43 protein-coding genes (1 of these 43 running past the window's edge) are annotated in these 57,671 nt (G+C 67.0%); 24 read left to right on the top strand and 19 right to left on the bottom strand.

Annotation, left to right across the window (positions count from 1 at the left end; translation table 11 throughout):
• Positions 1-255, bottom strand: partial view of a hypothetical protein gene (locus ON29_RS31600; RefSeq protein ID WP_040871867.1) — the 5' portion only. It extends 174 nt beyond the left edge of the window; the window shows 255 of its 429 coding nt (coding positions 1-255); the start codon lies at positions 253-255; its stop codon lies beyond the left edge, outside the window.
• Positions 256-903: 648 nt separating this feature from the next.
• Between ON29_RS31600 and ON29_RS31595 the strand changes: the two genes are divergently transcribed.
• Positions 904-1,281, top strand: a complete 378-nt coding sequence (locus tag ON29_RS31595) for a hypothetical protein (protein WP_040871866.1) — start codon at positions 904-906, stop codon at positions 1,279-1,281.
• Between the two features lie 189 nt (positions 1,282-1,470).
• A complete protein-coding gene (locus ON29_RS31590) occupies positions 1,471-1,680 on the top strand; it encodes a TOBE domain-containing protein (protein ID WP_040871865.1) in 210 nt (69 codons plus the stop codon).
• A 39-nt stretch (positions 1,681-1,719) separates the two neighbouring features.
• Here ON29_RS31590 and ON29_RS31585 read toward each other — a convergent pair whose 3' ends face one another.
• The gene (locus ON29_RS31585) at positions 1,720-2,055 is read right to left on the bottom strand and encodes a hypothetical protein (RefSeq protein ID WP_217999364.1); all 336 of its coding nucleotides are present in this window, start codon (positions 2,053-2,055) and stop codon (positions 1,720-1,722) included.
• Positions 2,056-2,305: 250 nt separating this feature from the next.
• Here ON29_RS31585 and ON29_RS31580 point away from each other — a divergent pair, with 250 nt between their 5' ends.
• Positions 2,306-5,251, top strand: coding sequence for a Tn3 family transposase (locus ON29_RS31580; RefSeq protein WP_040871864.1), 2,946 nt, complete (start codon positions 2,306-2,308; stop codon positions 5,249-5,251).
• 105 nt (positions 5,252-5,356) lie between these two features.
• Here ON29_RS31580 and ON29_RS31575 read toward each other — a convergent pair whose 3' ends face one another.
• Positions 5,357-6,532 (bottom strand): erythromycin esterase family protein, encoded by a 1,176-nt coding sequence (locus ON29_RS31575; RefSeq protein WP_040871863.1) that lies wholly within the window; start codon positions 6,530-6,532, stop codon positions 5,357-5,359.
• Positions 6,533-6,623: 91 nt separating this feature from the next.
• On the opposite strand from ON29_RS31575, the gene ON29_RS31570 reads away from it, so the two are divergent.
• The 3 genes from ON29_RS31570 to ON29_RS31560 all read left to right on the top strand — a co-directional run bounded on the left by ON29_RS31570 (position 6,624) and on the right by ON29_RS31560 (position 9,647).
• A complete protein-coding gene (locus ON29_RS31570; protein ID WP_040871862.1) occupies positions 6,624-7,307 on the top strand; it encodes a MerR family transcriptional regulator in 684 nt (227 codons plus the stop codon).
• Positions 7,308-7,532: 225 nt separating this feature from the next.
• On the top strand, positions 7,533-8,150 hold the full coding sequence (locus ON29_RS31565) for a recombinase family protein (RefSeq protein ID WP_040871861.1): 618 nt from the start codon (positions 7,533-7,535) through the stop codon (positions 8,148-8,150).
• Positions 8,151-8,435: 285 nt separating this feature from the next.
• Positions 8,436-9,647 carry a cytochrome P450 family protein gene (locus ON29_RS31560; protein ID WP_051175813.1) on the top strand — a complete coding sequence of 404 codons (1,212 nt, stop codon included), beginning with the start codon at positions 8,436-8,438 and terminating at the stop codon, positions 9,645-9,647.
• A 50-nt stretch (positions 9,648-9,697) separates the two neighbouring features.
• Here the strand turns inward: ON29_RS31560 and ON29_RS31555 are convergent, their stop codons facing one another.
• From ON29_RS31555 to ON29_RS31540, 4 genes are all read right to left on the bottom strand, one after another.
• Positions 9,698-10,843, bottom strand: coding sequence for an RNA polymerase sigma factor (locus ON29_RS31555; RefSeq protein WP_040871860.1), 1,146 nt, complete (start codon positions 10,841-10,843; stop codon positions 9,698-9,700).
• The gene (locus tag ON29_RS31550; protein ID WP_040871886.1) at positions 10,840-11,247 is read right to left on the bottom strand and encodes a YciI family protein; all 408 of its coding nucleotides are present in this window, start codon (positions 11,245-11,247) and stop codon (positions 10,840-10,842) included. The genes ON29_RS31555 and ON29_RS31550 overlap by 4 nt, the downstream gene beginning before the upstream one ends.
• A gap of 45 nt (positions 11,248-11,292) precedes the next feature.
• Positions 11,293-11,826: a pyridoxamine 5'-phosphate oxidase family protein gene (locus tag ON29_RS31545; RefSeq protein ID WP_245549276.1), complete on the bottom strand. Its 534-nt coding sequence runs from the start codon at positions 11,824-11,826 to the stop codon at positions 11,293-11,295.
• A 171-nt stretch (positions 11,827-11,997) separates the two neighbouring features.
• Positions 11,998-12,492, bottom strand: coding sequence for a DUF1360 domain-containing protein (locus ON29_RS31540; protein ID WP_051175816.1), 495 nt, complete (start codon positions 12,490-12,492; stop codon positions 11,998-12,000).
• A gap of 120 nt (positions 12,493-12,612) precedes the next feature.
• On the opposite strand from ON29_RS31540, the gene ON29_RS31535 reads away from it, so the two are divergent.
• Together ON29_RS31535 and ON29_RS31530 are read left to right on the top strand one after the other, a co-directional pair.
• Positions 12,613-13,443, top strand: coding sequence for an HAD family hydrolase (locus tag ON29_RS31535; RefSeq protein WP_063825391.1), 831 nt, complete (start codon positions 12,613-12,615; stop codon positions 13,441-13,443).
• Between the two features lie 71 nt (positions 13,444-13,514).
• Positions 13,515-15,083: an esterase-like activity of phytase family protein gene (locus ON29_RS31530; RefSeq protein ID WP_040871882.1), complete on the top strand. Its 1,569-nt coding sequence runs from the start codon at positions 13,515-13,517 to the stop codon at positions 15,081-15,083.
• Positions 15,084-15,182: 99 nt separating this feature from the next.
• On the opposite strand, the gene ON29_RS31525 is transcribed toward ON29_RS31530, so the two are convergent.
• Both ON29_RS31525 and ON29_RS31520 read right to left on the bottom strand, forming a co-directional pair.
• Positions 15,183-15,641 (bottom strand): DUF6294 family protein, encoded by a 459-nt coding sequence (locus ON29_RS31525; RefSeq protein ID WP_157172969.1) that lies wholly within the window; start codon positions 15,639-15,641, stop codon positions 15,183-15,185.
• Between the two features lie 105 nt (positions 15,642-15,746).
• On the bottom strand, positions 15,747-18,587 hold the full coding sequence (locus ON29_RS31520) for a tetratricopeptide repeat protein (RefSeq protein ID WP_040871858.1): 2,841 nt from the start codon (positions 18,585-18,587) through the stop codon (positions 15,747-15,749).
• Between the two features lie 197 nt (positions 18,588-18,784).
• Between ON29_RS31520 and ON29_RS31515 the strand changes: the two genes are divergently transcribed.
• The 3 genes from ON29_RS31515 (at position 18,785) to ON29_RS31505 (ending at position 22,283) form a co-directional block, all read left to right on the top strand.
• Positions 18,785-19,864 (top strand): saccharopine dehydrogenase family protein, encoded by a 1,080-nt coding sequence (locus tag ON29_RS31515; RefSeq protein ID WP_040871857.1) that lies wholly within the window; start codon positions 18,785-18,787, stop codon positions 19,862-19,864.
• A 109-nt stretch (positions 19,865-19,973) separates the two neighbouring features.
• Entirely contained in the window at positions 19,974-20,618 is a 645-nt protein-coding gene (locus ON29_RS31510) for a VldE C-terminal domain-containing protein (protein WP_040871856.1), read from the top strand.
• A 174-nt stretch (positions 20,619-20,792) separates the two neighbouring features.
• A complete protein-coding gene (locus ON29_RS31505) occupies positions 20,793-22,283 on the top strand; it encodes a glyceraldehyde-3-phosphate dehydrogenase (RefSeq protein ID WP_051175812.1) in 1,491 nt (496 codons plus the stop codon).
• Between the two features lie 119 nt (positions 22,284-22,402).
• Here ON29_RS31505 and ON29_RS31500 read toward each other — a convergent pair whose 3' ends face one another.
• Entirely contained in the window at positions 22,403-23,167 is a 765-nt protein-coding gene (locus ON29_RS31500) for a potassium channel family protein (RefSeq protein ID WP_040871855.1), read from the bottom strand.
• 366 nt (positions 23,168-23,533) lie between these two features.
• Here ON29_RS31500 and ON29_RS31495 point away from each other — a divergent pair, with 366 nt between their 5' ends.
• The 4 genes from ON29_RS31495 to ON29_RS31480 all read left to right on the top strand — a co-directional run bounded on the left by ON29_RS31495 (position 23,534) and on the right by ON29_RS31480 (position 29,030).
• Positions 23,534-24,685 carry a lipase family protein gene (locus ON29_RS31495; RefSeq protein WP_085994981.1) on the top strand — a complete coding sequence of 384 codons (1,152 nt, stop codon included), beginning with the start codon at positions 23,534-23,536 and terminating at the stop codon, positions 24,683-24,685.
• Between the two features lie 404 nt (positions 24,686-25,089).
• Positions 25,090-26,496, top strand: coding sequence for a hypothetical protein (locus ON29_RS31490; RefSeq protein WP_040871879.1), 1,407 nt, complete (start codon positions 25,090-25,092; stop codon positions 26,494-26,496).
• Positions 26,497-26,553: 57 nt separating this feature from the next.
• Positions 26,554-27,795 carry an AAA family ATPase gene (locus ON29_RS31485; RefSeq protein WP_040871854.1) on the top strand — a complete coding sequence of 414 codons (1,242 nt, stop codon included), beginning with the start codon at positions 26,554-26,556 and terminating at the stop codon, positions 27,793-27,795.
• Positions 27,792-29,030, top strand: a complete 1,239-nt coding sequence (locus ON29_RS31480; RefSeq protein WP_040871853.1) for a vWA domain-containing protein — start codon at positions 27,792-27,794, stop codon at positions 29,028-29,030. Before ON29_RS31485 ends, ON29_RS31480 begins: the two co-directional genes overlap by 4 nt.
• Positions 29,031-29,142: 112 nt before the next feature.
• Here ON29_RS31480 and ON29_RS34185 read toward each other — a convergent pair whose 3' ends face one another.
• Positions 29,143-31,263 carry a serine/threonine-protein kinase gene (locus ON29_RS34185; RefSeq protein WP_051175811.1) on the bottom strand — a complete coding sequence of 707 codons (2,121 nt, stop codon included), beginning with the start codon at positions 31,261-31,263 and terminating at the stop codon, positions 29,143-29,145.
• Positions 31,264-31,631: 368 nt separating this feature from the next.
• Positions 31,632-37,097 (bottom strand): ATP-binding protein, encoded by a 5,466-nt coding sequence (locus ON29_RS31470; RefSeq protein WP_040871852.1) that lies wholly within the window; start codon positions 37,095-37,097, stop codon positions 31,632-31,634.
• 348 nt (positions 37,098-37,445) lie between these two features.
• Here ON29_RS31470 and ON29_RS31465 point away from each other — a divergent pair, with 348 nt between their 5' ends.
• A complete protein-coding gene (locus ON29_RS31465; RefSeq protein ID WP_040871851.1) occupies positions 37,446-37,751 on the top strand; it encodes a hypothetical protein in 306 nt (101 codons plus the stop codon).
• Between the two features lie 161 nt (positions 37,752-37,912).
• On the opposite strand, the gene ON29_RS31460 is transcribed toward ON29_RS31465, so the two are convergent.
• Entirely contained in the window at positions 37,913-38,494 is a 582-nt protein-coding gene (locus tag ON29_RS31460; protein WP_040871850.1) for a helix-turn-helix domain-containing protein, read from the bottom strand.
• A gap of 88 nt (positions 38,495-38,582) precedes the next feature.
• On the opposite strand from ON29_RS31460, the gene ON29_RS31455 reads away from it, so the two are divergent.
• The 3 genes from ON29_RS31455 to ON29_RS31445 are packed head-to-tail and all read left to right on the top strand — an operon-like array spanning position 38,583 to position 40,773.
• The gene (locus ON29_RS31455) at positions 38,583-39,209 is read left to right on the top strand and encodes a class I SAM-dependent methyltransferase (protein ID WP_040871849.1); all 627 of its coding nucleotides are present in this window, start codon (positions 38,583-38,585) and stop codon (positions 39,207-39,209) included.
• Positions 39,210-39,234: 25 nt separating this feature from the next.
• Positions 39,235-39,726 (top strand): DinB family protein, encoded by a 492-nt coding sequence (locus ON29_RS31450; protein WP_040871848.1) that lies wholly within the window; start codon positions 39,235-39,237, stop codon positions 39,724-39,726.
• Positions 39,727-39,750: 24 nt separating this feature from the next.
• Positions 39,751-40,773 (top strand): alpha/beta fold hydrolase, encoded by a 1,023-nt coding sequence (locus ON29_RS31445; RefSeq protein WP_040871847.1) that lies wholly within the window; start codon positions 39,751-39,753, stop codon positions 40,771-40,773.
• 76 nt (positions 40,774-40,849) lie between these two features.
• Here ON29_RS31445 and ON29_RS31440 read toward each other — a convergent pair whose 3' ends face one another.
• Positions 40,850-42,022: a type III polyketide synthase gene (locus ON29_RS31440; RefSeq protein WP_040871846.1), complete on the bottom strand. Its 1,173-nt coding sequence runs from the start codon at positions 42,020-42,022 to the stop codon at positions 40,850-40,852.
• A gap of 348 nt (positions 42,023-42,370) precedes the next feature.
• On the opposite strand from ON29_RS31440, the gene ON29_RS31435 reads away from it, so the two are divergent.
• Together ON29_RS31435 and ON29_RS31430 are read left to right on the top strand one after the other, a co-directional pair.
• Positions 42,371-42,748 carry a hypothetical protein gene (locus tag ON29_RS31435; protein WP_040871845.1) on the top strand — a complete coding sequence of 126 codons (378 nt, stop codon included), beginning with the start codon at positions 42,371-42,373 and terminating at the stop codon, positions 42,746-42,748.
• Between the two features lie 289 nt (positions 42,749-43,037).
• On the top strand, positions 43,038-44,153 hold the full coding sequence (locus ON29_RS31430) for a hypothetical protein (RefSeq protein ID WP_040871844.1): 1,116 nt from the start codon (positions 43,038-43,040) through the stop codon (positions 44,151-44,153).
• Between the two features lie 71 nt (positions 44,154-44,224).
• On the opposite strand, the gene ON29_RS31425 is transcribed toward ON29_RS31430, so the two are convergent.
• From ON29_RS31425 to ON29_RS31410, 4 genes are all read right to left on the bottom strand, one after another.
• Positions 44,225-45,067, bottom strand: a complete 843-nt coding sequence (locus ON29_RS31425; protein ID WP_040871843.1) for a dienelactone hydrolase family protein — start codon at positions 45,065-45,067, stop codon at positions 44,225-44,227.
• A 115-nt stretch (positions 45,068-45,182) separates the two neighbouring features.
• The gene (locus ON29_RS37900) at positions 45,183-45,572 is read right to left on the bottom strand and encodes a helix-turn-helix domain-containing protein (RefSeq protein WP_083864197.1); all 390 of its coding nucleotides are present in this window, start codon (positions 45,570-45,572) and stop codon (positions 45,183-45,185) included.
• A gap of 466 nt (positions 45,573-46,038) precedes the next feature.
• On the bottom strand, positions 46,039-48,381 hold the full coding sequence (locus ON29_RS31415; RefSeq protein WP_217999362.1) for a SpoIIE family protein phosphatase: 2,343 nt from the start codon (positions 48,379-48,381) through the stop codon (positions 46,039-46,041).
• Between the two features lie 35 nt (positions 48,382-48,416).
• Entirely contained in the window at positions 48,417-52,955 is a 4,539-nt protein-coding gene (locus tag ON29_RS31410) for a HAMP domain-containing hybrid sensor histidine kinase/response regulator (protein ID WP_040871842.1), read from the bottom strand.
• Between the two features lie 577 nt (positions 52,956-53,532).
• On the opposite strand from ON29_RS31410, the gene ON29_RS31405 reads away from it, so the two are divergent.
• Together ON29_RS31405 and ON29_RS31400 are read left to right on the top strand one after the other, a co-directional pair.
• Complete coding sequence (locus tag ON29_RS31405; RefSeq protein WP_040871875.1) at positions 53,533-54,990, top strand: amidase; 1,458 nt, start codon at positions 53,533-53,535, stop codon at positions 54,988-54,990.
• Between the two features lie 76 nt (positions 54,991-55,066).
• Positions 55,067-55,618, top strand: coding sequence for a dihydrofolate reductase family protein (locus ON29_RS31400; RefSeq protein WP_040871841.1), 552 nt, complete (start codon positions 55,067-55,069; stop codon positions 55,616-55,618).
• A gap of 154 nt (positions 55,619-55,772) precedes the next feature.
• Here the strand turns inward: ON29_RS31400 and ON29_RS31395 are convergent, their stop codons facing one another.
• Positions 55,773-56,453, bottom strand: a complete 681-nt coding sequence (locus ON29_RS31395) for a TetR/AcrR family transcriptional regulator (RefSeq protein WP_040871840.1) — start codon at positions 56,451-56,453, stop codon at positions 55,773-55,775.
• A 68-nt stretch (positions 56,454-56,521) separates the two neighbouring features.
• Between ON29_RS31395 and ON29_RS31390 the strand changes: the two genes are divergently transcribed.
• The gene (locus ON29_RS31390; RefSeq protein WP_040871874.1) at positions 56,522-57,631 is read left to right on the top strand and encodes an FAD-dependent oxidoreductase; all 1,110 of its coding nucleotides are present in this window, start codon (positions 56,522-56,524) and stop codon (positions 57,629-57,631) included.
• Positions 57,632-57,671 lie beyond the last annotated feature (40 nt).

Genomic DNA, 57,671 nt, shown 5'->3' with positions numbered 1-57,671 from the left:
GCCGCGCTGCCAGGCTTCCTCATCGGTGAAGAATCGAATGTCCACGTCGAATGCCGCGGCCAGGCCGGTGGCATGTTTGAGTGAGGGGTTCTGCTTCAGCCCGGAACGCAATTGCGCGACGTATACCGCCGAAATCGGGTAGCCGAGGTCGGTGGCGCGGCGCGCTATCTCGTCGGCGGTATAGCGTCTGCCTTCGGGGTTCGGCATCGTTCGGAACAAGTACTCGAGGCGGTCGGAGAAGGCGCCATTGCCCATACCGCGCGCTCCTTGTCGACTCGAACTCTTCTTCGATAAGCGGTTATGCTACAGCATAACTACTCGATCGTGGCGCGTGTAGCCCTTGCGTCGTGCCACCGAACTCGGCGGCGCTCGGGGCCACCCTACGGCGTATCGGTGGGTCCGTGCGCAACTCGTCTACAGGCGTGCGGGTTACGGCTTGTCCGCAGACAACCGCCGGGGTGCCAAGGGTGTGACTCGAGTCATATTCAGAGCCGCGGTAGCGCGTGTGCCGAAGCATAATTATTATACTTCAGTATAATTGGTGGAGCCGCGACGGTTGCGCCGATCGCTGCATCTTTACTAGGGAATAGGTAGAAGCATTGGCATACACAGTCGCGATGCCGTGCGCGACCGGCCATTCGTCGACGAATGGTCCCGTGGGCTGCAACTACATCGTTGATCGCATAGGTGATATCCATCCAGATGAATGTATCGACTGTGTGCCTGTGAGTCGGTCTGCTCGGTCGAGGCCAACTACTTCGAATCGGATGTGCTCGAACAGTGGCATTCCAGATTTGGTTTCGCCGATCGAACCGGCGCGACTTACGGGCCGTCGGCGGTCCAGCGTTACCGGCCGGGTGTGCGTGGGCGTCCACGGTGTCGCGCAGCGGATAGTGGGCTGAGATGGGAAGGGTGAAACACGTCATGGGACTGCTGACGAAGGGGCCGTTCGAGATGGTCGGCCGGGCCGAGCGAACTCTCGTCGACGTGGAATCGGTCTTGTGCCGGGTGGAGGATACGTTCGCCAGGACCGAGGCGACCCTCGACGTCGTCAGCACCACGCTGACCACGGCAGCGCAGACAATGGTGGCGTCTCGGACCACCCTCGCGGCGGTGGACGAGCGGCTCGCGGAAGTGAACACCATGACGCGCGAGGCCGTCGCGCTGATGGAGGGGACACGCGCCCTGCTGGACGACCTGCTTGCCGTGGTGGAGAAGCTGGCGGCGCAACCGGTCACGGGGGGGCATTCAGCGGTGAGACATCGAGATCGCCCGCAGTAGCCCAGCAAACTCGATCACCGCCCGGCAAACCGCCCATTGCGGCTCGGGCCGAGTTGTCGCATGCGCTGGCATCCGCCGGAGATATGCCACCGGTGGCCACCGTTAACGCAGTCGCGATCTTCGCGCTTCCCCGCGAATGTCAGTCGGCAATTCCCACCATCCGCGATCGGTCTGCGTACCATCACCGACATGCAGCTATCTACCCGCAATCAACTCGACGGCACCGTCATCTCCATCACCCGCGGCGAAGCCATGGCCGTGGTCCGTGTCCGGCTCACCGGCGGTGACGAGATCACCTCCTCGATCACCCGAGACGCGGTCGACGACCTGGAACTCACCGAGGGCTCGGCCGTCAAAGTCCTCATCAAAGCGACAGAGGTGGCGCTCGGCGTCGAATAGTCGCGCTGCTGCGGGACCGGCGAATCCGGCCGCACGGGCTCACCCGACTTCTCGGCCTGCCGGGTGCCGCCAGCGCTCCACGACGACCTGGTAGGGATCGTCGTAGATGATCCGGCCCGGAGCATCGGAGCTCCGGCGGGACCATTCGATGCCGTGGGCGTCCAGAATCTCGAGGTAGCCGTTCACGCGTGCGATCAAATGAGTGGCCGAGGACTTGAACCACGCTTCGGCCTCCGGATGGCGGCCTCGGTCGTAGGGCGAGGGATCGAGGCGTCCGGGATCGACGAGATTATCGTGGTACCAGTCATTTTCACGGCGCCGGAACTGCTCTTGCGGTGCAGTGAGGCGCCCCGCCCAAGCCAGGCCGTTGACCAATGCGAAGACTCCGGGGTACCGGCCGTGACGGTTGGGCGCTGCCGCTTGGTATCGGATGAAGAGCATGTCGGCCGCGTCGGTGTCGGATGCGGAGCGCAACGGTTAACCTCCGCAGTCGGCGCAGTGCTTCGGTGCAACGGGATTCACCATATCTGCGAATCCGCCCTTCTACCGGGCCCGGGAATCCTGAAGCTGTCAGGAAGTGCAAAGTAGCTTCGGCAGCGGCGGGTTTGGTCTAGCGTGACCGGGCGTGCGTCAGGAGTGGTCGACCGAGGATCTGATCGGGTCGTGGACGCTGGTCGGGAGCGACTGGCAGCGGGTGGGGAACAAGACGGGCGCGACTCGCCTCGGGTTCGGCCTGTTGCTGAAGTTCTTCGAGCTGGAGGCTCGGTTTCCTCGTAGCCCGGAAGAGTTTCCGCCTGCGGTGGTCTCCTATATGGCCGAGCAGTTTAAGGTCGATCCTGCCGAGTTCGACGCGTACCCGTGGTCGGGCCGGTCGGCGAAGTATCACCGCGAGCAGATCCGCGCGGTGTACGGCTTCCGTGAGTTCAGCGTCGGTGACGAGGACAAGCTCACCGGTTGGCTGGCGGCCGAGGTGTGCCCGGTGGAGCTGCGTGACGAGCAGCTGCGTGAGGCGCTGTTGGTGCGCTGCCGGGCCGAGCGGATCGAACCGACGACCCCTGGCCGGATCGACCGGCTGATCGGGTCGGCGCGGGCGAGTTTCGAGAAACAGTTCTGCGAACGGACCGTCTCACGGCTGAGTGAGCTGTCGGTCGACCGGTTGAACAACTTGGTCGCTGTCGGTGCTGCGCCGTTGGCAAGTGGCCGGAATCTGTTGGCGGAGTTGAAGTCCGACCCGGGCAAGGTCAGTCTCGAGACGCTGCTGCGGGAAGTAGACAAGCTGGCCGCGGTGCGGGCGCTGGAGCTGCCCGCAGACTTGTTTGCCGACGCCAGCGACAAGCTGGTCGATGCCTGGCGAGCGCGGGCAGCGCGCATGTTCCCGTCGGATCTGCGGGATATGCCGGCACCGACCATGCTGACGCTGCTGGCGGCGTTGTGTTGGGTCCGGTCGGGAGAGATCACCGACGCGCTGGTAGATCTGCTGATCGAGCTGGTGCACAAGATCGGCACGCGGGCGGATCGGCGAGTGGAGAAGGAGCTGACCGAGGACCTGCGCCGAGTGCGTGGCAAGGAGAACATCTTGTTCCGCCTCGCCGAAGCGGCCGTGGACCACCCCGATGACATCGTGCGCGAGGCCCTGTACCCGGTGGTCGGGGAGAAGACGCTGCGGGAGCTGGTGAAAGAGGCGAAGGCCAACGATCAGGTGTTCCAGGCGCGGGTACGCACCGTGCTGCGCAGCTCGTACTCCAACCACTATCGACGGATGCTGCCGGCGTTGTTGGCGGCGCTGGATTTCCGGTGCAACAACACCGCCTACCGGCCGGTCATGGTCGCGATGGAGCTGTTGCAGCGGTACGCGAGCATCGACGGCAAGGTCCGCTTCTACGACAAACACGCTCTCGTCCCGCTCGATGGGGTGGTGCCCAAGGCGTGGCGGGAGGCGGTGGTCGATGAGAAGGACCGCGTCGAGCGCATCCCGTACGAGCTGTGCGTGCTGGTCGCGTTGCGGGACGCGATCCGCCGCCGCGAGATCTATGTCGAGGGCGGTAACCGGTGGCGCAACCCCGAAGACGATCTGCCCGGCGATTTCGATACCGCCCGTGAGGTGCACTACGCCGCGATCCGCCAGCCGCTGGATCCGACCGAATTCATCGCCGGGCTCAAGCAGCGCATGAGCGAGGCCCTGACCCGCCTAGATACTGGCCTCGCTGAGAACACCACCGGCGGTATCCGGTTGACGCGGCGGCGCGGTGAGCAGTGGATCAGCGTGCCGAAGCTGGACAAACAGCCAGAGCCGGAGAATCTAGAGAAGATCAAGGCCGAGGTCGCAAGGCGTTGGGGAACCCTCGATCTCCTCGATGTGCTCAAAGACACCGATTTCCTCACCGACTTCACCGCAGAGTTCACCTCCGTGGCGTCACGGGAGGTGATCGATCGCGACACGCTGCGAAGACGGCTCCTGCTCGACCTGTTCGCTCTGGGAACGAACATGGGAATCCGGGCGATCGTGAACACCGGCGAGCATGAGGAGTCCGAGGCCGCGTTGCGGCATGTGCGCCGGCACTTCATCACCCGCGACAACCTGCGCCGCGCGACGAGGAAGCTGGTGAACGCCACTTTCGCCGCCCGAGATCCGAACTGGTGGGGTGCGGGCACCGCCTGTGCCAGCGATTCGAAGAAGTTCGGCTCCTGGGAGTCGAATCTGATGACCCAGTACCACCAGCGTTACGGCGGCCCGGGGGTGATGATCTACTGGCACGTCGAGCGCAACCGCGTCTGCATCTACTCCCAGCTCAAATCGTGTTCGAGTTCGGAGGTGGCGGCGATGATCGAAGGGCTGCTGCGGCACTGCACCGACACCGAGATCGAAGCCAACTACGTCGACACTCACGGCGCGTCGGTCGTAGGGTTCGCGTTCACCGAGCTGCTGGGGTTCAAGCTGCTGCCCCGGCTGAAGAACATCGGCTCGATCCGGTTGTACCGGCCCGACGACACCGCGGTATACGGCGAGCTGGGACCGGTGCTGACGCGCCCGATCCGGTGGGATCTCATCGCCCAGCAGTACGACCAGATGGTCAAATACGCGACCGCGCTGCGCCTGGGCACAGCCGAGAGCGAGTCGATCCTGCGGCGGTTCACCCGCGGTGGCCCGAAACACCCCACCTACCAGGCCCTGGAAGAACTCGGCCGTGCTGTGAGAACGATTTTCGCCTGCGACTATCTGGCGTCGGAAGAACTCAGAAGGGAGATCAACAGCGGGTTGCAGGTGGTGGAGAACTGGAACTCCGCCAATACGGTCGTGTTCTACGGCAAGGATTCCCAGCTCACCGGCGCCGACCGCGAGCACGCCGAAGTATCGATGCTCGCTTTGCACCTACTGCAATCGGCGATGGTCCACATCAATACCCTTCTGCTGCAAGCCGTCCTGGAAGACCCGCAGTTCCACGATCTGGTCGGCGACACCGAACGCCGCGCACTGAGCCCGCTGTTCTGGTCGAACATCAATCCTTACGGCCGGTTCCGGCTCGATATGGACACTCGCCTGGACCTCACCCGAGAACGGGTCGCCAGCTGACGGGTGTACTCGGACGGTCGACCCTCCCGACGGTTCGGCACGGTACGCCTGACCGCTGCATCGACCATGTCAGGACCATGACGGAGTGATCGAGGCGTGTGCGCGTCAGCCCGGTCGACCCAGCCTGACAGCCTGCTTGAGGAACACGATGCCGTCGATCAGGTCGAGTTGGGCCGGATTCAGCGGGAAATAGGCGAAATCGTGGGAGATGCGGGGAGCGGGCGTCGTGATGGCCTCGGCCAGGCGGCGGGCGTCGATGAGACAGTGGTCCCACGGGAGCGTGGACAGGATGCCCTCGACGGTGTCGGGGGGCGGGGTGTTGTCGCCGGCCGTGCCCAAGGCGGAGGCGAGGAAGGCGTACCGGTCGCCCAGGTGTGTCCCGGTGATCGCCCCCGCGCTCCACCACTCCAACTGCTGGTCACCGAACGACATGAGGCTCTTGTTCCGCTGCAGATGGAGGTTAGAGGCGAAGACCAGGGCCGGGCCGTTCTCGGCGATGGCACGCAGGTTGGCGGCCATCATCGCGTCCCGCAGCGCCGACAGCCGGGTCCACCGTGCCGGGGACGCGTCGGCCATCCAGTAGTGGTAGCGGAGCAGGCCGGTGGCGGTGCGCCCGTACAGTGCCGCCCGCTCCCTGTCCTCGGTGTTCAGCTGCGGTCCCTGTGTGTCGAGCAGTGCCACCAGGTCGTCGGCGATCAGCCGCAACTGCTGGGCGTCGGCGGACCGGCCGATCGACTGGGACGGATCCATGGCCGCGGCCTCGTTCGACCACCGGTCGTCCGCACCCAGCAGCGTGTCGAGGGTTTCCTCGGTTACCACGGTGCGGGGGAGCGGGCCGTCGAGGAGGGCATAAAGGGCGGTGAGCGCCTGGCGCGGGCTCGCCGCCCAATATTCCAGGGGGCCGTCGAACCCGAAGAACCGCAGCTTCTCCTCATGCTCCTTGTTGTACGCCCGCATCCAAGACACGAGGTCGCGGTTGGCCGGTGAGACGCCGAAGCTGTGGCTGAAGCCGCGTTCCATGACGTCATCGAGCGTGCCTGCGCCCGTCGCGATGTAGTCGTCCACTACTAGGCCCATGAGACAGTCGCTCTCGAGGGCGAACGACCGGTAGCCCTCGTGCTCGACCAGGTGTCGGAAGATCTCGTTGCGCAACTCGCCCAGCTCGCCCACGAAGTGCCTGGCCTCGCCCAGCCCGAGCAGCAGGGGCCGGGTGGGAAGCGACCCCAGGAATGCCGAGATACTCGCGCCATCGAGTGGCGAGGCCGTGTCCTTGATATCCATGCCTTAAACAGTATCGTTGAACACTCGGTGTAAACTTTTTCCCGGAAATTCCGCTCCCACCGCAACGAACCTTCAATTGGTGAGGAATCCCATGAGGCCAGTGGACCTGGCGCGCGAGCACAGCCTGTCCACCCAGGCGGTCAGGAACTACGAGCAGGCAGGCATCCTGCCTGCCGCCGAACGCACCGTCCACGGCTACCGCACCTACACGCCGCTGCACGCGCAAGCCCTGCGCGCGTTCCTCGCCCTCGTGCCCGGGCACGGTCACCCGATGGCCACCTCGATCATGCAGGCGGTCAACCGGGGTGCCACCGAGGACGCGCTGCGGCTCATCGACGAGAGCCACAGCAGGCTCCTCGACGACCGCCGCACCCTCCGGGCCGTCGACGCTGCGCTCCGAGAGCTGGCACCCGTGCCGGCCGAACGCGGCCACACGTTCATCGGCCCCCTGGCCAGACGACTCGGCCTGCGCCCTGCGACCCTGCGCAAATGGGAGAACGCCGGGCTGGTCCAGCCGCGCCGCGATCGGCAGACGGGCTACCGGATCTACAACGCGGCCGACGTACGGGACATCCGCCTGGCCCACCAGCTCAGACGGGGCGGCTACTCGCTGGAGCAGATCGCCCTGCTGATCGCCCAGGTCCGCTCCGCGGGAGGCGTCGCCCCGCTGGAGTCAACCTTGCATGACTGGCAGGCCCGCCTGTCCGCCCGGGGGCGCGCCATGCTCGCCAGTGCCGCCGACCTGGACGAGTACCTGCGCGCCCGTGAACTCTGAGGCCGAGTCACATTCACCGCAGCAACGGCGTGTTCAGCATTCGATCAAAAACGGCACGGTGCGGAGGTAAGCGCTCGCCGACTCGCCACCATATGGAGTGTTCCGTAAGGCGAACGGCCACCGGAACACCACGGCGAGAACAATCCGCCCCTGGTCGCGGGTGTTCCGTAGAGGTGTTCCGGGAACTGTTCCGGTGAACCCCCGTCCTATGGAACGATTTCCGACGTGATCGAGCCCTTCCGTGTCGGATACGTACGCTGCTCCACCGACGAACAAGACGTCGAGATCCAAACCGAGCAACTGCTCGCCCTCGCGGTACCGCGCGAGCGGATCTTCATCGACAAGGGATTCTCCGGCACCACCCGCAAGAACAGGGCCGGTTTGGACAACGCGCTGACCGCGGTCACCTCCGCCGCGGCGGCCGTCACCGGACGGCAAGTGGTGCTGACCACAACCAAGTTCGACCGGTTCGCCCGCAACATGGCCGAGGCCGGCGAGATCCTCACCAGTCTGCGCGAGCGCGATGTCCTCTTCGGGCTCGGCAGCCAGGTCTACGACTGGGCCGACCCGTTCGGCAAGCTGTTCCTGCAAACCCTCGCCATGGTCGCCGAATTCGAAGCCAACCTAAACCACCTGCGGACCCGCGAAGGTATGGCCAAGGCCCGCGCGAAGGGCCGCCTCAAGGGCAAACAGCCGAAACTGCCGCTCGCCGCACGGAAAACGATCCACCGCCGCTACCACGACCCCGACGACGACGCGAGCCTGGCAGACCTCGCCGAGGAATACAGCGTCGGCCGTTCCACCATCCACCGCATCATCAGCAGCGCTGCACCACGAGCCTGAGATTTCACCGAGGCCAGCTTCAGGATCCTCTACTTTGCACTTCCTGACAGCTTCAGGATTCCCGGGCCTACCGCGAAGCATGCGAGGTCGGCGGGTGAGTTCCACGCGGGTGCGGAGATCGAGGACCGGCGGTTCGGTTCCATCGGTTTCGGATCGCGGAATCCGGTTCTGAGGCACAGACTTCCGGTTCCACGTCGGTGCCGGGCAAGGATTGTCCACACTCACTGGCACCGCACTCCGTTCGGCTTCGTGCGGCCCACCTGTCCGCATCCATGGGGAGACATCGTGACCGAGTCCGTCAGCCAGTTGCCCACCGCCGGAGAGTCCGTCTTCGACACCTATGAGCGAATCCGCGGGCGCGGGACCCTCGTTCCGATCGAGCTGCCCGGGAACGTCTCGGCCTGGCTGGCGGTCAGCCACCAAGCGGTGAGCGAAATCCTCGCCGGCGACGGCACGCTGTTCAGCAAGAACGCCCGTAACTGCCCCGCACTGCACGACGGCACCATTCCCGCGGATTGGCCGCTGCGCGCGTTGACGGACATCGACCATCTGCTCAACAAGGACGGCGACGAGCACCGGCGAGTGCGCAGAACGATCGTCCAAGCGTTCACTCCTGGTCGTGTAACCGCGCTCGAACCGCGAATCCAGCGTATTGCCGCCGAACTTATCGACGACCTTCGCGATCGCACCGGCGAGATCGACTTGGTCTCCGGTTTCACCACACCCCTTCCGGTACGGGTGATCTGTGAACTGTTCGGCGTGGCCGCCGACGAACAACCGCAGATCCGGCGCTGGACCACGACGGTGGTTTCGCACACCAGCACAGGGGAGCAGACGCAGGCGGCGGTGCGGGAAATGCTCGCGTATCTCACCGAATTGCTCGGCCGCAAGCGGCGCACTCCCGGTGACGACCTGACTTCCGCCCTGTTGCAGGCCAACGACGAGAGCGGGTTGACCGACGACGAACTGGTCCAGACGTTGTGGTTGGTGATCATCGCCGGCCACGAGACGACGGTGCACTTGTTGGGCAACGCGGTCATCGCGTTGTGTTCGCATCCCGCGCAACTGGCCGAGGCCAGGGCCGAGGAGCGGTGGTCGGACGTCGTGGAGGAGGTCCTGCGTTTCCGTTCGTCGGCCTGCGTCATGTTCAATCGGTATGCGCTGCGGGACGTCACCATCGCGGGGGTAGATGTTCCCGCGGGCGCGATCGTGGGCTGGTACGCCGGGGTGGGACGAGATCCACGACGGCATCCGCACGCCGACGTCTTCGATATCGATCACGATCACCGAGATCAATTGGCTTTCGGTCGAGGACCGCACTTCTGTCTCGGCGCCCCTCTGGCGCGCCTGGAGAGTCGGGTCGCGCTGTCGACGCTGTTCAACAGCTTTCCCCGGCTGCGCTTGGCGTGCGAGCCGGACTCCATCCCGCTCAGCCCGCAGTTCATCACTTGCGGGCCGCTCGCTCTACCTGTGCTCCTCGGACCCATCGCGAGTTGAAGGGTTTCCCGGTCGGCGGTCGTCGTCGGGCTGCCGAATGGGGCCGGTATTCACGAACGCAGTAACTGCCTGACCCGCGCTGCCTCGCGGGTGAGGTGGTCGCGCTCCGGTGCGCTGGTGGCCGCGCGGGAGGCCTCGGCGTACAGCTCGGCGGCCTGCTCGAGGTCGCCGGTGCGTTCGAGGAGATAGGCGCGGACCGCGATGTAGCGGGGCAGGTCGGGATCCACCTTGCTCAGCTCCGCCAAGCCGGCCTGCGGTCCGTCGGCCTCGCCGACCGCGACCGCGCGGTTGAGTCGCACCACCGGGCTACCCGTGAGGTGCAGTAGTTCGTCGTACCACTCCACGATCTGCACCCAGTCCGTCTCGGAGGCGCTGGGCGCGTCCGCGTGCAGGGCGGCGATCGCGGCCTGCGCTTGGTATTCGCCCAACCGGTCGCGAGCCAGTGCCGCTTGCAGAATCGTCACTCCTTCGGCGATGAGGCCGGTGTCCCACCGAGATCGGTCCTGTTGACCGAGCGGCACCAGGCGACCGCCCGGCCCGAGGCGAGACGCGCGGCGGGCATGGTGCAGCAGCATGAGCGCCAGTAGGCCCGCGACCTCGGGTTCGTCGGTGGAATCGGCCAGCTGGCGGGTGAGGCGGATCGCTTCGGCCGCCAGATCGACGTCCCCGCTGTAGCCCTCGTTGAAGACGAGATAGAGAACACGCAGCACGGTCGCCAGATCACCGGGTTGATCCAGCGGCAGCCCGGTGATACGCCGCTTGGCCCGGCTGATCCGTTGTGCCATGGTCGCTTCGGGCACGAGGTATGCCGCCGCGATCTGCCGCGTCGTCAGGCCGCCCACCGCGCGTAGCGTCAACGCGACGGCCGAACCGGGGGACAACGACGGGTGCGCGCACAGGAAGTAGAGCCACAGCGAGTCGTCCGTGCCCCGCACCGGACCGCTCGGCGGCTCGATCTCCACGGCGAGTTCCCGTTCTCGCCGCGAGGTTTCGGCCCGGGTGACGTCGAGGAATTTATGCCACGCGGCCGCGACGAGCCAAGCTTTCGCATCGCGCGGTGGATCGTCCGGCCAGCTTCGCAGAGCGCGAATCATGGCCTCCTGCACGGCGTCCTCGGCCGACGCGAAGTCGGCTCCGCGCCGGACGAGGACGCCGATCACCGCGGGCACGAGCTCCCGCAGCAGCGATTCGTTCACTCGGTCACCGTGGGCATCGCGGTGAGGAACGGCCGCACCTCGAGCCACTCCTGCACCGGCTTCCCGCCCGCACCGGGCGCCGCGGACAGCTCGGCGGCCAGCTCGAGTGCGCGCTCATAGGTATCGACGTCGATCACCATCCAGCCGGCGATCAGATCCTTCGTCTCGGCGAACGGTCCGTCGGTGACCGGTGGGCGGCCCTCGCCGTCCGAGCGGACGAACGTGCCCTGCGGGGAGAGCGCTTGACCGTCGACGAACTCGCCGGTCGCCTCGAGCCGCGCGGCGAAGTCCTGCATGTACTGCATGTGGGCCGCCACTTCCTCCGGGGTCCACTGGTCCATCTGCACATCGTTGACCGGTGCCGGTGCACCGCGGTAGTGCTTGAGCAGCAGGTATTTGGCCATCATTTTCTCCTTGAAGTAGTAGGGGCCATTCTGGCCGCATCGATCTCAGGCGTGCTGACGTTCGGCCCGTTGCCGGATCAGCTCCTCGACCGCGCTGGGCAGGGTGTTTTCGAAGTCGATGAGTTTCGCCCAGGTCGGGGTGACGACGATCCGCACCATGCCGTCGTAGAGCGAGCGGACCTCGGCCTCCCACTCGACGCGCTGCTCGGGTGTCATCTCGTAGCTGCCGTTCATCCGCAGATACTCGTCCGGGATGCCGTCGACGACGGCCAGCTCGGCCCGCCCGCGGATGAGCAGGATCTTCGGCGGGTGGACCTCGGTGTCGATGGTCAGGGCAACCATCGGGTTCTGGCGCAGGGCGGGCAGCTTGGGGGCGTTCGTCGTGGTGCACAGGACGATCTCCGAGCCGTTCCAGGTGAAGGCGATCGGGATACTGCGCGGCGTGCCATCCGTGGCGACATAGGCCAGGCGGGTCAGGTCGCGGGCCAGCAGCTCCTGGCTGATCGGTCGGTTCAGGATCTCGATGATCTCGGTCGGTCGCATGGTGATCGTTCCTCCGTCGGCGTCGTCGAGCGGCATGTCCGTGGCCGCTCGTATCCCTGGGACGGAGCCGGCCGGACGTTCTCGACATCCGAGGCGGAAATTTCTCGAAGCCGCTCCCTCCTTCGCCGACCGCGGAATCTTTGTCGAGGGTTTCGGCGCGTCAATCGCTGTTCGCGCAGGCGGCGCAGGCTCCGGACGGATCGCAGGCTATCGCTGGGCGAGCTGTTGCGCGGTGGCGTAGGCGAGGTGGAGGAAGTCCGCGCCGGTCAACGCGGCCAGAGCGTCGGCGACCATGCGGGTGGCGCGGGGCGCGAACACGTGACCGATGGTGAAGCCGGTGATCACCCAGACATCGAAGCAGAACGGGCAGGTGAGAAGCTCTCCGATGCTGTGTTTCCACCCGTCGGCGGCCTTGGGTTGCTCCATCACCTCGCCGGGGCCTCCGTCGCCGGTGGGGCGGGTGAACGGTGCGCGCAGGGGTGCGGTGATCGTGTCCTTGGTCGCGGTACGCGACAGCTTGTGTGCGGCGACCGCGGTGACCACCAGCTCCTGCACGCTCATGGCTCGCGGCAGTTGCCGGTGGGTCAGCCTGCCGAGCAGAGCGACCACGGACACGGTGATGCCGAACATCGCCATCGTGGCGAGGTAGCCGCTCATCGAGCGTTGGATGTCGGTCTCGGGGCGCCCTTCGACTGCGGTCATGCAGCGGGCATACCCGCACGAGCGGCTCTGACTCGCGAAGCTGTCCTGAACCTGCGGCAGGCAGCCGGGCGCGGATCTGGATGCCGGTTTCAGCGCCATTCGCCGATAGCCTTCACCTCCATGCCATCTTCTGGTTCGCACTCGCACGACCTCCGCGCTGTCGTCTTCGACTGGCGAGGCACTCTCGTCTCAGAACTTTCCCCCCAACGCTGGACGCAGGAAGCACTGCGACGGGCCGGTCGCAGACACGACGACGCCGCCGCCATCGCCCTCCTCGAGGACATTCGAACAGCCGCCGGCCAACCGAACCGCCTGCAATCACCGCAGGGAAACACGAGCGCCGCTCGTCACCGGGAGACCTACTACGCGGTCTTCGCGGACGCCGGACTCGACACCGAACTCTCCGACGCGCTTTTCGCAGTGGATTCCGACCCGACTTACAACCATTTCGCTGCCGACGCCGCGGCTACTCTCACCACGCTGTTCGAGAAGGGCTACAAGATAGGCGTGCTCAGCAACATTCACTTCGACATCCGGCCCTTCTTCGCCGAGGCAGGGCTGTCCGATTCGATCGAAACTTTCGTCCTGTCGAACGAGCACGGAATCCAGAAGCCCGACCCTGCCATATTCCGCCTCACGTGCGAGCAACTCGGCACGCGCCCCGAGGAAACCCTCATGGTCGGAGACCGGCCTTCCCGCGATGGCGCAGCCGTGGAGGTCGGGATGCCGACCCTGCTCGTCCCTTCGCTGACCGATCCGCAGCGGCGTCAACTCCACCTGGTCGGCAACGCCCTCGGTGCCGATCACGTGCCGGGCGAATCCGATGTCCCGGGTTCGGAGGGGTTCGCCGGCGTAGCGGAGCGCCGGACCACCCGGCCGGCCGCGGCGCGCACCACCGCGCGCGGCGTCCACACTCCTCGAGGGCGGCGTCACGACAGAATGATCGGATGATTGCGGGGATCGACGGCTCATGTTCAGCTCGAGGCCAACTGATGATCGGGGTCGGACGGTACGTATCGCTGATGAGAACGCACCGCGGGACTCGAAGCCCACTCGTCATGGTCGCCGTGTGCGCGACCGCCGTTCTGTCGGCTTGCTCGTCATCGAGCTCGGAGGCAGACTTCACCGCCACCAGAGATCAGCCCTTGGTGATCTCGCTGGACGATCTGCTGGCCGAGACCGGCGGCAGCGCCGCGGTCGGGATCGCCGATCCGCAGCACGGCGCGATCACCAGGCGCACCGACGGTGCGGTGGTGTACACGCCCGCGGCCGGGTACACCGGGTCCGACAGCATCACCGTGACCACCACCGACGCCGTGAAATTGTTCACCCCCGATATTCCGCCGTTCGGTGAGTTCGGTGGCGTGAGCCTGCCGGGCAGCGGATACGGGTCGGCGTTCACGCCGGTGCCCGGATCGACCGACGAGTTCTATGGTCTCACCGACCGCGGGCCGAATGTGGACGGCAAAGGCAAGAACGAGAAGATCGTTCCCGCACCGGCATTCACGCCCAGCATCGCCGAGTTCAAGCTGGTCGGCACCAAGGCGGTGCTGGAAAGCGTCATCCCCTTCAAGAATTCGGCGGGCCGCCCGTTCAACGGCCTGGTCGACACCTCCGCCGGCACCGGCGAGACCATGCGCGACCTCAACGGCGCCATCCTGCCGCCCACTGATCACGGCCTCGACACCGAGGGCCTGGTCGCCATGCCCGACGGCAGCTTCTGGGTGTCCGACGAGTACGGGCCGTTCCTTGTGCATTTCGACGCCGGCGGCACCGAGCTGGAACGGCTGGCTCCGGGCCGAGGCCTGCCCGAGGAGCTTTCGTTGCGCACTCCCAACCAGGGTATGGAGGGGCTCACCGTCACGCCGGACGGCAGCACACTGGTCGGCATCATGCAGAGCGCATTGAACGAGCCGGGTGTCGTGTCGACGCGCGAGGTGCCCATGACCCGGATCGTCACCGTGGATCTGAAGACCCGGGAGGTCAGGGAATTCGTCTATCCGCTGGAGGAGCCGAAGCAGAAGCTCGCGGTCTCCGAGATCACGGCGCTGAGCAACACCACCTTCCTGGTCGACGAGCGCGACGGAAACAAACCGCCCAAGGCGAACAAGAAGCTGTGGACCATCGACATCACCGGCGCGACAGATGTCGGACCGCGGGCGAAGGTCGGGGGAGCGCAATACGATCCGCGGCTGGGACTGCTGGTGGACGGGAAGCCACTGGAACTCCTGGTCGGTGCCGTGTCCACCGCCGATGGCGTCGCCACGCTGCGGAAGGCGGGCGTCACCCCCGTCACCAAGAAGTCCGGCCTGGACCTCGGTGGCCTGCTGGACGGCCTGAACGCCGACGGCAAGTTCTTCGGCCACGACAAGATCGAGGGCGTCGCCACCCGTGACGGGGGCAAGACCCTCTACATCGCCGCCGACAGCGACTTCGGCGTCGAGGCCGCCACCGGCGATCAGCCGCCGTTCGGACTGAAGGCGAAACTCCTCGCCGACGGCATGCAGGACACCGGTGAGGTGCTGATGGTCGACACCACCGCACTACCCGCGCAGACGCGCGCGCGGACGATCACGATCACGGTGAAGTAGATCGCCCCAGGCTCCACGGAGCGCTCGGCTGGGAATCTCCCGCCGAGCGCTCCGAAGTTCGGACCACCAGGGAGTTTCCCCTGTCCCGCGGCGGGTAGCTCAGCAGTGGTTCTGCAGCTCGATCCTGGCTACGGCCTGAAATGCCTGTGGTGAATAGGTTTTCTCGTCGTGGTGGTCTCTGTCCATATCCCAGTGGTATTGGACAGCCGAGGAAGGCAGATTGATGACGAACTTGCCGATATCGCCGCCCGGTGGCTTGTCGTTGATGATGTTGCCGAGATAGACGTGGTTCGCGTCGAAGAGGGCGGCGTGCATGAGCCAGGCATCGTTGTCGGAACCACTGGTGACGAGAGCATGGAATTCCGCGATGCCGTCGTTGTGCAAGACCCAGCGCGCGCCATGGAACATCGTGCAGTCGCCGGCCCTGATGTCGTGGTCCCAGGTGAAGACCTTCTCTGAATCGGCATGGGCGGCGGGTATGGACGCGACGGCGGTTGCGGCGGCGAAGCCGACGCACACGGCGAGCCGGATCAAGACGTGGCGATACATTGCGGTCATCGTGGCACTCCCCGGAATAGTCAGTCTCGCTGACTAAAATTATCGGCACCCGTCCGGTGATCGTCAATAGCCGTCAAGTCGGCTTGCCCGCATCGGACCGCTTGCTCACGGGGCGATTCGGGCTAGGGCCGTCCATTCTGCGACATCCCTGGCCACGCCGACGGTTCCCCGGTCATTCGGACCGTAGAGCCGCCGCCAGATCTCCGGTAGATCGGAACCGAGTTCCAGTGCGGCGGCGTAGCTTCCGTGCCCCGCATAGAACCGGGCCAGGTTTCGCCGGGTCATGAGAGTGAACGGATGCTCTGTGCCGGAGACCTTCTCGCGCGTGGCCAGCACTTCGCGATACAAACGAGCGGCGCCGTCGGGGTCACCACAGGCCGCGGTCCACCTGGCGAGGTTGTCCTTGGCCCACATCGTGTCGGTGTGCTCGGGTCCGAGCACGCTTTCGCAGATCGGTACGAGTTCCAGCAACTGCAGGCGCGCTCGTTCCGGGTCACCGGCTTCGCCGACCCATCGGGCGTACTGGTCACGGGAGTGCAGAACGTCGGGATGAGTCGAGCCGAACAAGCTTTCGAGTTCCGGCAGGAAGGCGGTGTACTGATCACGCGCACCGACGATGTCACCGGCTTGGCCGGTACTGAAGCCGAGATCGGCGCGGATCCGCAGCTTCTCCCGTTCGTCTCGCTCCAAGTCCAGCAGCTCGGTGAGCATTGTCACCGCCCCCTCGGGATCACCCGTCTGGACGTGCCAGTTGGCCAACTGCACGCGCGGCAGGAGAGTCTGCGGATGGTCGCGACCGAACATCGCGGTGCAATCCTCGACGAGCCCCGCGAACATCGCGCGCGCCGCGAACGGCTCACCGGCCTCGCCGGTCCATCGGGCCAAGCGTGCGCGGGCGGCCAACAGATCAGGGTGTTCCGGCGGCAATGCGTCTTGGAAGGCCACCAGCCAGTTGGCCCAGGACGCTCGATTGTCGATCGGACGCCGGTGGGTGTCCGCGGCGTCCAGGAAAGCTACGGCGCGAGCGGAGTTCTCGCTGGCCAGATAGTGTCGGGGTGCCGCGGTGTGCGCGTAGGCATCGATATCCGAGCCGGTTACCGCGTCGAACGCGGCGGCAATTGCGCTGTGCGCGTCGAACAGCGCGGTGGGCCATTGCGCGCACACGATCTGTCGCAGCGGGCCGGTGAACGCCGCGTGGGACAGTCCGACCCTTTCGTTATCCAGACCCGGATGGCCGCGTGCGACGAGCACGCCGAGGTCGACCACCACGTCGCGCAGCCGCGGCAACGGCACCGGCCACCCGAGCTGATGGAGGGCTTCGCAGACCAGCGGCAGGGGCGCGGTCGGGCCGACGCCGACCGCCGCGAGCAGCGCGCCGACCGGCAGCGCGATCTCTTCGTGCACCCGACGCCGACGGGTCGCGTGGAACCTCGACGCCACCAGGGAACTCAGATCCGCGCCGTCGATATCCGCATCGCGCCGATCGATCTCGGTGATCAAACGCGGGATCAACCATCCGCCGCGCACATCGTCGGGCAATTCGTGCAGCGTTCGGTCGAGTTGGTGGGGGATGGCGCCCTCGGTGAGGACCACCTCCGCCAGAACTTCTCGGACGGTGGGTGGTTGCAAGTGGACACGGCGGGCATGCGCGATATCCGGATGATCCACGACGTCGGTACCCGACCGGATACCGACGATCAGCCGGACGTGACGCAGCCGTTCGTCGGTGGTCAACGTGGCGACGGCGGCGATGACGCTGCTGCGGCATCCCTCTTCCGGCTGGTCGAGGCCGTCGATGAGGACGCGGATGCGCCGGCCCGCCTTCCGCATCCGATGCAGTGGCCGCACGATCTCGATTTCGAAGGCGCTGAACCGCTCCAGGTCGGTCAGCTCCGCCCGCACCGCGCGGCGGACCGCGTCGAATTCGGCGCCGAACCGTGCGCCGAGTTGGCCGCACAGCTCCAGAAGCACCGACTCGATGGTGCTCGTGACGTCCAGGAAGACGGCCGCGGTGACGAATTCGGCGGTCAGCGAATCCAACGTCTCCACCAGGCCCGGCCGGATGAGCAGCGACATCAGTGTCGATTTCCCGGCCCCGGCCGGTCCGATCAACGCCTGCAATCGATCGCCGCCTGCTTCGACGATGTCGGCGAGGGTCTCCTGCACATGCGAGGTCAAAGAGACGCTGCGCACCAGGTGATCCACCAAACCCGCCGCCGGTCTGCCGGTCACCGCGTCTCTGGAACGGGACCGGTTGGGCACCAGCCACAGGCCCTGGTCACCGCGGCGCACCTGAGTGCCGTTGAAGGACAAATGGCGTGCGGTCTGCTGTTGGCACGCGCTGCTCAGCTCCGGTGTGAGGTCGGCGCACAGCAAATTCGTTCCGCTGCCGGGTAGGCCGGTATCGAAGGTGCGCAACAGTGTTCGACTGAAACATCCGTCGTATGCGTTGCCGTCGTCCGATGCGACCAGCAGTTCCATTCTTCCCGCGGTCTTCTCCAGCATCCGTACCCAGCGGTTCCCCGCGCCGATCGCGCCGGTACCGGCCTCACACGCATCGACGAGGACGATGAGCCCGTCCAGTGCCCGCGTATTGCCCAATTGCTCGGCTACGGCATTGACCAGGTTGAAGCCGGAATCGGAATCCAGAGGCATCTCCGAGTCGGCGGCGAGTAGATAGAAATCCTCGTCGTTGGTGGTGAACCCGTGACCGATGAAGGCGATCAACAGCGTCGCCCCCAGTTCGTCGGCCTGCTGGAACGCGGCTTTGACGCGCCGCTTGAGTTCGATGACCGTGGGGTCGACCAGGGGTCCGTCTCCGATCGGTAGCCAATGGCCTGCCGTGGTGAAAGCCGCGTAGAGCGCCGCGGCCAGCTCACCGGTGAACCCGAGTCGCGGGAATGCCGCGCACTCCGACGCGACAACCAGAGCCAGCCTCTCCGCCATGGAAGAACTATCGGGCAGGGTGACCCACGGGCACAACAGCACTCGGTGATAAGGACTGCGCCCAACATGCCGGCCATCGTGTCCGGACGAGGATCCGCTGCACCCGTCATGATCTTGTAGCCGGGACACCGCACTCGGTGCGGAGTGACTGCGACTTCACCCCGTCCATCCACGAAGAGAAACGTAGGTGACTGCCAATGCCGAAAATCGTGTTGTTCGGCGCCACCGGGTACACCGGCCGCCTGACCGCGGAAGCTTTGATCGCCCGCGGGGCCGCACCCGTGCTGGCCGCCCGCAATGCCGCCGCGCTCGAGAAACTGGCCGCCGACCTCGGTGGCGCGGAGACCGCGGTCGCCGACGTGACCGAGCCCGACTCGGTACGGGCCCTGCTGGACCGGGGCGACGTGCTGGTGACGACGGTCGGGCCGTTTCTGCGATACGGCGGACCCGCACTGGCCGCGGCCGTGGCGGCGGGCGCGCACTACTTCGACTCCACCGGCGAAGGCCCATTCATCAGCACGGTGTTCGACCGCGACGAGGAGGCCCGCAAGGCGGGAGTGGGCCTGCTGACCGCGTTCGGGTTCGACTTCGTGCCCGGCAACCTGGCCGCCGGTCTCGCCTTACGCGAAGCGCCCGACGCCGTCCGCGCGGACATCGGCTACTTCATCGCCAGCCCCGGCGCCAGCGGTGGCACCCGAGCGTCGATGGCCGGGATGCTGTTCGAACACGGCTTCGCCCTCCGCGGCGGCCGGATCGTGCCCGAGCGCACCGGCTCACGGATCCGCACCTTCGACGTCGCCGGCCGCCCGCGTTCCGGAGTGTCGATTCCCGGATCTGAACATCTCGCGCTGAGCCGCGCCTACCCGCGGCTACCCGAGGCCGACGTCTACCTCGGCCTGCCGCCCGCGGCTGCTCGTGCCCTGCAGGCCGGCTCCTTGCTCACCGGCGCGGTCGCCCGGGTCGAGCCGGTGAAACGGCTGGCCGAAGGCGCGCTCGAACGCGTCGTGAAGGGCTCGACCGGCGGCCCGGGGCGCGAAGCGCGGGCCCGCACGCGCTCCTGGGCGGTCGCCGAGGCATTCGACGACACCGGCCGCGTCCTGGCGTCGGTGACCTTGGCCGGGGTGGATCCCTATGACTTCACCAGCGCGATCCTCGCTTGGGGTGCGCAGACCGCACTGGACGGCGGCCTGCTCGGCACCGGTGCGCTGGGCCCGGTCGAGGCGTTCGGTCTGGAGGCGCTCACCGCCGCCGCGGCCGATGCGGGGTTCAGCCGGTAAAAGTTCGCCGCGGCAGGGTGCTGTACCGGCACCAACGGGCGTGACATTTTCGCGACCATTTCGTAATGTATCGGTGACCTGCTCCCGACAGTAACCGGTACCCGACATAATGCCTGGCCAACACCGCAAACGAACCGCAGCCCGAAAGCTCACCGCTCTGGCTGTGTGCGGTGTCGCGGCCACTCTCGCCGTCGTGCTGTGGGTGGCGATACGCCCGGGCCCGGCCGCGCAGCACGTCGCGGCGGTCGATTCGCCGCAGTCGACCGCCGTCGAAGCCCGCCCGGTCCCGACCATCGTTCCGCCGATGACTCAGCCGGTGCCGGCCGCGGCGGCAGTCGAGCCACCACCGTCGGAGAAGAATGCCGCACAGCACCCGCCTCCGCCGCCTCCCTCCGTCCCGTGCCCGACGGAACTCGCCGGTACGAGGCCGCACGTGGCAAGGGTGGGCAACATGCTCAAGAAGACGTTCGGCCTCACCGACGTCGGCGGGGCCGTCGGGCGTTCCGACGGCGACCACGGTGCCGGCCTGGCACTCGATCTCATGACATCCGATTCCGCGCGCGGCGACGCGATCGCCGAATTCGTGCTGGCCAACAAGCAGCGTTTCGGTGTGACGTACGTGATCTGGCGGCAGCGGTACAACGACGGCAGCGGATGGTCGTACCTGGAAGACCGCGGGAGCCCGACCGCCAATCACTACGACCATGTGCATGTGTCGTTCGAGAAGGCTGCCGAAGTGGACGTCACCTGCTGAATACGCACTGTATGGGTCGCGAGCACTTCCATCGGCCTGCCGGTCTGCGCGTAACCGCTTGCCTCGATCGACGTCACGACCTGGCGATCTCACCGGTGGGTATCCGATCGCAGTGATATCGCGGCCCTCACTAGCATCGATGCGGCGAGAATATCGAGGAATCCGAGGACTGCGTTGACTACCGAACAACTTGACCGCTGGAACGCCCAGGAAGCCGCCGCCGAGGCGATGATTCCCATCATCGGCACGTTGTATCGGCGCAAAGGGGTGACGATCCTGCTGCACAGCCGGTCACTGGTGAACAAGTCGGTGATCAGCATCCTGCGGACGCACCGCTTCGCGAGGCAGATCGAAGGCGAGGAGTTGTCGGTGGACCAGACCCTTCCCTTCCTGCAAGTACTCAGCGAGCTGGATCTGGGCCCCTGCAAGATCGATATCGGTCAGTTGGTCATGACCTATCGCACCGACGATCGCGGACTGTCGATCCGCGAGTTCACCGCGGCGGTGCTGGCCGAGGTGACCAACGGCAACAAGGCTCGGTCGCCGGGCCCACGGGACGTCGTCCTCTACGGCTTCGGCCGCATCGGTCGTCTGGTCACGCGCCTGCTCATCGAAAAGGCCGGGTCGGGCAACGGTCTGAACCTGCGTGCCGTGGTGGTTCGCAAGGGAGGCGACGACGATCTGGCCAAGCGCGCGTCGCTGCTTCGCAGGGATTCGGTTCACGGCCACTTCAACGGCACGATCAAGGTCGATACCGGCAATGACACGATCACCGCGAACGGGAACGTGATCAAGTTCATCTACAGCGATGATCCGACGACGATCGACTACACCGCGTACGGGATAAACGACGCGATCCTGATCGACAACACCGGCAGGTGGCGTGATCGTGACGGGCTGTCGCAGCATCTGCGCCCCGGCATCGCGAAAGTCGTTCTCACCGCACCCGGCAAGGGCGACGTTCCGAATATCGTGCACGGCGTGAACCACCGCAGCCTGGACCTGTCGCAGCGGATCTTCTCGTGCGCCTCGTGCACGACCAACGCGATTGTTCCGCCGCTCAAGGCCATGGATGACGAGTACGGCATCATCCGCGGGCACGTAGAGACGGTTCACTCGTTCACCAACGACCAAAACCTCCTGGACAATTACCACAAGGCGGACCGTCGCGGCCGGTCCGCGCCGTTCAATCTCGTGCTCACCGAAACCGGTGCCGCGTCCGCGGTCGCGAAGGCGATGCCGGACTTCAAGGCCAAGATCACCGGCAACTCGATTCGTGTCCCCACCCCCGACGTATCGGTCGCGATCCTGAACTTGCAGCTGGAGCGCAAGACGACGAAAAGCGCTGTGCTCGAGTACCTGCGTCAGGTTTCGCTTGCCGGGCCGTTGAGCCGGAACCTCGATTACACCGCCGCCACGGACGTCGTCTCCAGCGACTTCATCGGATCGCGCGCAGCGTCGATCATCGATGCCAATGCCACGATCGTCGAGGACGACACCGCGATCCTGTATGTCTGGTATGACAACGAATTCGGCTACTCGTGCCAGGTCGTGCGGACGGTGCAGTACATCTCGGGCATCGAGTATCCGACCTACCCGCAGATCAGCGCTCGACTGGAGCACACCGACGACACTCGCGTGCCGACTGCGACCGCCGCGCGGTGACTGCCGCGATGGATGTCGCCGACTCTGCTGCCGGGGGATAAACGACCGGCCGCGGGAAGTATCACTGGGTCGTCGCGTGATGCTTCCCGCGGAGAGGGTCGGGCAACTGGTGGTGATGATCAGTCGGCCCGCACGGTATCCGGCACGACCACAGTGGAGCGCATCTCGGCCACTTCGGCGCGCAGCGCTCGGATCTCGGCGACGAGTTCGGTGATCTCCCGATCGGTATTCTCCACATTCGCCTCGACACTCTTCAGCTGATCCATCACCCAACTGGTAGTGGTGCCGATCGCGAAACTGATCAGGCCGATGCCGAGGGTCATCAGGATCAACGAGATCAAACGGCCTTCGGTCGTCACCGGATACACGTCGCCGTACCCGACGGTGGTCACCGAGACCATCGACCACCACAGCGCGTCACCGAAATTGTGGATCTTGCTGTCGGCCGCCCCGTACTCCGCGTCGAAGAACGCCAGACTGCACAGCAGCAGGAGCAGTATCGAACTGGCGCCGACGAACACCGCGAGCCTGGCTCTGGTCGTCGTGTTCCGGTTCAACGTGCCGATCACGAGCATGGCTGCGCGCAGCAGTCGCAGCGGGCGAAGCGGCGGCAGCACCACGATCAACAAGTCGACCGGGTGGGTACGCAGGAACCGCAAGCGGCTCCCGGACAGCCACAACCGCACCGCGAAGTCCAGCGCGAACGCCGCCCAGATCATCACGTCGACCCGGGTGAGCCAGGCGTCCAGACGAGGTGAGGCCTCGATATCGAGCACCTGCCAGGCATAGACGCCGAGGAATACGACGGCCAGCACCATCATGGGAATGCCGGTCGTCCGCTCCCAGGATTCCCTGCGTGTGAACTCGGATTGTGTTTCGGGCATCGGACTACCTGTGTCGCTCGGCCGCGGCGTCGGCGACACCGCAGGTTCGACCGGTGGGATTCCGCGAGAGTCCGGCCGCTTCTCACGCTGATTCTCACACGGAGCCCGAGACGCCGTGCTGACCCCGGTCGGCATTCCAGCGTGTTCGGAGCGGGAGCCCGACATTTTTCCGGCGTGTCGCTGGATGTTTGCGCATGGGGTTGGATTTGAATGCAGGCTGGCTGGTCGACGAATGCCCGCGAACTACCCGTGGAGGTCGAGATCGTGATCGGGCGGTTGTTTTGTTTCCCGGGCGGCAGGTTCAGCGGTCTAGCACGGGCCCTCGGTGCCGTCTGCGCCGTGGCCCTGGGGCTGATCCCGGCGACGATGGCGACCGCGGAGCCACTGTATCCGCGGCCCGATCCCGACCCGTTCTATGCCGCCCCGGCGGATCTGGCGGCATATCTGCCAGGTGATGTGCTCGGTGAACGGGCGCTGCCGCCGCTGGCGATCTTCCCCGGCTCCAGCGTCACGCTGGTCAAATTCCGGTCCACCAATTCCCGTGGAGCACCGATCGCGGCGACGACCACGGTTCTCACGCCGTTCGGCCGCCGGCCGGGTGGGCCACTGCTGTCTTATCAGCACTTCATCAATGCGCTCGGCACCGACTGCGCCCTTTCGCACAAACTGTACGGCGACGACCTGAACCTGACGGTGACCACGCCGATCTTGAACGTGGCGCTGGCGCAGGGCTGGAGCGTCGCGCTGCCGGATCACCTCGGACCGCAATTCGCTCTCGGGGCCGCGCGTTTGGGTGGCCAGATCGTACTGGACGGCATCCGGGCGGTGAAGCGGCTGCCCGCACTCGCCGTGCCGTCCAGCCCAACGGTGATGGCCGGCTACTCGGGCGGCGGCCTTGCCACCGCATGGGCGGCCGCGTTGCAGCCGGCGTACGCACCGGAGCTGGAACTCGCGGGCGCGGCCATCGGCGGCGCACCGATGAATCTGCTGACTATGGCCGAGGCGCTGGGCTTGAACCCGCACCCTTCGTTCGGGTTGGCCATGGCAGCGGCGATCGGTCTGGAGCGAGAGTACCCGGATCGGCTGCCGATCAGCGCGCATCTCAACCCGCGTGGCCTCGAAGTCGGCAAGGCCATGGCAAACAGCTGCAGCAATGAAATCTTGATTTCGGGCCTGGACGGCAGCGCCCGGGACTACATCACAGACACCTCGATCTTCGACAGTCGCGAAGCCCGCTCGGTGGTGGAGGAGAACAGCCTCGAATTGTACGTCGGCGTGCCGGAAACACCGATCTTCGAATGGCATTCGCCGGAGGACCAGCAGATTCCGGTCGATGCCATCGAGAACACCCTCCGCCGTTGGTGCACGGCAGGGGTGCGGGTACAGACGCTGCGGGTGCCCTCGGTCGAACCGGGCCCCGCGCTCGAGCATTTGTCCCCCGCGGTACTGGGTGCGCCCGCGGTAATGCAATGGCTCGACGCTCGGGTTCGCGGAGAGCCTGCCCCCAGCAACTGCTGATACGCGGCTATGCGGGCATCAGCGGTGATCGCCGCAGACAAGTCGGACCACCCCGTCGTCATCCGGCAGGCCGGGTCGGGGCAACCAGTGGGCTGGACGGTATCCGCGATTCGGTTGGTGCCACGCTCGAGCACCGCCCATACCGCGGGGTCGTCTCCCCATAACCCGTGCATCGTGATCGGCTACCTGCTCCCGAGTGCGTTGCAGGCCTGCGTAGATGGCCCGTCACGATCGACGATCGAGATGAGCCGGCTCCCGCGAAAACGATTGCCGGGTAGCAATGAGAATACCGGCCGGCCGGGCTCACTCGACTGGCAGGCGGCGGCAACGGGCGCTACGATCGACGCGATGACAACTCATTCTGTTGAAAGATTGGGGGTTCCATTCGTGCAAGGTGAGTGCTGATGCTCACTGAACGCACGAATGGGGACGATTCCCGCTTTTCCTTCTGGCTGCGCGTGCGCGAATTCGCCGTGCCGCCCTCCATGATCGAAACTTCTACCGCCCGCCGGCGCGTGGGGGACTGGGCCGGCGCGAGTGCGGCGGCAGGCTTCGATGTCGATTTCACTTTGCGGTCGGTGGCACGCAGCCACGGGCACGAACTCGCCGCTCGAATCCGTGCCGATCTCCGCTATCTGGCTCCTGACCTGCTGCGCTGGCACCTACCGAGGGTTGCTCCGGACGGGTTGTTGCGACCAGGTCTGACAATCGCTTTGGCGCGGTACGACGCCGCGCCTGACCGGCGCGGTCGCGCGCGTGCCGTGCACCTTGTCGTTCGGACCGCGCCGGCTTGGGCGGATGCCGGTCAGCGGATCAGCCTCGCGCTGTGGGACGGAGCCGCCGGAGCCGGTACCAGCCTCCATCCGCATCCTCGTCCCGATCGTCGTTTCCGCTTGGATCTCCATCGCCACCTGTGGGACTCGCGCAGGGCCGATGAGCTGGGGATACGGTCCGGGGCAGAGCGCCCCGCAGGTAATCGCCCGTCGCTGGATCCCGAGCTGCTGGCGACGGTACCGCAGGTCCGCCGCTGCGCCGTCGACCGATGGGCGGACGAGGCGGAGATCCTGCGCCGCGCCGAGGGACGGCGTAGCGGTACTTTCGTCGTGCGGTTCGGGGGTCGGCAACGGCTGGTCCTGGAGTTGGACGCGGGTCCCCGCGGTGGTGCGGGGCCGCCCATGGTGCGGATCGCGTCGGGGTACCCGGTCGGCGGCGTCTCGGCGCTGCCGGTGCTGCCCGACGCGGCGACTTGGGTACTACCTGATCTGGAACTGATCCGCACCGGCGCGATAGCGGCCGATCGGCTGCATCCGCTGGTCGCCTCGGCACTGGTACCCGACTACTCTCCGACCGATGCGCCCCGCATCCCGAGCCGGCCGGGGGAGCCGCGCCTCGTGCAGTGCAGGGGAGAACAGCATCGGATCGGGCTGGTCGACGGGGTCCTGGCCGCCCGGGACCACGACCCTTCCGAGATCCGGCGGGAGGAATTACTGGCGGCGTTGACCGGTACCCCGCTTCCTTGCCTGCGGGCTATCGACGAAGCGCACCGTCATCCGGACTGTCTTGTCGGCGTTCGTGACCGTTTGGACCATGGTGACACCGCCGGCGCGCTGGGCGTCGTCGTGGGACTGCTCGGCCCCGATGTATCACTGCGCGACGGTGCCCTGCGCGTCGCACTCGAAGCGGCCGCACAACGGCGAATCACCTACGGGCTGTTCAAAGCAGGCCTGTCCGAACCCGGAATCGGCCGCGTTCCCCCGGTTCGCCGTCCTCGTGACCGGCGCGCGCATCCGCGCAACGCGACCTCGCACTGATCCGGCGATCTTCGCCGACACCCACTCGACTCCGCCGACCCCTCGAGGTGATCACACATGCTCGCTGCTGTCCACACGTCCACCGATCCAGCCCATCCCTCCCGACTCAGCGTCGCCGACGAGTTGCTGACTCTGTTGCGCGAGGTAACCACCGAACCACGTTCCGATACCCAACTGGAGGCCTTGGCGCTGGCTGTAGCCGCCGACCTGCCGGTTCTCCTGTGGGGCGAACCGGGTATCGGGAAGACCGCCGCCCTCACCCAGCTCGCCGACGACCTGGACCTTCCGCTGACCACGGTCATCGCGAGCGTGCATGAGCCGTCGGACTTCTCGGGTTTGCCCATCATCGGAGACGATCCCGCGGAACACGGAGTCCCGATGGCTCCGCCGGACTGGGCCGTGCGCCTCGTACGGGCCGGCCGCGGGCTGCTGTTCCTGGACGAGCTGTCCACCGCGCCGCCCGCTGTGCAAGCCGCCCTGCTCCGTCTGGTCCTCGAGCGGCGGATCGGCGCCGTCCAACTGCCCCCGGGTGTCCGGATCGTGGCCGCGGCCAACCCGCGATCCTCGGCGGCCGACGGTTGGGAGCTGAGCCCGCCGCTGGCCAACAGGTTCGTGCATCTGCAATGGATCCATGATCACGACGTCGTCGTCCGCGGCCTCGGCGGGACCTGGCCGCACGCGACACTGCCACGGCTGGCTCCGGAGAAGTTGGGTGAGGCAGTGGCTTTCGCCCGCCGCGCGGTGTGTACGCTCCTCGCGGCCCGTCCCGCTCTCGTGCATCAGATTCCCAGCACGGAAACCCGCCGGGGTGGTCCCTGGCCGTCGCCTCGAAGCTGGGAGATGACGCTGTGGCTGATAGCTTTCGCCACCGCGGCCGGTTCGTCCCGGGAGGTGCTTTCCCTGCTGGTCCGGGGCACGGTGGGGGATGGGCCGGGCTTCGAACTGCTGGCCGGCCTGGACCGGATGGACCTCCCTGACCCGGAGGCGCTGCTCGCCGATCCGGCAGGCGCCGCATTGCCCGAGCGAGGGGATCTGCGCCAGGCCGTTCTCGACGGAGTTGTGGCGGCGGTCCGTAAACGCCCGGAGAAATCCCGCTGGGATGCGGCATGGGCGCTGTTGGTGAAGGCTTCGGCAACCGGGGCCCCGGATCTGATCGTCGTTCCCGCAACCACTCTCGCAACGCTGCGCCGAGACGACTGGGAGGTGCCCGCGGCGATCGAGCAACTCGCCGGAGTGGTGTCGGTGTCCCGGGAAGCGGATCGGGCAGCCGGCCGCGTCACCGCGAGGGCAGGCCGATGATCGCGACCGCGCCTGGGACACTGGACCGCGACAAGCTCTTCGCCGCCCGATTGCACGCCGCCAGGGTTCGGCCCTATCTGGCGACCGCTCTGTTCGCCCTGTGCGTCGTCGAGTCGCGACGAGTACCGACGATGGGCGTCGACCGGCACTGGCGGTGCTACGTTTCGCCGGCTTTCGTGGATCTGACTCCGGTGGAGGATTTGGCCGCGGTGTGGGTGCACGAGGTGTCGCATCTGCTGCGCGACCATCACGGTCGCAGTGACCGATTCGCCCGGCAACACGAGCGGCCCGGCCCGGCAGAACGATTGCGGATGAACATCGCCGCGGACTGCGAAATCAACGACGACGCGTTCGGCGACGGGCTGGCCCGGCCCGGCGACGCTGTCACGCCCGCGTCGTTGGGGTTGCCCGAGGGGGAGCTCATGGAGGACTACCTGCGCAGGTTCCGGCTCGGGCCGGATACGCAGGGCTTAGCGTGGCTCGACTGCGGTAGCGGCGCCGACGGATTGGAACGCGAGTGGGAGCTGGGACCGGACGGTGCGGACGGCCTGAGTGAACAGGAACGAGACGCCGTCCGGTTCCAGGTGGCACAGGGCATCATCGGCCGTCCGGGGAACGCGTCCAAAGCATGGCAGCGCTGGGCGGCAGAGGCGTTCCACCCGCCACAGCCATGGCGCGATCTGCTGGGAGCGGCCGTCCGCTCGGCGGTCTGCGGCGCCGGTGTGGGCGAGGACTACACCTACGGCCGACCGGCGCGACGCTCGGCCGGGGTGCCCGGCGTGGTGCTGCCGAGTCTGCGGCGCACGCCACCTCGGGTCTCGGTGCTCATCGACACATCCGGGTCGGTCAGCGACACCGAACTGGGCAGCGCGCTGCTCGAAGTGGCGGCTATCTCCCGTGCCGTGGGCGGCCGCCGCGACCTGGTCACCGTGCTGCCGTGTGACGCGGCGGCCAGGATCGTGCACCCGCTGTGTCGTGCCGAGCGAATACCGCTTCTGGGCGGCGGAGGAACGGACCTGCGCACCGGCATCGCCAAAGCACTGCGAACCCAACCCCGCCCCGACGCCCTCGTGATCCTGACCGACGGCCAGACACCCTGGCCGGCCAGACGACCACCCTGCCGGACAGTGGTGGGCCTGTTCCGGCGGCAGAACAACACTTCGTGGCGCGAACAGGATCCCGATTACGTTCCGGACGCACCGCCCGCATGGGCCCGAGTAGTCGACATCGGATAGTTCCCGCTGCACGCTACCGAACTCCACCTCTGCCACGGTGTGCTGGATCGTGGTCGGATTCCCGGGGCCGGGCATTCCGATCCTCGCGGATCACCTGCCCTCGCCAGGTGGTTTACGACGATCTCTGGTATCGAAGGTGATGGGGCTGCTGGTCGGGACTGATTCCGGCGACAGCGGGCCTGCCGCCGACCGAGGTGACCCGCCGCATTTCGACGCCGGCGCGGCTGGTCTCAGGACAAGGGTCTGCTTTGTCGCGGATCAATGTGCCTTTCAAGAATTCGGTGGGGTCCGGTCCCACATCCGACGGGAACAACTCCCAATGAAAGGTCGCGTTGGTGTGCGGCTCGTTCGATCCCGCGAAGCACGGAAAGGGACTGCTGTAGCCGGTCCGCCAGGCCCCGTTCTCGAGCACGAACATCGGAGAAAAGACGGCGCGAGGATCTTTGCGTGGATCTGCGCGAGGATCCGCTTGTGTCGTTGCGGCGCAGCGGTCGCCGCGGCGCAGACAGATGGTGTCGTATCGTTGCCGGAATCTATCCGGTGGCGGGGAATTGGAACCATCGGGTGTCGAAGCGTAGGTGATGGTTACGTCGTAAGTACCGCTGATCAGCGCGGGGGGCCGGGTGTCGACACGGTCGGGAATGGTGTCGGGCGGGACGACGGCGACCTTCGGGTCGATCTCGCCGACGCGGACAAGCGTCATCCCCGCCTCTTGGATGTACGCGCAGGGCCCGCCGGCGGAGCCGACGTAGGTACCGGCCCAGGACGGGTCGCCGGATCGGAACTCGAGTCGCTGCCACGCCGAGACGATCTGGGGTGCGTGGGTAATCGGGCTCTCGCAATCGGTATCGGGCTGCGGCGGTACTTCTCTTGTGATCATCCATGCGCCGTCGCGATAGTCCGCGACGAACTGAGTCGGGGTCTTCTCCGGCTCGGACGGGTTCTGGCTGGTTATCGAGGCTACGCAGCGTTCACTGTGCGATGGGCAGTCCGAGCGGACCGACCACACCCGGGTAGCAGGAGGGCCGTCGTCCGGCTTCCCGTTTATGGTTCGGGGCGTGTAATTGATCTCGTACTTGCCCTCGAAGGCCATCTCAGGCTTCGAATTCTGGGCCAGCCACCAGATCCCGGCCGCCGTCGCACCAGCGATCAACACGGCGACCACAGCCACCGCTACCCGGATGACAGGCCGTTTACGTCCGGGCGGTGCGGTGCCGTCTGGTCTGATCCTCCCCGATTCGGAGCTGATGGGTCGCAGGCCACCAAAGTGCGCGAAAGGTCCGGCGCCGATCGTGGACTTCTGATCCGTGTCTGGTTCTGCGGAGGGGATCGGCGGCGGTGTGCCGGGCCGGGCGCTGTGACCGTCGAAGCCGGGTGCCGAAATTGATGCGGGGATCGTTCCGGCGGCGACCGCGGGGGCGGTGGTGAGGGCCCGGCCTGCGGCGGTTGCCAGCTCTCCGGCGGTCGAGTAGCGGTCGTCCGGGTTCTTCGACATGCCCCGGGCGACGACATCGTCGAACCCGACCGGCAGGCCGAGCCGCCGCACGCTCGGCGCAGGAGGGATGGCAGTCAGATGCGCCGCGATCTGTTGTTCCGCACTGTTGCTCGGGTAGGGCGGGAGTCCGGTCAGGCATTCGCACAACACGCAGGTGAGCGCGTACACGTCGGATCGAGCGTCGGCGACGCCGCTGGTGAATCGCTCCGGAGCCATGTAGGCCAACGTCCCGATCATCGTGCTGGTGCTGGTCAGCGGGGTATCGCTGGCCGAGCGTGCGATGCCGAAGTCGATCAGATACACGAAGCCGCTGTCGGTGACCAACAGGTTGGATGGTTTGACGTCGCGGTGCACCAAACTTTGCGCGTGCGCCGCATCCAGCGCCGCCGCAGCTTGGGCGATCACAGCGACCGCCATCTCCGGCGGCATCGCACCATCGCGGTTGAGCAGGGTTCTCGCGTCGGCGCCATCGATCAGGCGCATGTCGAGGTAGAGGTGACCATCGATTTCGCCGTAGCCGTGGATCGGGACCACATGTGGTTCGCGTAGTTGAGCGGTGTCGTGAGCCTCGCGTCGGAATCGCTCCCGGAAGCCGGGAATGACGGCGTACTGTTCGGGCAGCAATTTGATTGCCACGATTCGGTCGGTGACGGTGTCGTAGGCCCGCCATACCTGGCCCATGCCGCCCTCACCGATCAGCTCGTGCAACTGGTAGCGACCGAACGCTACGCCGTTCACCGATCACCTCCCACACGGATGGATCGCCTTCGCTATGAAGGATCAGCATCGTGAAAAGGTCGCATATCGATGATATCGGCCCCGACCTTGCGAGTGCACACTGTCGCGACGCCCGCCTTTCCGCGAAGCCACCGGCCACAGCGACGGGAAACCGTCCGTTGTAGCGATACGCGCTCACAGGCCGAGTAGCAGGGGGCGTTGCGGGAATACCTTCGGCGATCAGCGCCTGCAATAGTGTCGCGCGGGCGCGTGGTCGGACTCGTGGACTTCTTGATGCCAGATGTGGATCGGCCTCGGCCGCTCGCCCGGCGAGCCACCCCCCGCTCGGAGGTGGGGCTCGCCGGACGTGACGAACCACGGCGATCGGATCACCCGGCCAGGCGCGCCTCGATGGCCTCGATGATGCGCGGCCGCAGTTCGGAGGCGCGGATGACGGCGTCGACCGAACCGACCTCGACAGCGCGCCGGATATCGTGCACGCGGTCGAATTCCGCGGCCACATCGGCGAGCTTCTCGGTCCGGACCGACGACCGGATCTCGTCGAGTTCCGCGGTCAAGGACGCGCGCTCGGTGCCGGATGCGTTCGCGGCGCGCGCTTCCAGGTCCCGCACTCGCGGATCGGCCGCGGTGCGGGTGTCGACCTCACCGGCGAACACCACCGCGGCGGCCGGAGCGCCACCGAGCACCGAGGCGAAGGAGCCCTCCAGCGCGAGCACGGTCATGTTCGGGTTCAGCGCCTTCGAGAACACCACGAACGCGCCGCCGTGATACCGGGAGATCACGCAGAACACGATGGGGCCGCGGAAGTTCACGATCGCGCGTCCGATCTCGGCACCGTACTCGAGCTGCAGCTTCCGCATCGATTCGGGCGAGCCGTCGAAGCCGGACAGGTTTGCCAGGACGACCAGCGGTCGATTACCACTGGCCGCGTTGATCGCCCGCGCGGCCTTCTTCGACGACCGTGGGAACAGCGTGCCCGCGGTGTAGGTGTCCGGGCCGTCGGTGGACGGGAAGCCGCGGCGCGGCACACCCCGCGACTCGATGCCCAGCAGGCACACCGGGATGCCACCGACATGCGCATCCTGCACCACGGCGGTCTCGGCGTCGGCCATGCCCGCCCACCGCTCCAGCACCGGGTGGTCCTGGTCGGACAGCGCCCGCATCACGGTCCGGATATCGAACGGCTTCTTGCGGTCCCGGTTCTTCGCGGCGGAGAAGATCTCGCCGACGGTCGTGAAGTCGCTGTCCGCCGCGACGTGCGGGAAGTCGGAGACATCACGATCGATGGGGTCGCTGGTCTGCGCTCGCCGCGGCGCCTGCTCGCCGGGCGCGACGTAGGTGTGGTCGTAGTGCGACATGAGCACGTCCCGCGCGGCGGTCAGGTTCGGCGCCCAGTACTGCGCCTGCCCGTTGGGGCCCATCACCCGGTCGTAGCCACCGATGCCGAAGTTGTCCTCGGCCGACACACCGCCGGAGAAGTCGAGCGCCTGCTTGCCGGTGAGCACCATCGCGGAGTCCGGCGTCATCACCAGGATGCCCTTGGTGTGCATGAGCATCGTCGCCTCGGCGTTCCAGTACGGCTGCGCGCCGACGTTGATGCCCGCCACCACGATGTTGATCTCGCCGCCGTCCTGGGTGAACTCGACGATGCGCTTGAGCGCCGCCGCCACCCAGTCCATGTTCTCCGTGCCGGACCGCATCGAGATCCGCGCGCCGGAGGACAGCGCGTACCACTCCAACGGCACCTGCATCCGTTCGGCGAGGTCCAGCGCGGCGATCACGCGGCGGCACTCCGGCTCCGACAGCGCGCCCAGCGACTTCGTCGGATCACCGAGCAGCGCCACCCGCGTGACGCCCTGCGGATGCCGCTCGGTCGGCGTGGTGACCACGCCCGCGACGAGGGCCGCGGTGTTGCGTCCCTTGGGCCGGTCGACCGGTACCAGCCTGTGGTTCTCGTCGAGGTCGTACTCGGCGAAATCACCGAGCAGACCGGTCAGTTCGTAGGGGTACACGGTGTTGCGGCTGCTGGCCCGCAGCACCTTCTGGCGATACTCGTCCAGCGGCTCGACCGGCTCGTCGGTGGGCTCGCCGACGGTCACCTCGGTGCTGCCGGTGGCGCCGAACGAAATGCGGACGGCGATCTTGGTCAGCTCGCCGGTGCCCGGGTCCCGCTGCCGCGCGATGAGCAGGATCTCCTCCAGCCCGGCGCCCGCGGCGGTGGGCAGCACGTGTCCGCCGATGGTCTGCAGCTCGGCCCGGGTGACGTCGATCGGCGGCCAGATGTACATCACGATGCGGTTGGTGTTGAACCGTTTCGCCGACGGCCGCTGCGACTGTGCCCGGCGGATCGAGTCGACGCAGGTGGCGATGGTGCTCTCGGCGGTGGGCAGCGCGAGCAGCCTGCCGTCGTGCTCGCGCAACGCCGCCAGGTCACGCACCTGCGCGAACGCGATGAGCCGATCGTCGGCCGGGTTCTCCTTCGCGACGCACCGGAACAGGTAGATCTCGTCGTCGTCCGAGGACGGCAGCCTGGTGAGGTCGAACTTGCGCAGCCGCTCCAGCTGCATCCGCTGCGCGATGTAGGGATGCAGGCCGCGGATCAGCCGCTCCTCGGCCATGCCGGTGGCCGACGGGCGGAAGGTGAAGTGATGGTGCATCACCGCGCCGCCGCTGCCCGCGACCGTTGCGGTGATGCGATGCACCTGGCTCGGCCACTGGTGGGTGCCGATGACCTCGTGCAGCGCCGCCGCCATCGCGTCGAAGTCGCCGGGCTGCTTCTCCCAGCTGAGGTAGATGTCGGCGTCGATGGACGCGGCGCCAGCGGCCAGTTCGGTGAGCCCGCGCAGCGCGGTGTCGAGCGCGTCGAAGCTCACCGCGGTGGACACCAGGCTCGAGCCCGCTCGCTCGGCGATCACGAATGTGCAGCCGCCCACCTCGTGGGTGTGCACGCCGGTGAGTCCCTTGTTGCCGTAGTACCGGCGGGTCAGCACCTCCAGCATGACGGTGTGGTCCGGGTAGCCGCGCTCCAGTCGCTGGCCGAGCAGTCGCACCAGCGGTTCGGTGCTGCGCACCATGTCGGAGATGCGCTCGCCGCGATCGGGGGAGTTCGGGTGCGCGTCCAGGTGGCGCAGGTGCCTGCGGACGTTGGTGTACACGCGGGCGCGATTACGCCGCAGCAGGGGCTGGCCGTACCAGGCGAACACCAGGCCGCGGGTGAGATCGGCGATCACGGGGAAGCGCACCTGAGTCGTGGCCACGAGCCGCTCCAGCACGAGACCGACGGGCTCGCGCAGCGCCCGGTCCGGAACCGGCTCCTGCAGCCACTCGCGCAGCAGTGTGGTGATGACCGCGGCGGTGTCGGACGGGCGTTGCTGGGCGAGGAAGATCCGGAAGACCGCGGCTTCGAGGTCGGGGGTGCGCTCCAGATCGGTGATCCCGTAGTGCCCGAGCGCCAGGGCGAGCTTGGCCTGGTAGGACTCGGGCAACCCGGCCCGCTCGACGTCGAGGCTCTGCAGATAGGTGTGGAAGTACTCGCGGGCACTGTGGACATGGCCCTGGTCGCCGTCCTCGTCCCACGACCGGTTGTGGGTCAGTTCGGCGAGGTCGGCGAAGACCTGCACCAGCTCGAGTTCCTCCGCCAGCGGCCTGCGGTTGTCCGCGATGGCAGCCCGGCGCGCGGTGAGGTATTCGTCGAGCACCCGGCGGTCGTCGTGCGGGTCGACGTCGAAGCCGAGCAGCAGACTGCGCAGGTCCTGCTGACCGCGGGTGGTGCGCTCGTGCGGCTCGATCTGCCCGGGCTCGCCGGGCAGGTCCAGTTCCACGGACTCGGTCGCCGCGGGGGCCTCGGCCTCGTCGTCCTCGGCGATCGGCTCCAGTCGCAGCAACGGCGCACCGGTCTCCACCTGGGTGCCGACGGAGACGCCGCACTCCTTCAAGCGAGCGCGGAACGGCGCGCGCAGCACCGTTTCCATCTTCATGCTCTCCAGCACGAGCACCGGCGCGCCCGCCTCGACCTCGGCGCCGACCTCCAGCGGCGTGGCGACGACCAGGGCGGGTGCGGGGGAGCGGACGATACCGCCTTCGTCGCGGCTGATCCGATGCGTCACACCGTCGACGTCGATCAGGTGGATCGGCCCGTGGGTGCCGATGGTCAAGCGGTAGCGGGCGCCGTTGACCACGATCTGCCCGGTGTGCCGATCGAAGCGCTCGAGGTCGACGTCGGCCGTGCGGATTTCGCCGCAGGCCTCGATGCCGATGCGGAACCGATGGGCACCGATGCGCGCGACGCGCACGCGGTAAGTCGCGCCGCGCAGTTTCAGATCGAGCGGCCTACCGCTCTCGTGCTGTACCTGCGGACGCCCACCGGAGGCGGTGGACAGCAACCGGTGCCGCTGAACCCGCTCTTCCTCCTCGTAGGCCTCGATGGCGGCGGTCGCGAGCGCGACGGCCGAGTGGCGATGCGAGACGAGACGGCCCTCGCCGCGGACGCGGTCGATCCAGCCGGTGTCGGCGCTGGCGTCGATCACCTCGGGCTGGTTGAGCAGGTCGAGCACGAAGCTCTTGTTCGTCGCGCCGCCCTCGATGACCACCCGGGTCTGCGCCACCGCCCGGCGCAGCCTGCCCAGCGCTTCGTCACGGTCACGGCCGTAGGCGATGATCTTGGCGATCATCGAGTCGAAGTCGGCGGGAATCGTGTCGCCCTCGCTGACGCCGGTGTCGACGCGGATACCCGGACCGGCAGGCAGGTTCAGGCGCGCGATGCGGCCCGGGGCGGGGGCGAAATCGCGGTCGGGGTCCTCGGCGTTGAGCCGGGCCTCGATGGCGTGCCCGCGCTCGACCGGGGGTTCGCCCTCGAGCCTTCCTCCTGAGGCCACCAGCAGCTGCGCCCGGACGAGGTCGAAACCGGTGGTGTATTCCGTGATCGGATGCTCGACCTGCAGGCGGGTGTTGACCTCGAGGAACGCGAAGAGATCGTCACCGGGGTGGTAGAGGAATTCGACGGTCGCTGCTCCGCGGTAACCGACCGCGATCGCCAGCCGCTCGGCCGAGGCCTTGAGTTCGGCTGCCTGCTCGGGGCTCAGCACCGGTGACGCCGACTCCTCGATGATCTTCTGGTTGCGCCGCTGTACCGAGCAGTCGCGGACACCCAGCGCCCACGCGGTTCCCTGGCCGTCGGCGATCACCTGGACCTCGACATGCCGAGCGCCGGTGACGAGCCGCTCCAGGAAGACCACGCCGCTGCCGAACGCCCGAGCGGCCTCCTGGCGAGTGCGCTCATAGGCGTCGACGAGTTCGGCCTCATCGGTGATCACCCGGATACCGCGTCCGCCGCCGCCCGCGGTCGCCTTCAGCATCAGCGGGTAGCCGATCTCGGCCGCGGACGCCAAGGCGGCGTCGACGGTCTCGACCGGACCGCGGCTCCAAGGCGCGACCGGCACGCCGACCTCCTCGGCGATCAGCTTCGCGCCGATCTTGTCGCCGAGCTTGCGCATCGCCTCCGGGCTGGGGCCGATGAAGGTGACACCGATCTGTTCGCACAGCTCCGCGAACGCCGGATCCTCCGCGACGAAACCCCAGCCGACCCAGGCGGCGTCGGCGCCGGTCTCCACCAGCGCACGCTCGAGCGCCTTCAGGTCCAGGTACGGGCGCTCGGATGCCGGGCCGAGGTCGTAGGCGATGTCGGCTTCTCGCACGAACGTCGCGTGGCGGTCGACGTCGGTGTGCAGGGCGACGGTTTCGATCGGCAGCGCGGTCTCCGCAGCCAGATCTCGGACGGCGTGGATGAGGCGCATGGCGGCCTCGCCCCGGTTCACGATGGCAATGCGGCTGAACACTTGCCGGTTCCTTCCTCTCCTAAGCGTTGGCCCGGTCGGGCGAGGTGTGCGACACCCGGTCTCGCGTAGTGTGCACCTTTATCCCAGATATCTACACAGCGTGCGGGTGTTACCCGCACGTAGAGTTTCGAAGTGCCCGCTCGAGGCGCCGGTGGGCGGCCGTCATATCCGGATGATCACAGCAATCGGCATTCCGCACCCGGCCTGGCCGGCTCCGCGTAGCGTTCCTCCCGCAGTGTGCACGTTCTCTCCTGAGCAACCACGCAGTTTCTGCTCGATACCGCTCGGACGGCCCGTCCGGGACGGTTACCGATTCAGATCGCACGGAACCAGGACAAGGAGATCGTCATGAAAGCCACACGCCTCGTTCGTCTGGGTCTTCCCCCGTTCTTCGCCGCGGCGGCGGCCCTGTTGTTCTGTCCGCCCACCGTCTCCGCGCAGGAGATGTGGAGCTACAACTGTTCGTCCCATTCGCCGGTGTGGGAGGGCAGGGTGACCGCTCTGGACTGCACGGCGTCCGACGGTGCACCGATGAGCGGAGAGATCACGCAGCCGTTCCGGGTGAACGGCGGCGAGATCGTGAGCTGCTCGTCCGGATGGGCGCACCTGCCCGACGTGATGGGCAAGGAATGCGGACCCGCGCCGATGCAATAGCCGGTCGACTGCTCGGCCAATGGGCCTTGCCGCTTCCGGCAAGGCCCATTCGCTTTCTGCTACCCGGCTGGGCTGGCCCGTTGACCACTACCGAGAGCCGATCCGGCGCATGGTCGAGTGCGCTCGGAGTGTTCGTGCCCCGGCGAAAGAAGTGGTCGAGTTCACCGGTCGGGGTCGGCGCGTACATGTGATCGCACCCCTTGCAGACCGAACAGGATGAGAAGCTCGACCGCTCCGCCGTCGGCGCTGCCCAGCCAATGCGGCAAGGAAGTATCGAATTCGGCCGCCTCACCGGGTGGCAGCGTCAGGTCGCGCTCGCCGAGCACGAGCCGCAAGCGGCCGTTGAGCACATACAGCCATTCGAAGCCTTCGTGCGTCTGCGGTGTCGGTTCCAGCGGTTCCGGTCGCGCGGGGATGATCATCTTGAACGCGTGGACTCCGCCCGGCCGTCGCGACAGCGGCACGAAGACCATCCCGAAACGCCGGATCGGTTTCAGGTGTATCCGGGGATCGCCGGTGCGCGGGGCGCCGACGAGGTCGTCGAGCGGAACGTTGTAGGTACGAGCGAGCGGCAGCAGTAACTCGAGGGTTGCCCGGCGTTGCCCGCTCTCCAGTCGGGACAGCGTGCTCTCCGATACGCCGGTCGTCGTGGCGAGATCGGCGAGGGTGATTCCGCGGTCGCGCCGCAACGCGCGCAGCCGAGGCCCCACCGCGTCGAGCACGTCGTTTGTTTCGCGGTCCATCAGCTCATCTTGCCGAAACGGCAAGAGTGCGTGCCAATGCGTGGTGTGGCTACCGAGACTGAACGTGTTCCGACAGAAGGAGTCTCGAATGAGCACCACCGACGCCGTCACGTTCTGGAACGGCCTCTACGCCGACCTGCCCGCGGCCGCCGACCCCCGGCCGAACGATCTTCTCGCCGAGACGGTCTCGTGTCTGTCACCCGGCGACGCATTGGACCTCGGATGTGGTGAAGGCGGCGACGCACTGTGGCTGGCCCGTCGCGGATGGCACGTCACCGCCGTAGACATCTCGGCCGTCGCGGTCGAGCGACTCATCGGCCTCGCGTGCTCGCACGACCTGGGCGATCGCGTCGCCGCCGAGCGGCATGACCTGCGCGAGTCCTTCCCGCGGGGCGCGTTCGACCTGATCTGCGCCCACTACCTGCACACCCCGTTCGACCTGGATCGGGCAACCGTCCTGCGCGCAGGCGCGCACGCGCTGCGTCCGGGCGGCCGGCTGCTGGTGGTCGACCACGGCTCGACCGCGCCATGGTCATGGAACCAGGAGCCTGACCTCCGGTATCCGACCCCGCACGAGGTCGCCGCGGGAATCGGGCTGGACCGGGCGAGCTGGAGAGTCGAGCGGGCCGACGCACCGCGGCGAAGCGCGACCGGACCGGACGGGCGCACTGCGGAGGTCACCGATCACGTCCTGCTCATTCGCCGCACCGCCTGACCCGCATCCAACGAAGGAGACCAGCGTGCCAACCACCGCGCGACGCCACGACACCCCGCCGCCCCGGACCGGAGGCAGCGAAGCCGAGATCCTGCGCGGATTCCTCGACTACCTGCGGGCCGCGATCGCAGCGAAGGTCGACGGCGCCCCCGAACCACGGGTGCGAACAGCCGCCGTGCCGTCGGGCACGAACCTGCTCGGCCTGCTGAATCACCTGACCGTCGTCGAGCGCTCCATGTTCCTCGGGGACGAGGTCACCGATTGGCAGGCGACGTTCCAGGCCGCACCGGCCGACAGCGTGGCCGATGTCGTCGCCCGCTACCGGGACACGGTCGAGCGTGCGAACGAGATCCTCGACGAATGCACCGATCTCGGCGCACCCGTCCCACGGTCGCGACCGGACCGTCCCGCTCCTACCCTCCGCTGGGCACTCACCCACATGATCGAGGAGACCGGCCGCCACGCGGGCCACGCGGACATTCTCCGCGAACTGATCGACGGAACGACCGGCCGCTGACGTCTTCTCCAGGAAAAGGAACACATGATCACCGCGACCCCGTGGCCGAGGCACTGCCTCCTCCGATCCGCGCGCGCGATCGCTACCGTCGCGCTCACCCTCGGGATGACGATGGGCGCGGCAGCCTGCGTCACGACCGACCCCGACGTCGCCCCCTACGCTGCCGCCACCCACGGCGACCCCGCGTTCGAGGACACTTTCCGGCACGAATTCGCCGAGGCCGACGGAGTCGGCATGCACTATGTGACGGGCGGTAGCGGTACGCCGGTCATCCTCATCCACGGCTGGCCACAGACCTGGTACGGCTGGTGGCCCATCATGCCCGCACTCGCCGAACACCACACCGTCTACGCCGTCGACCTCCCCGGACTCGGCGACAGCACCGGCTCACCGACCGGCTACGACAAGGCCACCCTCGCGCGATATATCCACACCCTCATCGCCGACCGGCTCGGGGTGCGCGACGCCCGCGTCATCGGCCATGACTTCGGCGCCGCCGTCGCCTTCCAGTACGCCACGCAATTCCCCGCCGACACCGCACGCCTCGGCTACCTCGACCTGCCGCTGCCGGGACCCGCGATCGATGCGCCCACATACCGCTCACTGAGCTGGCATCTCGCCTTCCACGCCCAGCGGAGGGTCCCGGAAACGGTGGTCGGCGACGACGTCCGCGAGTATCTGGCCCTCTTCTACCCCCAAGTCTCCTTCGAGGGAACGGCATTCGGCGGCACATCCGAGCGAGCCCCCTTCACCGATGCCGAGATCGACGAATTCGCACGTACTTACAGCAGACCCGCGGCTCTGTCGGGTGGCTTCGAGCTGTATCGAGCCCTCGACGAAGACGTCCGCGACACCATGGCGGCAGCACCGACGCATGTCCCCACCCTTCTCATGACCGCCCAAGGGCAACTCGATGCGGTCCGAGCGACAGTGTCCCCGCGCCTGACCAATATCGTGCGAGCGGTGGATGTGCCGCGGGCGGGACATTGGCTCGTCGAGGAGAACCCGGAGTTCGTCACCGCGGAACTGCAGCGCTTCCTCGACTGACGACATCGCCACCGCCGGCTCGGGGTGCCGGACACAGCACCCCGTGCCTTCGATGGATGGCCGCCGGACAGCACGATCACCGGCGAACGAGGTCGAAGACGAATCCTTCGATCGTGATCCCCGGCGCGAACGAGAACGCGATGCCTGCCGAGATCGGCTTGTCGGCCCCGGTCTGAGCGGAGATCCGTTCGAGCACGAAAATCAGCGAGACGCTCGACATGTTTCCGTACTCACCGAGAACCTTCCAGCTCGCCGACGAGGCTTCCGGCGGGAGGCCGAGCGATCGCGCGGATTCGAGCAAGATCTTCGGCCCGCCCGGGTGGATTGCCCACACATCGATGTCCGACTGCCGCAATCCATTGCGGCGCAGAACGTCTCCGACGACGGGAGCAACGCCGTTGTAGATGTACCGGGGTACGTTCTTCGACAGCTCACACGTGATGCCGTCGTTGTTGACGGCGACCGCGATGCCGTCCTCGGTGGCCTCGAACAGATGAGTGAATTGGTCCCGGATGACGATCGTCCCGGCTTCGGTCCGCTCGTCGCCTCGGTGCGCCCCGATGACGACCGCGCCGCAGCCGTCCCCGAACAGGCTGCCGCTCACCGCGTCGTTGGCGTCTTCGGCGGGGACGGCATGCACCGAGTGGAGCTCGATGCACAAGACCATCGCCTTCTTGTGCGGGTTGGCCCGGACGAAGTCCGAGGCGGCGCGAATTCCGTTCATCGCTGCCGCGCAGCCCATGAAGTTGACCACCAGGCGAGCGACCGACCGAGGCAGTCCGAGGTCTTCGACGACCGCGACGTCAACGCCGGGCGCGATGAGGCCGGTGCTCGTGGCGAAGACGAGAAGTCCGACGTCGGCCGGGTCGACACCGTCGAGCGCGCGCCGCGCCACATCGACCGCCAGTGGAACGGCATGGCGGTAGAACAGGCGCATACGGTCCTGGATCGTCGCTGCTTCACCACTGGGTGCGTGGATGCGGGCATCCAGCGGGTCGACCGCGAATCTCCGGGTGTCGATCATGGTCTTGCGAAAGATGCGTCTGGTCCGGTCCTGCTGCTGCTGATCGGTGAACTGCCCAGCCATCGACTCCGCCGCGAGGGATTGGTCTAGGACCAGGCTGGGCGAACCGGTCGCAATCGCTTCGATGACGGGTACGGTCGTCGTCGGTGGCGCCGACATACGGATGTTCTCGCGCGCTTGCGCGGCAGTGCGGGTGAGAAGTGCCTGGTCGAGAGCAGATGTCATAGAGCCCGATCTTCCTCACTTGAACGCTTCGGCGATGTGCCCTCCAATCATCGGAGAGCAAATATGCGGCAACTACCCACCCAGGGGTGCGAATTTCCACCCCCGAGGAACTTCTCCTCGGTAGCTCGCCTGCTCAGCGTCTCGCGGTCCACGATCTACACGTACTTGCCCGAATTCGGGCAAACACCGCGACCGAGTCTCGAAACCCGGGTGTAGCCGCGCGCGACGGACCGTAGATTCTCGTCGTACCGACCACATTGCATCGACAGACAGGACCTGGATGCTCTTTCTGATTCAGCCGACCCGGACCGTGGAGTACATCGACCTCACAGCCGCCGAGGATCAGTCATGAACCGCGACGATGCCCCCGCCCTCCTGCGCGAACGCTTCGTCGTTGAAATCGGCATTCGGCAAGCGTGGCCGTACGTGACATTCGCCGATGGTCGTGACGGAGCATCTCCGCAGGAAGTCCGCCTCTACATCGATAGCAGTTTCACCGTGATACCGGACCCCGCTGTCCTGGGCTCAGGGGAAGAGGACGACGAAAAACTCAGGCTGCTACGCCTGGCCGATGTACTCAACCTGACCGTTCACGACGTCACCGTCGATGACGACGGGAGCTTGATGGTGAGTTTTCACGACAACGTCTGCTTGCGTGTGTCCGGGCACGGTTCACTCTGGACTACACACGACGTCTGGTGGCTCGACTCGTACCCTGTCGGATAACAGCCGAGACGGTCACCACCTGCACGGCTGACCCGAGCCGGTTGTAGTCGCGGCGCCGCCCGGATCAGGGCGGCATGGGTCCTCGGGGCGGCGATCGGGTCGACGCCGAGCAGGGGTTCGAGAGGCGTTGTGCCGTACCGGCTCACAGGAAGTTCGCTGTCGCGGCATTCCCAACAGTGGCGAACTTTTGGCTATCGATCGACCTATGCTGCTCGATGACCGACGGATCGGGGTCGCGCGCGGGAGCGGACGGCCGGCCCGTTTGTGAGGACTACGTGTTGGACAGGCGATGACGCGACTCGTGCACTTCGTGGGCAGCTTGCCCGCACCGTTGACGACCGATGACCGCGAGGTGCTGGAATGGTTCGTCGAGCGCAGCCGAGGCCACCGGCTTACCGGCGTTCCACGGGATCTGGATCCCACGTGGGTCGTGGAGTACCTGCGCGCGCGGGAGAAACACGACGACGTCTTCGAAGTCGTGCGCAGCGGTGACTTCGCCGACTACGCCGACATGCGCGTCTACGGCATTCGCCGGGGCGCCGTCCTCGAACCCCGGCACGTGGCGATGGACCGGGTCGATCGCATCGCCGCGGCCGTCACCGCCTTCCGCGCACTGCGTGATAGGCAACCCGAACTGGCCGACACCAGATTGCAGATCAGTCAACCTAATCCGCTCGACCTGGCCCTTTTCGTGTTCGGCGGCGCTGCGGTGGCCGACGGCCTCCCGCTCGGGCGCGCGCTGCGTCACCTTCGCACGGTGACTCCCGCGCTGCGCAACCTGCCGGTCTTCGTCGAGGCCGCGCTGGCCGAAATGGCCCAGCTCACAGCGGATCACGGTGATCTGATCACCTGGCAGGTGGAGTCGCCGATCGCTCAGCTCGCGCTGGTGAAAGCGGCGCGGTTCGGTATGCGGGCGCCGATCGGCCGTCTCGTCGCACGACAGTTGGCCGGCTTCCTCGCGCGGACGCACGCTATCGGCGCACAGACCATCGTGCACCTTTGCTACGGCGACTACCGGCACAAAGAGCTTCTCGCCCCGCGTGATCTCGCGCCTGCGGTCGAACTCTTGAACGCCCTCGCACGCGAGCTGCGCGCTCGCGCGGTGCCGTTGCCGCCCGCGCACATCCCCTGTGCCTACGGTGCTCATCCGGCCCCGGTGGACCCGGCGTTCTACCGGCCGCTGCGCCGGCTGGACAAGGACTGGCGCGTCATCGCAGGGGTCGTGTCGCCGGAGGGAGCGCAAGACAGTATCCGTAGCCTGTCCATGTTCGAAGCAGCCGCAGGCCGGACCGCATACGGTGTGGCGACGGCATGCGGTCTCGGCCGATGCACCGTCGAGGAGGCCGAGTTGGCCGCTGCCGCGACCGTTGCGACCGCTGACGCCGCCGAGGTGGCGGTAGGCTGACCCGCCCGAGCGGCTGCCATGTTCTCGGCGAACCTCGATCGGAGACTGCACCATGCGCGGTGCGTTCGTCGCTACGGGTTCCGGCCGATCGGTCGGTGATCGGCCAGGAGTCGCCCTCCGAGAAAGTCCAGGACCTGGTGCAGCGCAGCCTGGGTGGGCTGGCCGGGTTCATCGATGAGATGTTCGGTCAGGACCGAATGCGGGCTCAGCACGGCATCGGGATTGGCGTCGGCGTCATCGAGTTCGATGGCTGTGAACGCGTCGCCGAGTTGGTCGCGCAGGAATTCGAACCGTTCGGCGGGCGAACGACGATCGCCGCGGAATCGCAACCCCATGACCGGCAATCCGTCCGCGCAGCGCTCTTTGACGCGGGCCAGGTCGGCGGGGGACAGGTCGATGGAGTACTTCTGCCGGGAGGTGAGTCCGAGGGGCAGTCCGGGCTGGGACAGTACAGGTGCGAGCAATCGGTCGTCGACTGCCATCGCCAGTGCGAATCCGCCGGTGAAGCACATTCCGACCGAGCCGACGCCCGGTCCGCCGCAGCGGTGGTGCTCGTGCTCGACCAGCGCTCGCAGCCACTGCACGACCGGCGAGGTACGTCCGGTCGCGAGCACGACGAACTCTCGGCTGACGCAGATCGGGCCGAACTGTCCGGCAACGTTCGCCAGCGCCGAGGCGAGTCCGTGCGCGGCGGGACTCGGATCTCGGCCGGGAGTGCCGTACAGGTGCGGAACGACCGCCGTGCACCCGATGGCCGCGACTCGCCGCGCGAAGTCGAAGACGTGCGGCGAGATGCCGGGAAATTCCGCCATGACGATCACGGCGGGTCCGGCGCCCTTGCGGAACAGGGTGCGGGTCTTGCCTTCGTAGGTGAAGGCATCGCGCTGGAAGTCGTCGAGAGTGTCATCGGCCATGGTGGGGTCCTCCTCGAAAGTGGACCATCACTATCGACCGGCCGACGTCGCCGGTTATAGGACGAATGTTCCCGCGACGCTCCGCATCGACCGAGGCATCAGCGTGAGCAGTTCGTCATCGACAGCGCGGGCGGGAGTGTGCCGGTGCTGAGCCGATATCCACTGTCGTGGCATTGGACAGTGGCGATGGGCCGGCGTCCCCGAGGCTTGCGCCTGCTGTTGATCGTGCAGTCTCCGGTTCGAAGCGTCCGTCGCGGTCCTGGTTCGATGCCGCGTTACGTTCCAGGGCTTCGGTGAGCTGGTCTTCGAGGATGATGATCCGGCAGGCCGACTCGAGCGGTGTGCCCTGATCGACGAGTTCGCGGGCGCGCGCGGCGATGCGCAGCTGATAGCGGGAGTAGCGGCGGTGCCCACCGGCGGATCGCTGCGGGGTGATCAGTTTCGCCTCGTCCAGGCTGCGCAGGAACGCCTGGGTCGTGCCGAGCAGGTCCGCGGCGCGGCCCATCGTGTAGGCGGGGTAGTCCTCGTCGTCGAACTTCTCGTTCGCGGTCGTGGGTTCAGAAATCGTGGTGCCTCCATGCGACGAGTGCCCCGGTGCCTGATGGCACCGGGGCACTAAGGGGAATTACTAACCATCTTCCGACAAGTATCCGAGCTTCGGTCGCCGCCCGAGCTACACACGCCGGTGGGCGACGCGACGGTAGGCAACTCCTCCTTTCTGTTCACGGGTACTTCATTTCTTCGTGCATCTCACCTTGAATGCCCGGCGGGCGGCGGGACTGCCGAATGTCACAGTCCCGCAGCCGCGCCCGCCGTCTTCACCTTCACGGGCAGTTCGTCATCTCCCGTGCCACTCGAGACTTACTTCTTCGTTCGCCCCACAGAAATTACCCGCACCTACGGTGAATGTCTACTATCGCCACGATAGATTTTCTGGGAGTGTCGTACACCCGCCGCCGCTGACCGGCCGCTCACCCGGTGCCGTCGCCCGGTCCCACTTGAATGCCCACCACGCAGGTGTCGTCGTCGGTGTTGGCGTCACTGTGATCGAGCAGATGGTCCAGGCGGTCTTCCAGGCTTCCGGCGAACTGGGCAGACATGGCGAGCAACCGCTCCACACAGTCGTCCAAGAGCCGGTCGCGGCGCTCGATCAGCCCATCGGTGTAGAGCAGGAAGATGTCGTCCGGCTCCAGCTGGAGTTCGGCTTCCTCGTACGTCGTCTCCGCCACAGCGCCGAGCAGCATCCCGTCAGGGGGAGGCAGGGCGGACGCCCGTCCGGCGCGCACCAGCACCGGCGGCAGGTGACCCGCACGAGCCCATCGCAGTATCCGAGTCTGGGGGTCGTAGAGGCCGCAGATGGCGGTGGCGTAGATGTCGTCGGTCAGGTGATGTGCCACCAGGTTCAACCAGGTCAGCATCTGCCCCGGCTTGGCGCCGGTGGCCGCGAGGCCGCGCAGAGCGTTGCGCAGTACGACCATGCCGGTGGCCGCCTTGATGCCGTGGCCGGTGATGTCGCCGACCGACACCAGGATCTGCTTGGACGGCAGCGTCACCGCGTCGTACCAGTCGCCGCCCACCACATAGTCCTGGTCGGCGGGCTGGTAGCGCACCGCGATGCGCAGACCGAACGCCTCGATGGACGGCTGCGCAGCGGGCATGATCGCCTGCTGGAGTTGCAGCGCCAGCCTGCTCTGTTCGGCGGCCTGCTGTTCGCTGTGCGCGAGGCGGTCTTGGGTGGCCGACAGCGCGACCTCGGTCCAGTGCTGGGCGGAGATGTCCTGGTAGGCGCCACGGATGGCGAGCAGGTGTCCCGCCGTGTCGACCACCGGTTCGGCGATGATCCGAATATGACGGGCGTCGCCGTTCGGCCGGATCAGACGGAACGCCGTGGAGGCCGAGCGACGGTAGCGCAGCAGGGTTCGCAGGAATCCCCGTACCGCTTCCGAGTCGTCGTCGTGGACGTGACTCGGCAGCTGCGCGACCGGGATCGGGTCGGCGGCAGGCTCCAGGCCGTAGAGGGCGTACAGCTGGCTGCTCCAGGTGATTTCGCCGGTGGCCGCGTTCTCCTCGAACCCGCCGACACGTCCTAGGCGCTGAGCGTGTTGCAGCAGCGCCGCCAGCCGCGCCGTCTCGTCCTCCACGCGCCACACCACGAGCACGGCATCCCTGTGACGGCTGATGCTGAGCGCGACCGGGACGGTCAGCGGTACCTGGCCGACCAATTCGGTCAACATCACCCGCTCGGCGCGGTAGGTCTCACCGGTAGCGAAGACGTGCTCGATCCGCTCGAACAACTGGCCCCCGCCCGCGGCCATCGGGTACACCTCGAGCAGCAATGTGCCGTCGATCAGGCCGCGTGGGCGGCCGGCCGGGTCGATGAAGCACCTGTTGACGTGGTGGATACGGAAGTCGGCGAGCGCGCCGTCGCCGTCGAGGTGAGGTAGCAGCACCAGGGCCGGGTCGAACAGGCTGTCGGCCAATAGTACGAGATCGGCGACGTCGGGCAGGACCGGCGAACCCGCGGTGGACAGGTCCGACTCCAGAGTGTGCGCGCACAGCTCTGCCAGCGCCTCGAGTTGCCGGTGTACTCCAGGCGGCTGCGGTTCGAGGGGCTGCGGCCAGCACACCTCCAGCACGCCGATCAACTTGCCGCCGGTGCCGGCGGGGATCGCTGCCCGGCCGCCGTCGCGGTCACCTATCGACGGAATCCCCGATACACGAAGATCCTCGATCCACTGCGCCCGGCGTTCGACCAGCGCCAGCCGCGCCGGGGTCACCACCCCGGGTGGCACGTACCGCCACCGCTCGGCCTCTGGTAGGTCGATGCCGGCGAAACCGGCCAGGGACAGCGATGCGTCGAGGCCCGCCGACCAGATAGCCACTGCCGTGGCACCCAGCGGGGCCAAGGCGTGTTCGAGCACCGATTGCGCGACGTGTTGGGTGTCGCCCGCCGCGAGCAACCCGCTCTCCGCGGTACGCAATCGCACAGCCGCCGAGGACTTCTCCGCTGTCGCGGTACGCAGCAGGAACTCGTCCACCACCGCGCTGACTTTGTCTTGCGCGGCTTGGTTGACCAGATCGACGGCCACCTCCAACGAGGTGACACCCGCTTGCTCGGCCAGGGCGTCGAGCTGCCGCGCCGCCGCGGCGGGCCCACACCGTAGCCGCTCGACCAGCACGCCCTTCGCCATCTCGATCAGCGCTCGACCGTCGGCGGTGGCCTGAGCGCGCTGAATCTCCGTACGCAACCGCTCCACGGTGGCCGCGAGGCGGGTGACGGTGGGCTCCGCGGCCGAGTCTGCGTTCGGTGTCATCGCGGTTGCTGCGCCGGTGGCGTCCGAGTCGGTCATCAGGCGCCCAGCCATTGGTGGATGCATGCGAGCAAGGCGTCGGCGTCGACCGGCTTGGTGACGTAGTCGTTGGCGCCGGAGGCGAGGCTCTTCTCCCGGTCGCCCAGCATGGCCTTGGCCGTCACGGCGATGATCGGCAGGTCTCGATACTGCGGAATCTGACGGATCTTGGCCGTCGCGGCGTAGCCGTCCATCTCGGGCATCATCACGTCCATCAGGACCAGATTCGTCTCCGAGTGCGCGAGGAGCATGTCGATACCCTCGCGCCCGTTCTCGGCGTGCAGCACGGTGACGCCGTGCAGCTCGAGAATGCTGCTGAGCGCGAACAGATTACGGGCGTCGTCGTCGACGATCAGCACCGTGCGACCGGCGAGCTTGCCGTCCGGCCGCTGCGGCGCGGCGATCGGCGACTCCTCGCCACGGACGAGAGGCAGCACGTCGCCGGGCGCCTCGGCGGTGACGTGCAGAGCGATCCGTTCCCGCAGTTCGTCCAGACTGGACAGCAACTCCAACGGCCGGCGCACGGTGCGCTCCTGCAGTAGGCGCTCCTGCTCGGAGTCGAGTCGACGGTTGTTGTGAGCGAGCACCGGGACGTTGCTCATCGCCAGGTCCCCGTCCATCGTCTCCAGCAGCCGCAGCGCGGCGCTATCGGGCATGTCCAGCTCGAGCACCACGCAGTGGAACACCTCGGCGGCCATCGCCGACGCCGCTTCTTGCACACCGATGGCGGTGACGACCTGGACCGGGCCGCGTGGATCGTTGCTGTCGGCGAGGTCGGCCACCGCGCTCTGCGCGACCAGGGACAACAGTCCCTGCGGGCGTTCCTCCACGACCAGCAGTCTGCGGTGCTGCTGCGGTGCTTCGGGAGCGGGGGTGTCTTCGGGGTGGCTACCGGCCTGCTGCGTATCCTCCCTCTCCGGGTGTGACACCTCCTGGAAGTCCGGTCGGGCGACAGGCAGATACAGAGTGAACGTGCTGCCTTTACCGGGGGTGCTCTCGGCGGTGATCGCGCCACCGAGCAGGTAGGCGATCTCACGGCTGATCGACAGGCCGAGGCCGGTGCCACCGTACTTGCGGCTGGTGGTGCCGTCGGCCTGCTGGAACGCGCCGAAAATGGTTTCCAGCTGATTTTCGGTGATGCCGATGCCGGTATCGATCACCCGGAAGGCGAGGGCCGGACCGTGCCGCCGCGCGGCGACGGGCAGTTCAGCCGTCCCCGCCGGCTCGATCCTCAGCTCCACGGACCCGCTCTCGGTGAACTTCACCGCGTTGGACAGCAGGTTGCTCAACACCTGCCGCAACCGCGAGTCGTCGGTGAGCAGATCCGCGGGCAGGCCGGGTGCGGTGGTGACGTGGAAGCCGAGGCTTTTCTGGGTGGTCATCGGCCGGAAGGTGGCCTCCACGTAGTCCAGCAGCTTGCGCAACGGTACGGCTTCGGGTGTGACGTCCATCTTGCCCGCCTCGACCTTGGACAGGTCGAGGATGTCGTTGATGAGCTGAAGCAGGTCCGAGCCCGCCGAGTGGATGATGCCCGCGTATTCGACCTGCTTGGGCGTCAGATTGCGGGTCGGGTTCTGGGCCAGCAGCTGCGCGAGGATGAGCAAGCTGTTCAACGGCGTGCGCAACTCGTGGCTCATGTTGGCCAGGAACTCCGACTTGTACTTCGAAGCCAGCGCGAGCTGCTGGGCGCGGGTCTCCAGCTCTTGGCGCGCCTGTTCGATCTCGAGGTTCTTGGCCTCGATGTCGCGGTTCTGGGTCGCCAGCAGCGCCGCTTTCTCCTCCAATTCGGCGTTGGACCGCTGCAACTCCTCCTGCTGCACCTGCAGTTCCTCCGAGCGAGCTTGCAGTTCGGTGGCCAGGCGTTGCGATTCGACCAGCAGTTCGTCGGTGCGGGCGTTGGCGATGATGGTGTTGACATTGACGCCGACCGTCTCCATCAACTGGTCGAGGAAATCCTGGTGAATGCGGGTGAAGCGGTGCAGCGAGCCCAGCTCGATCACGCCGAGCACCTGGTCCTCCACCACGATCGGCAGCACGAGGAGGTTGACCGGCGCGGTCCGTCCCAGCCCGGAGGAGATGGTGAGGTAGTCGCCGGGCACGTTGTCCACGGCGATCGTGCGGCGGCTGCGCGCCGCCTGCCCGACCAGCGACTGACCGAAGGTGAACCGAGACCGGCTGCCCGGCTCCTCCGGGCTGCCGTAGGAGCCGATCAGCCTCAGCTCCGGCCGCTCGGCCGTGTCGTCGGCCAGATAGAACGCACCGAACTGCGCGGAGACCAACGGTGCCAGCTCCGCCATGATCAGCTCGGCCACCACGTGCAGGTCGCGCTGGCCCTGCATGAGTCCGGAGATGCGAGCGAGGTTGGTCTTCAACCAGTCCTGATCCTGGTTGGCCTTGGTGGTCTCTCGGAGCGACTCCACCATGGAGTTGATGTTGTCTTTCAGTTCCGCGACCTCGCCGGACGCCTCGACGGTGATGGAGCGGGTCAGGTCGCCTTCGGCGACGGCGCTGGTGACCGCGGCGATCGCGCGGACCTGACGGGTCAGGTTGCCGGCCAGCTCGTTGACGTTCTCGGTCAGCCGCTTCCAGGTCCCCGAGACGCCCTCCACCTCGGCCTGCCCGCCCAGCCGGCCCTCCGACCCCACCTCACGGGCCACGCGGGTGACCTCGGCCGCGAACGCGGAGAGCTGGTCGACCATCGTGTTGATCGTGGTTTTCAACGCGAGGATCTCGCCGCGCGCGTCCACGTCGATTTTGCGGGTCAGGTCTCCCTGCGCGACCGCGGTGGTGACCTGGGCGATGTTGCGCACCTGGTTGGTCAGGTTGTTCGCCATGGAGTTGACGTTGTCGGTGAGGTCTTTCCACGTTCCCGCCACGTTCGGAACGCGGGCCTGGCCGCCGAGCATGCCCTCGGTGCCGACCTCGCGCGCGACGCGGGTGACCTCGTCGGCGAACGCGGACAACGTATCGACCATCGTGTTGATCACGCCGGCCAGCGCCGCGACCTCGCCCTTCGCCTCCACGGTGATCTTCTGGCTCAGGTCACCACGGGCCACCGCCGTGGCGACCTGGGCGATCGAGCGCACCTGACCGGTCAGGTTCGAGGCCATCACATTGACGTTGTCGGTGAGGTCCTTCCAGGTACCCGACACGCCACGCACGGTGGCCTGGCCGCCGAGGTTGCCCTCGGTGCCGACCTCCCGGGCGACGCGGGTGACCTCGTCGGCGAACGCGGAGAGCTGGTCGACCATCGTGTTGATGGTTTCCTTGAGTTCCAGGATCTCCCCGCGCGCGTCGACCCGGATCTTCTGGGTCAGATCGCCGCGGGCGACCGCCGTGGTCACCTCGGCGATCGACCGCACCTGCGCCGTCAGGTTGTCGGCCATCACGTTGACCGACTCGGTGAGGTCCTTCCACGTGCCGGAGACGCCCTTGACGTCGGCCTGGCCACCCAACCGGCCCTCGGTGCCCACTTCGCGCGCAACGCGGGTGACCTCGTCGGCGAACGCGGAGAGCTGGTCGACCATCGTGTTGATGGTGTTCTTCAACTCGAGGATCTCGCCGCGCGCGTCCACCGTGATGTTCTGGCTCAGGTCGCCGCGCGCGACGGCGGTGGCGACCTGGGCGATCGACCGCACCTGTGCGGTCAGGTTGCCCGCCATGAAGTTGACCGAGTCGGTGAGGTCCCGCCACGTGCCCGAGACGCCCTTGACGTCCGCTTGACCGCCGAGGATGCCCTCGGTGCCCACCTCGCGGGACACACGGGTGACTTCGTCGGCGAACGAGGACAGCTGATCGACCATCGTGTTGATGGTGTTCTTCAACTCCAGAATCTCGCCGCGCGCGCTGACGGTGATCTTCTGGCTCAGATCGCCGCGCGCGACCGCGGTCGTCACCTGGGCGATGTTGCGGACCTGGTCTGTCAGGTTGCCCGCCATGAAGTTCACCGAGGCGGTGAGGTCGCGCCACACGCCGCCGACGCCTGGCACCTCGGCCTGGCCGCCCAGCCGGCCCTCCGAGCCCACCTCGCGGGCGACCCGCGTCACCTCGTCCGCGAAGGCGGACAGCTGGTCGACCATCGTGTTGACCGTGTTCTTCAGCTCGAGGATCTCCCCGCGCGCGTCCACGTCGATCTTCTGTGACAGGTCTCCGCGGGCCACGGCTGTCGCGACCTGAGCGATATCACGCACCTGGCTGGTCAGGTTGCCTGCCATCGCGTTCACCGAATCGGTCAGGTCCTTCCAGGTCCCGGACACGCCGGGCACCTCGGCTTGGCCGCCCAGCCGCCCGTCCGTGCCGACCTCGCGCGCGACGCGGGTGACCTCGGAGGTGAACAGTGACAGCTGGTCCACCATGCCGTTGAACACCGTCGCGATCTCACCGAGCAACCCGTCGGCGTCCGTCGGCAGCCTGGTCCGGAAATCGCCGTCGCGCACCGCGGTCAATCCGGCGAGCAGTTGATGCAGCTCGCCTTGGTCGGGGGCCGCAGCGTCCTGCTTCGGCGCAGTGTGGACGGTCGCCGCCGCTGTGTCCGTCATTGCCATCCTCGCTCTGGTCCACCGGTTCGAAACTGGAAATCCAGCCGGTCCGAGTGGGAACCCCGCTCGCCGATACCCGTGGCCGACGAGTCACCGACCCACGGCTGGGCCGGCGGTTCCCGGCGGTAACACTACGTTCCTCCAACACGAGTCCGCGACACTATCCATCCGTCTTCGGCGGCCTTCAACCGAGCCGCTCGTCCGGCCCGGCTCTCGTACTGCTCCACCGTGGAGATTGCGCTGCGCGCTTGCCGGACATCCTGTCCGATTCGGTGATGGGCGCGCCCACTCCGTTGAATCGACATATTTCGAATCGTTCTGGACGACGGTGGCGGTGATGCCCGAGACGGCATGCGGGCGCGAGCGGACTGTTGATTGGTGGCACTTCAACATTGCGGCCTGGTGAGAAGCGCCGCCGGTGTGGCTTGCTATCTGGACCAATCAGTCTCTGCTGGAATGGCTTTCGAGCATTCGCAGAGCATGGATAGACTCCCACTCGGTTCAGCGAGTCCCGGCTGATACCTGGGCCACGAATTACCGGGCGTGCATGAAACCCGGGGATGCGAAGGAGACATTCATGCCCGGACCGGAGTTTGCGACTCTGCGTGAACAGGTGGCCGCGCTACAGGCCAAGACCATCTCCGCCACCGAACTGCTCGAGCTGACCATCGGGCGGATCGAAAAATTCGACGACAAGGTCAACGCCGTTGTGGTGCGGGATTTCGACCGCGCCCGCGCCGCCGCGAAGCAGGCCGACGCAGCGCTGGCGCGCGGTGAGCAGGCACCGCTACTCGGCGTTCCGGTGGCGGTGAAGGAATCCTTCAACATTGCAGGCCTGCCGACCACGTGGGGATTCCCCGACGCGAAGGATTGGCAGCCCGACGAGGACGCGGCGCTGGTGTCACGGGTCAAGGCCGCAGGCGGGGTGGTCATCGGCAAGACCAATGTGCCGCGGGCTCTGCACGACTGGCAGTCCTACAACGACATCTACGGCACAACCAACAACCCGTGGGACTTGGCGCGCTCGCCCGGCGGGTCATCCGGCGGCTCCTCCGCCGCGCTCGCGGCAGGGTATGTCTCGCTCGCGCTCGGCTCCGACATCGGCGGATCGCTGCGAGTACCAGCGCATTTTTGCGGCATCTTCGCTCACAAGCCGTCACGGACACTGCTTCCCGGTCGCGGAAACACGCCACCTCGCACGCCCGCGCTGCCGGCTCCGCAAGACCTCGCCGTGGTCGGGCCGATGACGCGCAGCGCCGCCGACCTGACGATGGCGACCCTGCTACTCGCCGGCCCCGACGAGGTGGAGGCGGTCGCATACCAACTGGCGCTGCCACCGCCGCGCAGCGACGAGTTCGACAACTTCCGGGTGCTGGTCGTCGACACTCATCCGCTGTTGCCGACGTCGACCGTCGTCCGTGACGGTTTCGACCGCATCGCGCGAGGACTCGAGAAGGCCGGTGCCGCAGTCGCCCGGCACAGCGCGCTGCTGCCCGACCTCACCCTGACGGCGCACACCTACCTGACACTGCTGATGTCGCAGTTCGGCGCGGACGCGCCGGTCGAGACCTATCGCACGCTCCAGGCCGCCGTCGCCGATATTCCGCCGAACACCGACACCACGGAGGCGGTCATCGGCCGAGCGTTCGTGGCCAGCCACGGCGACTGGATCAGGGCGGACCGGGTTCGCATCGGCCTCGCCGACAAGTGGCGACGCCTGTTCGACGAATTCGACGTGGTGCTGTGCCCGATCACGCCGACACCGGCCTTCCCCCACGACCATTCGGACATGAACACCCGCACGACCGAGATCGACGGCACCACATACCCCTACAACTACCACCTCGTTTGGGCGAGTATCGCGACGCTGATCGGGCTACCGTCAACCGCGGCACCGATCGGGCGTTCACCCGAAGGGCTGCCCTACGGCATGCAGATCATCGGCCCCTATCTCGAAGACCGCACCACGTTGCGGTTCGCGGAGTTGATCGAGCAGGAGTTCGGCGGATTCAGCCCACCGCCGGGTTTCGCCTAGGAGAGACGGACACGGCCTGCGAGTTCGTCCCGATGACCGCCGATGAGTTTCGAGCGCCGAGGAGGTCTACCAGGTCATGAGGAGATTGATCTACGGGTTCGGCGTGTCCCTGGACGGCTACATCAACGACCGCGACGGCAGCATCGACTGGAGCAACCCGGACGAGGAGCTGCACCAGTTCCACAACGACCGCTACCGCCAGATCGAGATCTCGCTACACGGCCGTCGCCTGTACGAGCTGATGGCCGAGTACTGGCCGCAACTGCCCGAGGACGCGTCGCGCATCGAGCGTGAGTTCGGCAGGCTCTGGACGGAGAAGCCGAAGGTCGTCTTCTCCCGGACGCTGACCGAGGTGCACTGGAACAGCACGCTGGTCAGTGAGAACGCGGTCGAGGAGGTCCGCAGGCTCAAGGCCGGCGGCGATGGCGTGATGGAAGTCGGTGGCGCCTGCCTGGCGGCCTCGCTGATGCCGCACGGGCTCATCGACGAGTACCAGCTGTTTCTCTCGCCGGTGGCGCTCGGCGGCGGCACACCGATGTTCCCCGCGCTGGACAAGCGCATTCGGCTCCGATTGGCCGAGACGAGGCACTTCGACACCGTGGTGATGCTGCGCTATCTCGTCGAGTGAGGTCCGTCGAGCACTGCGAAAGGCTGTGGTCGCGATCACGCGGCGCGGATCGGTCCTGTCCGGTTGTCGGCGCGCCCGCTGCAACGAATCGCTCGCTTGGCGAACGCGCCTCGCGCGAGACAGGAGGCGCTCGTTCGGTCTCTCGGCCGCGCTGTCAGGTCGCGATGCGGGCTTGGATGCCGTCGAGGAGGAACTCGAGGCCGGTGCGGAAGGTTTGGTCGGCATCCAGGTGGGCGGCATCGCGTACGACGGTGGCGAGCGCGGGGAAGCGGCCTGTTGCGAAAGTCCGCTCCAGATAGGGTCCGAAGGCGGCCTGCCACTGCCGCTTGTCCATCCCGGTGGCCCGCTCGGCGCGCCGCTCGGTGATCTCCCGGCGCACAGCGCCGATCACGTATGCATTGACCGCGTCGACCACCGGCATGACGGTGTCCACGTCGACGCCGCCCATCGCGGCCACCACAGCCTCCCCCCTGGCCAGCGCGTGCGGGCCGAGCTGGGGCCGTCCACCGATCAGGTCGGCGAACCATTCATGCTGGTGAGCGGCTTGTCGGGTGGTTTCGGCGACGGAGCGCAGCACCTCTCGCCAACCGTCTCCGACCGGCCGGATCTCGGCGTAGACGGCATCGACCATCAGGTCGAGCAATTCGTCCTTGGTGGCGATGTAGCTGTAGAGCCGCATCGGCCCCACGTCCAGTGCGGCGGCGACCTTGCGTAGCGACACCGCCGCCAAGCCGTCGGCGTCGGCCAGTCGGATCGCTGCTCGTACGATCCGCTTCCGGCTCAGCGGAGCAGGCACCGGTCGATCCGGCGGCTCCGGCCTCTCCCAGACCAGCATGCCGCTGACAATACATCGCCCGTTTCGATACAGTGTATTGGGCAATGCAGTGTATCGAAGGAGCGACCATGACCATCACCATCGTCGGAGCCGGACTCGGCGGCCTGACCCTCGCCAGAATGCTGCACGTGAACGGCATCGACGCTGTCGTGTATGAACGTGAATCGTCACGCGGCGCGCGTGGTCAGGGCGGCATGCTCGACATCCACTCCGGCCAGCGGGCGCTGCGCGAGGCCGGTCTGATCGACCAGTTCCTGGCGATCGCCCGTGGTGAAGGCCAGGACATGCGTCTTCTCGACCCGGACGGCACCTTGCTGCTCCAGGAGGACACCCCCGACGATGCCCCGCTCGATCGACCCGAGGTCGACCGCGCCGATCTACGCAACCTGCTGCTGGACTCGCTTCCCGAAGGCATGGTGCGCTGGGGATACGCGTTCGAATCTGCCGACAACGGCCTGGTGCGCTTCGCCGACGGCAGCACTGCGACGTATGACCTGCTGGTCGGTGCGGACGGCGCGCAGTCCCGGGTTCGCGCGCTGCTCACCGACGCCCGCCCGGCGCACATCGGCCAGAACGTCGTCGAACTCGGCATTCCCGACATCGACCGCACGCACCCCGACCTCGCGGCGATGGTCGGGCGCGGCAACTACTGGGTGCTCGGCAACGGACTATCCCTGGCGGCGCAGCGCAACGGCGACGGACGCGTTCGCATCGGCCTGAGTTTCTACAACACCGCCGAGGACTGGTTCGCTACCAGCGGGATCCCGTTCGACGACCCGGCCGCCGCCAGAGCCCGGCTGATCGACCTGCTCCCCGGCTGGGACGCACGGTTCACCGCGCTGATCGCGGCCTGCGACGACACGGTCGTGCCGCGGTCGATCACCGCTCTTCCGGCCGGTCTGACCTGGCCGTCGAGGCCGGACGTCACGCTGCTCGGCGATGCCGCGCACCTGATGCCGCCGGTGGGAGAGGGCGCCAACATGGCGCTGCTCGACGGCGCCCTGCTCGGCCTCGCGCTGGCCGCGCACCCGGACGACTTTCCCGCCGCCATCGAAGAATACGAACGCGAGATGTTCGAACGCAGCAGCGCGGCCGCCCGGATGTCCGCGGACATGCAGGAATTGCTGATGTCACCGGACGCCGCACAGAAGGTGCTGGCGTTCTTCCAACCCGGCTGAAATGTCACACGGTTCGTGAAGTCGACTGCCACCGGGCAGC

The organism is Nocardia exalbida NBRC 100660, assembly GCF_000308575.1.
In the GTDB taxonomy this organism is placed as follows: Bacteria; Actinomycetota; Actinomycetes; order Mycobacteriales; family Mycobacteriaceae; genus Nocardia; species Nocardia exalbida.
This window is presented reverse-complemented; position numbering and strand designations above follow the sequence as displayed.

Coding starts and splice junctions, on each gene's coding strand:
- ON29_RS31595 (WP_040871866.1), top strand. CDS start 904: ATGGGAAGGGTGAAACACGTCATGGGACTGCTGACGAAGGGGCCGTTC.
- ON29_RS31590 (WP_040871865.1), top strand. CDS start 1,471: ATGCAGCTATCTACCCGCAATCAACTCGACGGCACCGTCATCTCCATC.
- ON29_RS31575 (WP_040871863.1), bottom strand. CDS start 6,532: ATGGATATCAAGGACACGGCCTCGCCACTCGATGGCGCGAGTATCTCG.
- ON29_RS31570 (WP_040871862.1), top strand. CDS start 6,624: ATGAGGCCAGTGGACCTGGCGCGCGAGCACAGCCTGTCCACCCAGGCG.
- ON29_RS31550 (WP_040871886.1), bottom strand. CDS start 11,247: ATGGCCAAATACCTGCTGCTCAAGCACTACCGCGGTGCACCGGCACCG.
- ON29_RS31545 (WP_245549276.1), bottom strand. CDS start 11,826: ATGCCGCTCGACGACGCCGACGGAGGAACGATCACCATGCGACCGACC.
- ON29_RS31540 (WP_051175816.1), bottom strand. CDS start 12,492: ATGACCGCAGTCGAAGGGCGCCCCGAGACCGACATCCAACGCTCGATG.
- ON29_RS31535 (WP_063825391.1), top strand. CDS start 12,613: ATGCCATCTTCTGGTTCGCACTCGCACGACCTCCGCGCTGTCGTCTTC.
- ON29_RS31530 (WP_040871882.1), top strand. CDS start 13,515: ATGAGAACGCACCGCGGGACTCGAAGCCCACTCGTCATGGTCGCCGTG.
- ON29_RS31525 (WP_157172969.1), bottom strand. CDS start 15,641: ATGACCGCAATGTATCGCCACGTCTTGATCCGGCTCGCCGTGTGCGTC.
- ON29_RS31520 (WP_040871858.1), bottom strand. CDS start 18,587: ATGGCGGAGAGGCTGGCTCTGGTTGTCGCGTCGGAGTGCGCGGCATTC.
- ON29_RS31515 (WP_040871857.1), top strand. CDS start 18,785: ATGCCGAAAATCGTGTTGTTCGGCGCCACCGGGTACACCGGCCGCCTG.
- ON29_RS31510 (WP_040871856.1), top strand. CDS start 19,974: ATGCCTGGCCAACACCGCAAACGAACCGCAGCCCGAAAGCTCACCGCT.
- ON29_RS31500 (WP_040871855.1), bottom strand. CDS start 23,167: ATGCCCGAAACACAATCCGAGTTCACACGCAGGGAATCCTGGGAGCGG.
- ON29_RS31495 (WP_085994981.1), top strand. CDS start 23,534: ATGGCGACCGCGGAGCCACTGTATCCGCGGCCCGATCCCGACCCGTTC.
- ON29_RS31490 (WP_040871879.1), top strand. CDS start 25,090: ATGCTCACTGAACGCACGAATGGGGACGATTCCCGCTTTTCCTTCTGG.
- ON29_RS31485 (WP_040871854.1), top strand. CDS start 26,554: ATGCTCGCTGCTGTCCACACGTCCACCGATCCAGCCCATCCCTCCCGA.
- ON29_RS31480 (WP_040871853.1), top strand. CDS start 27,792: ATGATCGCGACCGCGCCTGGGACACTGGACCGCGACAAGCTCTTCGCC.
- ON29_RS31465 (WP_040871851.1), top strand. CDS start 37,446: ATGAAAGCCACACGCCTCGTTCGTCTGGGTCTTCCCCCGTTCTTCGCC.
- ON29_RS31460 (WP_040871850.1), bottom strand. CDS start 38,494: ATGGACCGCGAAACAAACGACGTGCTCGACGCGGTGGGGCCTCGGCTG.
- ON29_RS31455 (WP_040871849.1), top strand. CDS start 38,583: ATGAGCACCACCGACGCCGTCACGTTCTGGAACGGCCTCTACGCCGAC.
- ON29_RS31445 (WP_040871847.1), top strand. CDS start 39,751: ATGATCACCGCGACCCCGTGGCCGAGGCACTGCCTCCTCCGATCCGCG.
- ON29_RS31440 (WP_040871846.1), bottom strand. CDS start 42,022: ATGACATCTGCTCTCGACCAGGCACTTCTCACCCGCACTGCCGCGCAA.
- ON29_RS31435 (WP_040871845.1), top strand. CDS start 42,371: ATGAACCGCGACGATGCCCCCGCCCTCCTGCGCGAACGCTTCGTCGTT.
- ON29_RS31430 (WP_040871844.1), top strand. CDS start 43,038: ATGACGCGACTCGTGCACTTCGTGGGCAGCTTGCCCGCACCGTTGACG.
- ON29_RS31425 (WP_040871843.1), bottom strand. CDS start 45,067: ATGGCCGATGACACTCTCGACGACTTCCAGCGCGATGCCTTCACCTAC.
- ON29_RS37900 (WP_083864197.1), bottom strand. CDS start 45,572: ATGGGCCGCGCCGCGGACCTGCTCGGCACGACCCAGGCGTTCCTGCGC.
- ON29_RS31415 (WP_217999362.1), bottom strand. CDS start 48,381: ATGACACCGAACGCAGACTCGGCCGCGGAGCCCACCGTCACCCGCCTC.
- ON29_RS31410 (WP_040871842.1), bottom strand. CDS start 52,955: ATGACGGACACAGCGGCGGCGACCGTCCACACTGCGCCGAAGCAGGAC.
- ON29_RS31405 (WP_040871875.1), top strand. CDS start 53,533: ATGCCCGGACCGGAGTTTGCGACTCTGCGTGAACAGGTGGCCGCGCTA.
- ON29_RS31400 (WP_040871841.1), top strand. CDS start 55,067: ATGAGGAGATTGATCTACGGGTTCGGCGTGTCCCTGGACGGCTACATC.
- ON29_RS31395 (WP_040871840.1), bottom strand. CDS start 56,453: ATGCTGGTCTGGGAGAGGCCGGAGCCGCCGGATCGACCGGTGCCTGCT.
- ON29_RS31390 (WP_040871874.1), top strand. CDS start 56,522: ATGACCATCACCATCGTCGGAGCCGGACTCGGCGGCCTGACCCTCGCC.